The following is a 55,275-nucleotide window of genomic DNA, read 5'->3' as shown; positions in this document are numbered from 1 at the left end:
GTCCTCGCCGGACTGTGGCCGAAGGCCCTGCTCGGCCTGACCGACCCGGCCGTGCAGCAGCTCCTCGCAGGAGGCACCCGATGAGCGCCCAGCCGCTTGCCGAGTCGCTGGTCCAGTCCGTCGACTGGCTCGCGATCGCCCCGCCCACCCTCGCGGCCGTCGTCGCGCTCGCCGTCCTCGTCGCCGACCTGTTCGTGCCAGAGCCCCGCAAGGCCGTGCTCGGCTGGGTCTCGGTCGCCGGGCTCGCCGCGGCGACGGCGCTGCTGCTGCCCCTCCTGGACGGCGACCGCGCCACCTTCTGCACCGGCGGCCCCGCGCGCGCGTGCAGCTACACCGCCGACCACTTCACCCTCGTCGTCCAGTTCCTGGTGCTCGGCGGGGCCCTGCTCGCGGCCCTGCTGTCCGTCACCCACCTGGACGACGAGCGGCGGCGCGTCCCGGCGGGCGAGTTCTGGTTCCTGCTGCTGTCCTCCGCGGCCGGCGCCGCCCTGCTGCCCGCCTCCCGCGACCTGGCCACGCTGATCGTCGCCCTGGAGGTCGCCTCGCTGCCCGCGTTCGCCCTCGTCGGCATCCGGCACGGCGACAAGCGGTCCTCCGAGGCCGCGCTGAAGTTCTTCCTGTCCTCGGTCACCGCCACCGCGGTCAGCCTGATGGGCGTCAGCTTCGTCTACGCCTCCACCGGCACGCTCTACCTCACCCAGGCCGCCCAGCGCCTGACGCACGTCGACGGGCAGCTGCACACCCTCGCCCAGGCCGGTGTCGTACTGACCCTCGTCGGCTTCGCCTTCAAGACGGCCGCCGCGCCCTTCCACTTCTGGGTGCCCGACACCTACGTGGGCGCGCCCCTGCCCGTCGCCGCCTATCTGTCGGTCGTCGGCAAGGCGGTCGGCTTCTCCGGCCTGATCCTCGTCACCGTCGTCGCGTTCCCCTCGTACGCCGACGTCTGGGGGCCCGCGCTCGCCGTCCTGGCCGCCCTCACCATGACCGCCGGCAACGTCGCCGCCCTGCGCCAGCGGGCCTCGCGCGCGTACAGCGCCGTACGGCTGCTCGCCTGGTCCTCCGTCGGCCAGGCCGGCTATCTGCTGGTGCCGATCGCCGCCGCCGGATACACCAAGGACGCCGAGCGGGCGATCGGCTCCACCGTCGCCTACGCCCTGATGTACGCCGCCGTGAACCTCGGCGCCTTCGCCGTGGCCGCCCTGGTGGGCCGCGGCCGGCCGCTGAACCGCGTCGCCGACTACCGGGGCCTGTACGCCACCAACCCGCTCAGCGCGCTGCTGCTGGCCTTCTTCCTGCTGTGCCTGGCCGGACTGCCGCCGGGCGTCATCGGCCTGTTCGCCAAGGTCACCGTGTTCTCGGCGGCCGTCGACGCACACCTGGGCTGGCTCGCCGTGGTCATGGCCGTCAACGTCGTGATCGCCCTCTTCTACTACCTCCAGTGGACGGCCCTGCTGTTCCGCGCCCCCGAGGGCGAGCCCGTCCGGCACCGGGTCCCGGCCCCCCTCACGGCCGCGCTCGCCCTCACCGGAGTCCTCGGCGTCGCCCTGTCCGGAGCGCCCCAGCTGGTCCTCCGTTTCGCGTCCGGCGGACTCTTCTAGGAGTCGGCACGCGCGCGCGGGGCACCCGTTGGGCCCCGCGCGCGGACGGGCGAAAGTCCACGTCACCCGCCCGGCCGGGGCGGACGGCAGCAGGCGCGCGGGAACTCGCGGGCCCCGCCCGGCGTTGTCCGAAGCGGGAGGGTCCACTGGATCGGGGTGATCCCCAGCAGCACGACTTGGAGGGCGCACCGTGCACCGCCGGCACAACGGGCTCAGGACGGCCGTACTCCTCGGAGGGCTGTCCGCGCTCATCATCGTCATCGGAGGCTTCTTCGGCCGCACCGGGCTGGTCGTCGCCGTCCTGGTCGCCCTGGGCACGAACGCGTACGCGTACTGGAACAGCGACAAGCTCGCGCTGCGCGCCATGCGCGCCCGCCCGGTCAGCGAGTTCGAGGCCCCGGCGCTGTACCGGATGGTGCGGGAGCTGTCCACGCAGGCCCGCCAGCCCATGCCCCGGCTGTACATCTCGCCGACCGAGGCCCCGAACGCCTTCGCCACCGGCCGCAACCCGCGCAACGCGGCCGTGTGCTGCACCGAGGGCATCCTGCGCCTGCTGGACGAGCGCGAGCTGCGCGGCGTCATCGGCCATGAACTGAGCCACGTCTACAACCGGGACATCCTCATCTCCTCGGTCGCCGGCGCGCTCGCCTCCGTGATCATGTTCCTGGTGAACTTCGCCTGGCTGATCCCGGTCGGCCGCTCGGACGACGACGAGGGGCCCGGCCTGTTCGGCATGCTGCTGATCATGCTCCTCGGCCCGCTCGCCGCCTCCCTGATCCAGTTGGCCATCAGCCGCTCCCGGGAGTACGAGGCGGACGCCTCCGGCGCCCAGCTCACCGGCGACCCGCTCGCCCTCGCCAGTGCCCTGCGCAAGCTGGAGACGGGCACCAAGCAGCTTCCGCTGCCCCCCGAGCCCCGGATCGAGACGGCGAGCCACATGATGATCGCCAACCCCTTCCGGCCGGGCCAGGGCATGTCCAAGATGTTCTCCACCCACCCGCCGATGGCGGAGCGCATCGCCCGCCTGGAAAGGATGGCAGGACAACCGTGAAGACCGTCCTGAACGTCATCTGGCTCGTCCTGTCCGGCTTCTGGCTGTTCCTCGGGTACCTCTTCGCCGGTGTCCTGCTGTGCGTCACGGTCATCGGCATCCCCTTCGGGATCGCCGCCTTCCGCATCGGCGTCTACGCCCTGTGGCCCTTCGGGCACACCACGGTCGAGCGGCGTGACGCGGGCGCGCCCTCCTGCGTGGGCAACGCGCTGTGGCTGATCCTGGCCGGTTGGTGGCTGGCGCTCGCCCACATCGTGACCGGTGTCCTGCTGTGCGTCACGGTCATCGGCATCCCGTTCGGCATCGCCAACTTCAAGCTGATACCGGTCTCCCTGCTGCCGCTGGGCCGCGAGATCGTCCCCAGCGACCGGCCGTTCGCCGCCCGCTGACCGCCGTACGTCCCGCCGGGCGACCGGAAGGGCCTCAGGCCCCGCGCCGGCCCGCCCGCCACCGCCGCAGGCCGTAGACCGCCACGCCCAGCGCGAGCACACCCGCGCCGGCCGCCACCGACACCGGCGGCAGCGCGAACGCCAGCACGGCGCAGCCCAGCAGGCCCACCGCGGGCACCACGCGGGCGCGCGGGGCCGCGCTCAGCGTCCAGGCCGAGGCGTTGGCGACGGCGTAGTAGGCGAGCACGCCGAAGGACGAGAAACCGATCGCGCCGCGCACGTCCACCGTCGCCGCCAACACGGCCACCACCGCGCCCACCGCCGCCTCCGCCCGGTGCGGCACCCGGAACCGCGGGTGCACGGCCGCCAGCGCGCCCGGCAGATGCCCGTCACGGGCCATGGCGAGCGTCGTACGGGACACCCCGAGGATCAGCGCCAGCAGCGAGCCCAGAGCCGCCACCGCCGCCCCGGCCCGCACCACGGGCGCCAGCCCCGGCGCCCCGGCCGCCCGCACCGCGTCGGCCAGCGGCGCCGCCGCGTGCCCCAGCCGGTCCGCGCCGAGCACGCCGAGCACCGAGACGGCCACGGCCGCGTACACCACCAGGGCGATCCCCAGCGCCAGCGGAACGGCCCTCGGGATCGTGCGCGCCGGGTCGCGCACCTCCTCCCCGAGGGTGGCGATCCGCGCGTACCCGGCGAACGCGAAGAACAGCAGCCCGGCCGCCTGGAGCACCCCGCCCGGGCCCGCCGAGGGGCCGGTGCCCAGCCGTCCGGCGTCCGCGCGGCCCGAGGCCAGGCACACCACGACCACGGCCGCGAGCACGGCCAGGACGACGGCCACGATGCCCCGCGTCAGCCACGCCGACTTCTGGATCCCGCCGTAGTTCACGGCGGTCAGCGCCAGCACGGCGGCGACCGCCACCGCGTGCGCCTGCCCCGGCCACACATACGTGCCCACGGTGAGCGCCATGGCCGCGCAGGAGGCCGTCTTGCCGACCACGAAGGCCCAGCCGGCCAGATAGCCCCAGAAGGCGCCCAGCCGCTCCCTGCCGTACACATAGGTGCCGCCGGAGGCCGGATAGCGGGCGGCCAGCCGGGCGGAGGACAGCGCGTTGCAGTAGGCCACCACGGCGGCGAGGGCGAGCCCGGCGAGCAGCCCGGACCCGGCCGCCCGCGCGGCGGGGCCCGGCGCCGCGAACACCCCGGCGCCGACCATCGAACCCAGGCCCACGACCACGGCGTCCCGCAGGCCCAGACCGCGGCGCAGACCGGCATCCGTACGTGTCATGCGCCGCACCCTACTGAGCGTGGCAACCGGCGGGCGGACGCGGGCGTCTTCCTTCTTGACACGGCACGAACACGCGCGCGTGCCGCACACCGGGCCCACGGCCGAAGACCGGGGCACGGACAGCGCGGACACGGCGCGGGAGGGCAGGTTCACGGCATGGGCATCATCAGCTGGATCATCCTGGGGCTGCTGGCCGGGGCCATCGCCAAGCTCCTGCTGCCGGGCCGCGACCCCGGCGGCTTCATCGGGACGACCCTCATCGGCATCGCGGGCGCGTTCCTCGGCGGCTGGATCTCGGCGCGCTGGCTGGACCACCCGGTCAGCAAGCACTTCTACGACGGCGCGACCTGGGCGGCGGCCATCGGCGGTTCCCTGGTGCTGCTGATCGTCTACCGCCTCCTGTTCGGCAACTCGCGCGACTGAACGCGGCCGGGGGAGCTCCGGGCAGCACGGAAGGGCGGGTACCCCACGGCACCCGCCCTTCTCGCGTTCCGTACGTCTAGCGGTAGTTCACGAACTGCAGCGCGAAGTCGAAGTCCTTGCCCTTCAGGAGGGCGATCACGGTCTGGAGGTCGTCGCGGCTCTTGGAGCTGACGCGCAGCTCGTCACCCTGGACCTGCGCCTTCACGCCCTTCGGGCCCTCGTCGCGGATGATCTTCGCCACCTTCTTGGCGTTCTCCTGGGAGATGCCCTCCTGGATCGACGCGAAGAGCTTGTACTCCTTGCCGGAGAGCTGCGGCTCGCCCGCGTCCAGCGCCTTCAGCGAGATGCCGCGCTTGACGAGCTTGGACTGGAAGACGTCGAGAACGGCCTTCACCCGGTCCTCGGAGTTCGCCTCCATGAGGATCTTGTCCTCACCGGACCACTTGATCGAAGCCCCCACGCCCTTGAAGTCGTAGCGCTGCGAGATCTCCTTGGCGGTCTGGTTGAGGGCGTTGTCGACCTCCTGCCGCTCGACCTTCGAGACGATGTCGAAACTGGAGTCGGCCATGTCCTGTGGCTCCTTGCATCGGGTTGCGGATGGGGTGGGTGCCGGCGCGCGGCGGCGGCCGCCGGGCCCGGTGGTGCACCGGGCCGCATCCGCACCAGCCTAGCCACCCCGCGCCCCCGCATGCGGAGATCAACCGGGTGGCGAAGCACCCCCACGCATCGGGTATTGTTTACGTCGTTGCCGGGGAACACCGCCGAAAAGCGGGGTCCGTGACGGCAGCAGTACCAGGCGGTGTGCCCGAGCGGCCAAAGGGAGCAGACTGTAAATCTGCCGGCTCAGCCTTCCCAGGTTCGAATCCTGGCGCCGCCACACGGTAGCGAGAGCCCCGTGATCTGCGATACGCAGGTCACGGGGCTTTTGTCGTACGCGGGTCAAGCCGGTGGGCCGGGGCGCAGGGCGAGCAGGGCGATGTCGTCGGTGGTGTCGCGGCCGAACCTGAGGATCAGCTCGTCGCAGAAGACGTCCAGCGGGGTCCGCGCCTGGGCGGCGGTGGACCGGCGGAGCCTGCTCATGGCCTCGTCCAGCGACTCACCGCGGCGTTCGATGAGGCCGTCCGTGAAGAACAGCAGCGTGGAGTGGGGCGGCAGCAGCTCCCAGGCGGACCGGCGGGGCAGCTGCGGGTCCATCCCGATCAGCAGGCCCCGGCCCGCGTCCAGGTACCGCGTCCCGCCCTCCTGGGTGGTCAGCAGGGGCGGCAGGTGGCCGGCCGAGGAGTAGTGCAGGTACGTCGTGTGGGCGTCGCTCTTGACCAGGCCGTACACGCAGGTGGCGGTGGACTGCGGGTTCAGGGTCTGGCTCGCCAGGTCCAGGCGGCGCAGGACCTCCTCGGGCGGTTCCTGCCGGTCGACGGCGATACCGCGCAGCATGTTGCGCAGGGTGCTCATGGCGACCGCGGCCTGGAGATCGTGACCGGACACGTCCCCGATGACCAGCACGATGTCACCGCCCGGTAGCGTGAAGGCGTCGTACCAGTCGCCGCCGACCTCGGCCGTGGTGCTGGACGGCACATAGCGGGCGGCCAGCTCCAGGCGGTCGGCGCGGGGCAGCTCGGGCAGCAGCGCGCGCTGGAGGTGCTCGGCGTTGGAGCGGGCGTGCTGGTGCAGACGGGCGTTGTCCACCCCGAGCGCGACCGCGCGGACCAGCTCCGCGATCAAGGGCACGTCCTCCTTGGCGAACGGGTGCCCGGCATCGGTGCGGACCATGGTCAGGGCGCCGAACACCGCGCGCTCGGCCCGCAGCGGGGCGACGACCGCGCTGCTCCCGCCCAGCCGCCGCACGAGGTCGTGCTGCCGGGCGTCCAGGGGGCTCGGCGGGTCGTCGGGCGGGGTGATGTCGGTGACCAGCAGCGGACCGGCGCCGCGGAGCACTCTGAGCAGCGAGCTCTGGGTGATCCCGGACGCCGGCGGCAGCGTGCCGAGGTGCTCCTCGGACACCGACACCTGGGGGTCGCGGTGCACGACACAGACCCGCTCCAGCCGCCCCTGCCCGTCGACCAGGTCCACCACGCACCAGTCGGCCAGGCCCCGGGTCAGGACGTGGCACACCCGTCGCAGCCGCTCGTCCGGATCGAGGGTGCTGGTCAGCGCCATCCCGGTGTCGGCGAACAGGGACAGCCACTCCGGTGCCGCCGTCTCCGTGCTCAGCGTCTTGGTCTTCTTGGTGGTGGTCGGCAGGTGCACCGGGCCCGGCACCGGCCGGGTGGCGGGGCGGCCGTCCGCGGGGGCGTCCGGCGGGGCGGGGGGAGCCGTCGTCGTGGCGAGCTGGGCGACGAACACGGACCGTCCGTCGATCGCCTCCTGCGTCTGGATGGTGAGGCGGATCGGGACCACCCGGCCGTCCTGGTGCAGCGCGGGCACCGGTATCGGGCGGCCCAGGATGCGGGACTCCCCGGTGAGCAGCAGCGAGGTGAAGGCCGACACATGGCGTCGGCGGAGGTGTTCGGGCATGAGCACGGTCAGCGGCCGGCCGACGAGATCGTGCGCCGGCCAGCCCAGCAGGCCCGACGCGGCGTCGTTCACCGCGACGATCCGGTTGGTGTCGTCGGCCGCCACCGTCGGCACCAGGGCCGCCTCCACCTCGCTCGCGTCCCAGGGCGCCAGATCCGTCGGGTTGGCGCCCGGGGCGCCGGTGACCTGCGTCCACGAGGTGGGCTGTCCGCCGAGCAGCTGACCGGCGATCTGGTCGAGCAGCCAGTTCCGGAAGGCCCGGATGTGCGGCAGGGGCGGCAGGACCAGCAGGCTCTCCTGCTGTGCCGCCGTGTCGGCGGCGTCGAGGACCCGGCGCAGCGTCGCGATGCGGGGCCCCGCGTCCGCCGCGAACGCCACCCGCAGGGAGAGCGTCGAACTGTCGGGGGTCTCCTGCTCCACCGCCGCCGTCATGGACGCGCAGATCATGCCGCTGGTGTCCTGGGCGGCGGCGAGGTCCTCCGGGCGCACCCCGGCCCGCAAGGCGCCGGCGCGGGCGAGGAACAGCTCGCGCAGCAGCCCCTCCCACTGCTGCTGGGCCGCCCAGTAGAGGGCGTACGGTACGTCGTTCAGCGTCACGGTGACGGTCCGGCCGGGCGGCGCCACGGTCTCCCACGCGGACGCCGGCGGCGCCGGTGCCTCGGGCCACAGCTCGAACCAGACCGTCTTGCGGTCCTCCCCGCTGTGCACGCCGTGGCTGGTGGCCAGCTCCTCGACCAGGGCCAGACCCCTGCCGGTGCAGGCGTACAGGTGGCGGACGTGCGGTACCAGCCCGTGGTCCGGGCGGTGATCGCTGACCCGCACATGGGCCTGGCCCTCGACGGTCCACGCCTCCACCTCGATCCCGGTGCGCGCGTGGAGGACCGCGTTGGTCACCAGCTCGCCGGTCAGCAGCTCGGCGGTGTCCAGCACGTCCGGCGCCAGACCGTCCAGCACCGACCGTACGAACCTCCGGGCCACCACGACGTTCTCCGGCGCGGGAGACAGGTGCCGTGCCGACGCTCCCGGAGGGATCGGGCTGCCCATACCGGCTGGGTGCCCAGAACCCCGCACATGAAGTCCGCGCGCCCCGGAAAAGGGTCGCCGGCCGGGTGCGGCGCCGCGTACGTTCGTGCGCATGGCCGACGACTGCTTCGCGCATCCGCGTCTCGCCGCGGTCTACGACGCGCTCGACGACGGCCGGGCGGACCTCGACGCGTATCTGGGCATGGCGGAGGAGTTCGGGGCGCGCCGGGTGCTGGACATCGGCTGCGGGACCGGTGTGTTCGCCCTCCTGCTGGCCGGGCGCGGGACCGAGGTCGTCGGCGTCGACCCCGCCCGGGCCTCCCTGGACGTCGCCCGGGCCAAACCGGGTGGTGAGCGCGTCCGCTGGATCCACGGCGACGCCACCGCCCTCCCGCCGCTCCGGGTGGACCTGGCGACGATGACGGGCAACGTCGCCCAGGCCGTCGTCGATCCGCACGCGTGGCGGGAGACGCTGCGGGGAGCCCGGGAAGCGCTGCGGCCCGGCGGGCGGCTGGTCTTCGAGACCCGCGACCCGGCCCGGCGCGGCTGGACGGAGTGGACCCGTGAGCGGTCGTACGTCGTGACGGAGGTCCCCGGTGCTGGAACGGTCGAGTACTGGGTCGAGCTGACCGAGGTGAGCGGGCCGCTGGTGACCTTCCGGCAGAGCTACGCCTTCGCGGCGGACGGACAGGTGCTCACCTCGGACTCCACGCTGCGCTTCCGGGAGCGGGCGGAGGTCGAGCGGGACCTGCTCGCGCACGGCTACGTGCTGGAGGAGGTCCGGGACGCCCCCGACAGACCGGGAAGGGAGCTGGTCTTCGTGGCCCGCCGCCCGTGAACTCCGGGACGCTCCCGAAGCCCTGGTGCCATCACCTCGACGCTTCCAGGACGACCGGCCCGGGTGCGGGTCCGGGCGGTCCGGACGATGCTGGAGCCATGGCCGGGAAGCGTCCCATCATCGTGCACCTGCCGTCCCCGACCGGCGGCCGCCGGGTGCGGGTCGACGGCGAGATCCTCGGACTCGCGCACAACGTGCGGGACCTCGTGGAGTTCCTGCGCCGGGCGGGGCTGGAGATCGAACCGGAGGAGGTCGCCGACTCGCCGCTGATCGACTGGCGCGGAGTGGGCCCCGACCGGTGGGAGGCGGAGACCCGGACCTGACCACCCGGCAGCTCCGGCAGCTCCGGCAGCTCCGGCAGCCCCGTCAGCCTCCCGCCGCCGTTCGTACGCGACTTGACGGCCGGTCGAGGTCCCGGCGCGCCGGCGGGCACACTGGCGGCATGTCCTCCCGACGCAGAACCTGCCCCGTGTGCCACCGCGACATCGCCGTCGTAGCGGGCCGCTTCGCACGCCACGACCCGCCCGGGGCGCGGGCGAACGGCGACCTCGTCTCCTGCGCGGGATCCCGGCGGCACGCGCAACTGGGCGCCGCCCAGCCCTCCTTGGACGGCTACGCCGTACCCGACTTCCCCGGTCAGCTGCCCCTGTTCTGAGTCCGCTCAGTTCCCGGCCACCGACTTGACCGCGACCGACACCGGCGTGGAACCGCTGATCAGCTCCAGCGTCAGACCGGCCGTCGCGGGCGTGTCCACCAGCTCCGCGAGGACGGTCGCGACATCGTCCCGGGGGACGGAGCCGCGCCCGGTGTGCGCCTCCATGCGGACCAGCCCGGTGCCCGGCTCGTCCGTCAGCGCGCCGGGGCGCAGGATCGTCCAGTCCAGCGCCTCCTGCCGGGTGATGTACGCGTCGGCCTCGCCCTTGGCGCGCAGATACGCGTCGAAGACCTCGTCCCCCTGGTGCGCGGGGTCCGCGCCCATCGCGGACACCACCAGGAAGCGCCGCACGCGCGCGCGTACGGCGGCGTCCGCGAACAGCACCGCCGCGCCCCGGTCCACCGTGTCCTTGCGGGCCGCGCCGCTGCCCGGGCCCGCGCCCGCCGCGAAGACCGCGGCGTCAGCGCCCTGGAGATGCGCCGCGACCTCCTCCACGAGGGCCGACTCCAGGTCGAGCAGGACCGGTTCGGCGCCGGCCGCCCGCAGGTCGTCGCCCTGCTCCAGGGTGCGGATGATCCCCGCCACCTCGTCACCGCGCGCGGAGAGCAGGCGCTCCAGCCGCAACGCGATCTGACCATGACCACCAGCGATGACAATGCGCATGATTCCGACCGTACGCCCGAAGGGCCGCACCCGCCGCACGAGTCGACCGGCGTGACACCGGCCCCGGCACGCGCGCGTGGCCACGCGCGCGTGCGGCCCTGCCGGACCCCGCCCGGCACCTCCTCAGGACAGCTCTCCGCGGCCCTGCCGGGGCAGCCCCGGTTCCCCCGTCCCCGTCGACTGGCAGTACTCGCGTACCGCGCTCGTACGGGCCACCACGCGGCCCCGGTGCACCACGATCCTGCTGTAGGCCAGGGAGAGCGCCCCGGCCAGCCGGTCGCCGCGTACGGCCAGCAACTCGGCCGGGAAGCCCGCCTCCACCCGCACCTGGGGCAGGCCCAGCGCCGCACGGGCCGAGGCCGACACGGCGTCGTAGGCGTCCTCCGGGCGCAGACCGTGGACGGACGCGAGGAGGTACGCCGCCTCCAGGGGGTCGCCGCGGCCGACGGGGTTGGAGATGTCGCGCAGCGCCCCGCCGCCGGCCGTCACCCGGACCCCGGCCGCGCGCAGCAGCCGTACCGGTGCCGTGCCGCGCCGGCCGGCGCCGCCGCAGGTGCCCTGGGGCAGGCAGACCACCGTCACGCCGGCCGCCGCGAGCCGGTCGGCGGCGCGCGAGGCGACCTGGGCGGGCAGGCGCGCGAGACCGGCGCACGGCCCGATCGTCACGCCGGGGCGCAGGCCCCCGGCCATGGCCGCGAGCCGGGCCAGCCGGGCCGGGTCGGCGGCGTCGGTGTGCAGGTCCACCGGACAGCCGTGCTCGGAGGCCACCTCCAGGACCGCCTCCACGTAGCCGGTGGGGTCCGGGTCCAGGTCCGGGCAGCCGCCCACCACCGAGGCGCCCATCTTCACCGCGTCCCGCAGCATCGCCAGCCCGTCGGCCCCGGCCACCCCGGTCAGCAGCCGGGGCATCGCCACCGTCGTCAGCTCCGCCAGCCCCCGCAGCGACCGCCGGGCCCGCAGCACCGCGCCGAGCGCGCCGAGCCCCTGGACGTCGCCCACGCGCACGTGCGCGCGCACCGCCGTCGCGCCGAGCCCGAGGTGCAGCAGGGCCGCCTGGGTCGCCCGGCGCTGGACGTCCTCGGGGGCGTACGACACCGGACCGGGGTGCTCGGCGGACAGCGCGGTGTCCCCGTGGGCGTGCGGTTCGGCCGGGGCCGGCAGCAGCAGATAGCCGCTCAGGTCCACCCGGGTGAGGCCCGTACGGGCCGGGTCCGGCGCGAGGCTGCCGGCCGTGCCCACCGCCTCGATGCGCCCGCCGCCGAGCCGTACGTCCACGGTCCGGCCGTCGGCCAGCCGCGCCCCGCACAGCAGCAGGGCGGCCGGGCCGGACGGCCCCGGGGCCCCCGGTGGGCCTGGCGGGTTCGACGGCGGTTGCGGCTGCGGCTGGCTGTCGGGCATCGCGCTCCAGGTCGGCGGGAGGGGCTCGGTCGGGCCGGCGTGAGGCGGGGGCGCGTGCGTCGCCCCAAGATCACGCAGGGCGAGTCGAGCCTAGGCTCGCGAGCCGCGCCGATACGGCAGGAGCGCAATAGTCGTACCGGCGTGGTCCGCCCCCTCCGGCACCTCGCGGAGGGCCGCCGGACGGGCGGCGGGATACGGATTTGGGCGAACGGCTGCGGACCGTGTAATGTCTTCATCGCTCGCCCCAATAGCTCAGTCGGCAGAGCGTCTCCATGGTAAGGAGAAGGTCAACGGTTCGATTCCGTTTTGGGGCTCTGATGTGAGAGGTTCCCGTCGCGAGACGGGAGCTGATCTCATCAAAGCGGTGTAGCTCAGTCGGTAGAGCAAGCGGCTCATAATCGCTGTGTCACCGGTTCAAGTCCGGTCACCGCTACTGACAGTAGCCGATTGCGGGGTCGGTCCTTCGATCGGCTACTCTTTCTTGCGTTGAACCAGTCCATCCGTTCGTCTTAGGAGCACTCACGTGGCTGCCACCGACGTCCGCCCGAAGATCACGCTGGCCTGCGTGGAGTGCAAGGAGCGGAACTACATCACCAAGAAGAACCGGCGTAACAACCCGGACCGTCTTGAGATGAAGAAGCACTGCCCGCGTTGCAACGCGCACACCGCGCACCGCGAAACGCGATAAATCAGGCTCGTCCGTGAGGCCGTCCCCTTCCGAGGGGGCGGCCTCACGGCGTTTCCACGGCCCGTCCCGCATCGAGCCCCCCACCGGCCCCCTGCGTATTCCGCGGCCGGTTTCCGGCTAATTTGGGGCCATCACAGCAGAGATCAGGAGGTGCCGGGCCATGGCGCTCGACCAGTCCTTCGTGGGACGGACCTACCCGCCCACCGCTCCCTATGAGGTGGGCCGGGAGAAGATCCGCGAGTTCGCCGAAGCGGTGGGCGAGACCAACCCGGTGTACACCGATCCCGAGGCCGCCAAGGAATTCGGCCACCCCGATGTGATCGCCCCGCCGACCTTCGTGTTCTCCATCACCTTCCGGGCCGCCGGACAGGTCGTCCAGGACCCGCAGCTCGGCCTGGACTACAGCCGCGTGGTGCACGGCGACCAGAAGTTCGCCTACGCCCGCCCGGTGCGCGCCGGCGACCGGCTCACGGTCACCTCCACCATTGAGGCGATCAAGTCCCTCGCGGGCAACGACATCCTGGACATCCGCGGCGAGGTCCACGACGAGACCGGCGAGCTCGTCGTGACCGCCTGGACCAAGCTCGTGGCCCGCGCGGCCGAGGAGGCGTGAGGACCCGATGACGGCGAAGATCGCGTACGACGAGGTCGAGGTCGGCACCGAGCTGCCGGCGCGGAGCTTCCCCGTGACGCGCGCCACGCTGGTGCGCTACGCCGGGGCCTCCGGGGACTTCAACCCGATCCACTGGAACGAGAAGTTCGCCAAGGAGGTGGGCCTGCCGGACGTCATCGCGCACGGCATGTTCACCATGGCCGAGGCGATCCGCGTGGTCACGGACTGGACCGGGGACCCCGGCGCGGTCGTGGAGTACGGCGTCCGCTTCACCCGGCCCGTCGTCGTCCCGAACGACGACCAGGGCGCGCTGATCGAGGTCAGCGGCAAGGTCGCGGCCAAGCTGGACGACCACACCGTCCGGGTGGACCTGACGGCCACGAGCGCCGGCCAGAAGGTGCTGGGCATGTCCCGGGCGGTCGTACGCCTGGCCTGACGGAGCCCGAGCCGATGTAAGGGGCGTCCTCCTTTGAGGGACGCCCCTTACGCGTTCCCTGTTCTGCCGGTGCCCGGCGTTCCCGCGGGCGGGTGCTCCCCGCCTGCCCGGACCCCTCGGTGACGTCTCGTACGCTTGGCCCCGTGCAGGTACTCCACGACGCCCCCCTTGCCCCGCTGACCACCTTCCGGCTGGGCGGCCCCGCGACCCGGCTGATCACGGCCGGCACCGACGCCGAGGTGATCGCCGCGGTGCGCGAGGCCGACGACAGCGGCACACCGCTGCTGGTCATCGGCGGCGGCTCGAACCTGGTCATCGGCGACAAGGGGTTCGACGGCACCGCGCTGCGCATCGCCACGCGCGGGTTCGAACTGCGCGGCGGCACGCTGGAACTGGCGGCCGGCGAAGTGTGGAGCGACGCCGTCGCCCGCACCGTGGAGGCCGGGCTCGCCGGGATCGAGTGCCTGGCCGGCATCCCCGGCTCCGCGGGCGCCACGCCGATCCAGAACGTGGGCGCCTACGGCCAGGAGGTCTCCTCGACGATCACCGAGGTGATCGCGTACGACCGCCGGGCCGGCGAGACCGTCACCCTGACGAACGAGGAGTGCGCCTTCTCGTACCGCCACAGCCGCTTCAAGGCCGACCCGGACCGCTATGTCGTGCTCCGGGTCCGTTTCGCGCTGGAGGACGCGGACGGGCTGTCCGCGCCGCTGAAGTACGCCGAGACCGCCCGCGCGCTCGGCGTGGCGACCGGCGACCGGGTACCGCTCGCCGACGCCCGCGAGACCGTGCTGAAGCTGCGCGCCGGGAAGGGCATGGTGCTGGACCCCGAGGACCACGACACCTGGTCCGCCGGCTCCTTCTTCACCAACCCGATCCTCACCGACGAACAGTTCGCCGCCTTCCACGCGCGCGTGCGCGAGCGGCTGGGCGAGGGCGTCGAACCGCCCGCCTACCCGGCGGGGGAGGGCCGTACGAAGACCTCCGCGGCCTGGCTGATCGACAAGGCGGGCTTCACCAAGGGCTACGGCACCGGCCCCGCCCGCATCTCCACCAAGCACACCCTCGCCCTGACCAACCGGGGCGAGGCCACCACGGAGGACCTCCTCGCCCTGGCCCGCGAGGTGGTCGACGGAGTCCGCGCCGCCTTCGGCGTCACGCTCGTCAACGAGCCGGTGACCGTCGGCGTCAGCCTGTAGGGCCGGGACCGCCGGGACCGCCGGGACCGCCGGGAGCCGCCGTGCCGGCTCCCCGGGGCCCCGTCAGGCGGGCCCGGCGGCCGGGCGGGTCAGCCAGTCGTCCACGCCCGCCAGCAGCCGCGCCTTGACCTCCTCCGGCGCTGCCGAGCCCCGCACCGACTGCCGGGCCAGCTCCGCGAGCTCCGCGTCCGAGAAGCCGTGGGCGTGTCGGGCGATCTCGTACTGCGCGGCCAGCCGCGAGCCGAACAGCAGCGGGTCGTCCGCGCCCAGCGCCATCGGCACGCCCGCCTCGAAGAGGGTGCGCAGCGGGACGTCCTGCGGCTTCTCGTACACGCCGAGCGCCACGTTCGAGGCCGGGCACACCTCGCAGGTCACGCCCCGGTCGGCCAGCCGCTTCAGCAGCCGCGGGTCCTCCGCGGCCCGCACCCCGTGCCCGATCCGCGTGGCGTGCAGGTCGTCCAGGCAGTCCCGGACCGACGCCGGGCCGGACAGCTCGCCGCCGTGCGGGGCCGACAGCAGACCCCCCTCGCGCGCGATGTGGAAGGCCCGGTCGAAGTCCCGCGCCAGACCCCGCCGCTCGTCGTTGGAGAGCCCGAAGCCGACCACGCCCCGGTCCGCGTAGCGCACCGCCAGCCGGGCCAGCGTGCGCGCGTCCAGCGGGTGCTTCATGCGGTTCGCGGCGACCAGGACGCGCATGCCGATGCCGGTCTCCCGGGAGGTCGTCTCGACCGCGTCCAGGATGACCTCCAGCGCCGGGATCAGACCGCCCAGCCGGGGGGCGTACGACGTCGGGTCCACCTGGATCTCCAGCCAGCCCGAGCCGTCCTTCAGGTCCTCCTCCGCGGCCTCCCGGACCAGGCGCTGGATGTCCTCCGGGGCGCGCAGGCAGGAACGGGCCGCGTCGTACAGCCGCTGGAAACGGAACCAGCCCCGCTCGTCCGTGGCGCGCAGCCGGGGCGGATCCCCGCTGACGAGGGAGTCCCTCAGCGTGTCGGGCAGCCGTACGCCGTACTTGTCGGCCAGCTCCAGCACGGTCCCTGGTCGCATCGATCCGGTGAAGTGCAGGTGCAGATGGGCTTTCGGCAGCTCAGAGAGATCACGTACACGCTCCATTCCCAGATCCTGCCGTACGCCACCGCCTTCCCGGTAGCCGTTTCACCGTAGGTGGGCTTGCCCGTACACACGAACGGGCCGCCTCCCCGGGGGAGACGGCCCGCACGCGCGCGTGGCGGCCGGGAACTAGTCCCGCGCCTCCGCCAGCAGCTTCTGGACGCGGCTCACGCCCTCGACGAGGTCCTCGTCGCCGAGCGCGTACGACAGCCGCAGGTAGCCCGGGGTGCCGAAGGCCTCGCCCGGGACGACCGCGACCTCGGCCTCCTCCAGGATCAGCGCGGCCAGCTCGACGGTGTCCTGCGGGCGCTTGCCGCGGATCTCCTTGCCGAGCAGCGCCTTGACCGAGGGGTAGGCGTAGAACGCGCCCTCGGGCTCCGGGCAGACCACGCCGTCGATCTCGTTGAGCATCCGCACGATGGTCTTGCGCCGCCGGTCGAACGCCTCGCGCATCGTCGCCACGGCCTCCAGGCCGCCCGAGACGGCGGCCAGGGCGGCCGCCTGGGCCACGTTGGAGACGTTGGAGGTGGCGTGCGACTGGAGGTTCGTCGCGGCCTTGACGACGTCCTTCGGGCCGATGACCCAGCCCACGCGCCAGCCGGTCATGGCGTACGTCTTCGCCACGCCGTTGACCACGACGCACTTGTCGCGCAGCTCGGGCAGGAGCGCCGGCAGGGACACCGCGGCGGCGTCGCCGTAGACCAGGTGCTCGTAGATCTCGTCGGTGAGCACCCACAGGCCGTGCTCGAGGGCCCAGCGGCCGATCGCCTCGGTCTCGGCCTCGGAGTACACCGCGCCGGTCGGGTTGGACGGGGAGACGAAGAGGACGACCTTCGTCCGCTCCGTACGCGCCGCCTCTAGTTGCTCCACCGACACCCGGTAGCCGGTGGTCTCGTCCGCGACGACCTCCACCGGGACGCCGCCGGCCAGGCGGATGGACTCCGGGTACGTCGTCCAGTACGGCGCCGGGACGATGACCTCGTCGCCCGGGTCGAGGATCGCGGCGAAGGCCTCGTAGATGGCCTGCTTGCCGCCGTTGGTGACCAGGATCTGGGAGACGTCGGGCTCCCAGCCGGAGTCGCGCAGCGTCTTGGCGGCGATCGCGGCCTTCAGCTCGGGCAGGCCGCCGGCCGGGGTGTAGCGGTGGTACTTGGGGTTCTTGCAGGCCTCGACGGCCGCCTCGACGATGTAGTCCGGGGTCGGGAAGTCGGGCTCACCGGCGCCGAAGCCGATCACCGGACGCCCGGCGGCCTTCAGGGCCTTGGCCTTGGCGTCCACGGCGAGGGTGGCGGACTCGGAGATCGCGCCGACGCGGGCGGAGACCCGGCGCTCGGTGGGAGGGGTTGCAGCGCTCATGCGGACCATCGTTCCAGACCGGAAATGCCCCCGGCACACGGGTTTCACAGACTGGGCAGCCGGTGGTCGAGGGGTGAACAGGGGTCCGAATCCGGCCTCCGGCCAGGACGATCTTCCCTTCCGGGATCCCGACGGGCACTTTCTGTTCGACGCCGGGCCCCGGACCACGTACACTCTCACCTCGTTGGCCTCTCGACGGCCGCCGTCGAGCCGGTGCACATCGGGCACCCGGTTGGATGCGGTACGTTGGGGGACACACAAAGGGTCGTAGCTCAATTGGTAGAGCACCGGTCTCCAAAACCGGCGGTTGGGGGTTCAAGTCCCTCCGGCCCTGCTACACACACCGCCAGGATGTGTGCGCATGTACGTACAGCAATGCACCGCCGTGCGGCTCAGAAACCGGGCGCGGCACGGCCACGACCCGGGATCAGGTGAGGACTATGACGGACGCCGTAGGCTCCATCGACACGCCTGATGCCCAGGACGAGGTGCCCGAGTCCAAGAAGGCCCGCAAGGGCGGTAAGCGCGCCAAGAAGGGCCCGCTGAAGCGCCTCGCCACCTTCTACCGCCAGATCGTCGCGGAGCTCCGCAAGGTCGTCTGGCCGACGCGCAACCAGCTGACTTCGTACACCACCGTGGTGATCTTCTTCGTCGTCATCATGATCGCTCTGGTGACCGTGATTGACTATGGGCTCGACCACGCGGCCAAGTACGTCTTCGGCTGAGCCAAAAGCGAAGGGCGCCGTGGTACCGGCGCCCCTTTTCGCATGTTCCACCCCTATGTATCCAGGAAGAAGCAGCCATCGTGTCTGACCCGAACCTGAACGACGACGCCACTGAGCCCCGGGGGCTGGCTGCCGAGACGGTGGACGACGAGCTCGACATCGTCGAGGGCGCGGACGACCAGGACGAGTTCGAGGCTGCCGAGGCCGAGGCGGGGGAGCCGGCCGAGGAGGCCGCCGTGCACGCCGACGACGCCGAGGACGAGGACGTCTCCGAGGACGAGGGCGACGAGGCCGCCGAGGAGGCGGTCGAGGAGACCGCCGCCCCGGTCGACCCGGTCCAGGCCCTGCGCGAGGAACTGCGCACCCTGCCCGGCGAGTGGTACGTCATCCACACCTACGCCGGTTACGAGAACCGCGTGAAGACCAACCTGGAGCAGCGCGCCGTCTCGCTGAACGTCGAGGACTACATCTTCCAGGCCGAGGTGCCGCAGGAAGAGGTCGTCCAGATCAAGAACGGCGACCGCAAGACGATCAAGCAGAACAAGCTGCCGGGTTACGTCCTGGTCCGCATGGACCTGACGAACGAGTCCTGGGGCGTCGTCCGCAACACCCCGGGCGTCACCGGCTTCGTCGGCAACGCCTACGACCCCTACCCGCTGACCCTGGACGAGATCGTCAAGATGCTCGCCCCGGAGGCCGAGGAGAAGGCCGCCCGCGAGGCGGCCGAGGCCGAGGGCAAGCCCGCCCCGCAGCGTAAGGTCGAGGTCCAGGTGCTGGACTTCGAGGTCGGCGACTCGGTCACCGTCACCGACGGCCCGTTCGCCACGCTCCAGGCGACCATCAACGAGATCAACCCCGACTCCAAGAAGGTCAAGGGCCTGGTCGAGATCTTCGGCCGGGAGACCCCGGTCGAGCTGTCCTTCGACCAGATCCAGAAGAACTGAGCACACTCCCCGGAAGCGCCCCCCCGGTGACCACCGGACCGGGGCGCTTCCGCCGTGTCCGGCCCGCCCTCGCCGCCGTGGCCGTGCTGGCGCCGCTGGTCCTGCTGTACGCCGTCTGCGTGCCGGCGGCCTGGCAGCGCACCGGACTGCGCGGCGCCGAGCCGGTCGCGGCCACCTTCCACGACGGCGCCTGCCTCCTCGGCCGCTGCTCGGTGACGTACTCCGTCGCGGGGGAGCGGGTGACGGCCGGCCTGCCGGTCGGCACGCGCGCGTGGGGCCACACCGAGGGCGACCCGGTGACCGTGCGCGCCGCGCCCGGCGAGCCGGAGCGGGTGGCGCTCGCGGACGACACCGGACGCGGGGCCGTCGCCGCGCTGCTCGCCGTGCCCGTGGGCGCGAGCCTGCTCGCGTTGCTCGCCGCGGCCGTGCGCGTGCTGCGCGACGGGCGCCCCGAAGAATCCGTGCGGGGCGCCTGACCTGGGGGATTTCTTGTCTCGTGGGGACAGCGGCTATCGTTGTGCGGTATGCCATCTGCGGGATCGTGCAACGGCATGGATCCGCCATCGCAGATGGCCATCAACCTCTCAGTAAGGACCCGGAGAGAGCATGCCTCCCAAGAAGAAGAAGGTCACGGGGCTCATCAAGCTCCAGATCCAGGCCGGCGCCGCCAACCCGGCTCCGCCGGTCGGCCCGGCGCTGGGCCAGCACGGCGTCAACATCATGGAGTTCTGCAAGGCCTACAACGCCGCGACCGAGTCGCAGCGCGGTTGGGTCATCCCGGTGGAGATCACGGTCTACGAGGACCGTTCCTTCACCTTCGTGACCAAGACGCCGCCGGCCGCGAAGATGATCCTCAAGGCCGCGGGCATCGAGAAGGGCTCCGGCGAGCCGCACAAGACCAAGGTCGCCAAGATCACCCAGGCGCAGGTCCGCGAGATCGCCCAGACCAAGATGCCCGACCTGAACGCGAACGACCTGGACGCCGCCGCGAAGATCATCGCCGGTACCGCGCGTTCCATGGGCGTCACGGTCGAGGGCTGAACCCCACCTTCGTAGCAGTCATGCGGCTGCCTGCATTTCGCGGCCGCACGTGGCAGGGCCTGCTCGGCCCAGTGACCACGACTCCTTTCAGAACACACAGGAGCAAGTTGTGAGCAAGCGCAGCAAGGCTCTCCGCGCTGCGGACGCCAAGATCGACCGGGAGAAGCAGTACGCCCCGCTCGAGGCCGTCCGTCTCGCCAAGGAGACCTCCACGACCAAGTTCGACGCCACCGTCGAGGTCGCCTTCCGTCTGGGTGTCGACCCGCGCAAGGCCGACCAGATGGTCCGTGGCACCGTGAACCTTCCGCACGGCACCGGTAAGACCGCCCGGGTCCTGGTCTTCGCGACCGGCGACCGTGCCGAGGCCGCGCGTGCCGCGGGCGCCGACATCGTCGGTGCCGACGAGCTGATCGACGAGGTCGCGAAGGGCCGTCTGGACTTCGACGCCGTCGTCGCCACCCCGGACCTCATGGGCAAGGTCGGCCGCCTCGGCCGCGTCCTCGGCCCGCGTGGTCTGATGCCGAACCCGAAGACCGGCACCGTCACCCCCGACGTGACCAAGGCCGTCACGGACATCAAGGGCGGCAAGATCGAGTTCCGCGTCGACAAGCACTCGAACCTGCACTTCATCATCGGCAAGGCGTCCTTCGACGACGCCAAGCTGGTGGAGAACTACGGCGCCGCGCTGGAGGAGATCCTCCGTCTGAAGCCGTCCGCCGCCAAGGGTCGCTACATCAAGAAGGCCGCCATCACCACCACGATGGGCCCCGGCATCCCGGTCGACCCGAACCGCACCCGCAACCTCCTCGTCGAGGAGGACCCGGCCGCCGTCTGAGCCCCGGCTCAGCTCGGTAGCCGCGTCAGGGACGCGTAAGCGAAAAGGGCGGGCCCTGGAACCTCTCCGGTTCCGGGCCCGTCCTTTCTGTGTACGTCCGTTCGAAGGACTGTCAGTGGCCTGGGCTACGGTGCAGGCACAGGACACACAACAGGGGTGGGAACAGATGAAGAGCACGACCGTGCGCCGGGTGACCCTTTCCGTCGCGGTGGTGGCCGCGCTGACCGGAGTGGCCGCCTGCGGCTCCTCCGACTCCGGCAAGGGCGACGACAAGGCGGCCGGCAAGGAGGCCGGCAAGGGCGCGATACAGCTCAGCCCGATCGCCGCGCTGCGGTCCGTCGAGAAGTCCACCGACCAGGCCGACTCGGCCAAGGTGCGCTCCACGACGTCCCTCGGCGACATCATGGCGATGACCGCGGACGGCGCCCTCACCTGGAACGACGGCCTCAAGGGCAACCTGACCATCACCTACACCGGCGGCCAGATGGCCGAGCTGATGAAGAAGGCCGGCAACCAGTCGATGGAGGCCCGCTATCTGCAGGACGCCTACTACGCGCACATGAGCGAGACGTACGCCCAGCAGGCGGGCGGCGGCAAGCACTGGATCAAGTACTCCTACGACGACCTCGCGAAGTTCGGCGGCGCGTCCGGGTCGTACATGAAGGACCAGCTCCAGAACGCCACGCCGAACCAGTCGGTGAAGATGCTGCTGGCCTCCGGTGACGTGAAGAAGGTCGGCGAGGAGAAGGTCTCCGGCGTCAAGACCACGCACTACTCGGGCAAGGTGAACGTCGCCGACCTCGCCGACAAGACCAGCAACCTCGGCGCCGACCAGATGGCGGCCCTGAAGAAGCAGCTCAGCCAGGCCGGCATCACCACCGAGACCATCGACATCTGGGTCGACGACCAGAACCTCCTGATCAAGAAGACCGAGAAGGCCGACACCGCCAACGGGGTCCTGAACAACACGTCGTTCTACTCCGACTACGGCGTGAAGGTCAGCACGGAGGCCCCGCCGGCCGACGACACCAAGGACTTCGGCGAGATGATGAAGTCCGGCGGCATGGCCACGGGCGGCACGGGCACGGCTTCCTGAGCCTCAGGCCGTCCCTGAGCCTCCCGGCATCCTCAGTCCCCTTCGGAGCCCGCCCCACGGCCACGCAGCGCCCTGCGCGCGCCGCCGGGCCCTAGGTAGCCCGGCCCCCCGACCCCGGCGCTCACCTGCCCATGGGAGGCCCTTGCCGGGGCCGTCCAGGCCCCTGTGGCCCGCGAGGGGGCTCACGGCCGCACACAGGGTCCGCGTCGGCCCGCGCCCGTGCCCCGGGGCCGGAGGGGCGGCCCTGGCCCCGCTCACGCCCCGGGGCCGGCCCCGTCGGGAGGCTCTTGCCGGCGCCATTCAGGCTCCGGGGGGTCGCGTCGAGGCCCACGGCCGTGCCAAGGGACCCGCGTCGGCTCACCACCGCGCCCCGGGGCCAGTGGGGCCGCCCTGCCACTTGGCCCCGCTCACGCCCTGGTCCTGGCCTCAGCCTCGGCCCCGGCACCCCGGCCCCGCGTGCTCAAGCTGCCCGCGGGTGGCCCTTGCCGACGCCGTTCAGGCCCTCGGGGCCCGCGTCGAGGCCCCCGGCCGCGCCCGGGGGTATGCGTCGGCTCACCACCGCGCCCCGGGGCCAGTGGGGCCGCCCTGCCACTTGGCCCTGCTCAGGCCCCGGCCCCCGGCCCCCGGCCCCCGGCCCCCGGCCCCCGGCCCCCGGCCCCCGGCCCCCGGCCCCCGGCCCCCGGCCCCCGGCCCCCGGCCCCCGGCCGGGCCGGGCCGCCCTTTCCCCATCGCGGCCCACCCCCAAACGGCCCGATTTGCTCCGTGGCGATCCGGTCCCGTACTCTCTGGGGGAAGCCAAAGACCGCTGGTCGTTGCCGTGCGCTCGCATGAGGGTGCGGTGGCCGAAGGATCCGCTGAAAAGTGGACGACCCGCGCAGGTGACAGTGGAAGTACTCCCGGAGTGCCCGCCGAGCGCGTGCAGACCGGTCGAGTCCGCCCCGTGCGCCTGCGCCGGGGCGTTTCGTTTTCCCCAGTCCTCCTTCGGGTCCGCGCGGTCCGAATCACCCGGAAGGAGGCCGAGGCTCTATGGCGAGGCCCGACAAGGCTGCCGCGGTTGCGGAGCTGACGGACAAGTTCCGCAGCTCCAACGCCGCCGTGCTGACCGAGTACCGCGGTCTCACCGTGGCGCAGCTCAAGACGCTGCGCCGGTCGCTCGGTGAGAACGCCCAGTACGCCGTGGTGAAGAACACGCTGACCAAGATTGCGGCCAAGGAGGCCGGGATCACGCTGGAGGACCAGCTCTTCGCTGGCCCGACGGCCGTCGCCTTCGTCACCGGTGACCCGGTGGAGTCGGCGAAGGGTCTGCGTGACTTCGCCAAGGAGAACCCGAATCTCGTCATCAAGGGCGGTGTCCTTGACGGCAAGGCGCTGTCCGCCGACGAGATCAAGAAGCTTGCGGACCTCGAGTCCCGCGAGGTTCTGCTCAGCAAGCTGGCCGGTGCCTTCAAGGCGAAGCAGTCCCAGGCTGCCTCCGTCTTCCAGGCGCTGCCGTCGAAGCTCGTCCGCACCGTGGACGCGCTGCGCGCCAAGCAGGCCGAGCAGGGCGGTGCCGAGTAATTCGGCTCGCATCATGACCGCCGCCGCCAGGCAGCGGTCGTAGCGGGCCGAACGTACGCCCGCCATTCATGTACATCCGGCACCAGCCGATTTAGTGGAAGGAAAGCCATCATGGCTCTCACCCAGGACGAACTGCTCGCCGAGTTCGAGGGCATGACCCTGATCCAGCTCTCCGAGTTCGTGAAGGCGTTCGAGGAGAAGTTCGACGTCACCGCTGCCGCTGCCGCCCCGGTCGTCGTGGCCGGCGGTGCCGCCGGCGGTGCTGCCGCCGAGGCCGAGGAGGAGAAGGACGAGTTCGACGTCATCCTCACCGGCGCCGGCGACAAGAAGATCCAGGTCATCAAGGTCGTGCGTGAGCTGACCTCCCTGGGTCTGAAGGAGGCCAAGGACCTCGTCGACGGCACCCCGAAGCCGGTCCTCGAGAAGGTCAACAAGGAGGCCGCTGACAAGGCCGCCGAGGCCCTCAAGGGCGCCGGTGCCTCCGTCGAGGTCAAGTAAGACCTTCGCGAGCGCCACAGCGGCCCGCTAGGGCTGTAACGCGAACGCACCGAAGGGCGATCATCCATCTGGGTGGTCGCCCTTCGGCGTTCCCCGGAGCCTGGCGAGGGCTGCCTTGCACCTGTGTTCGTGCGGGGTAAGGTGATCTTCGTCGTGTCTCCGGACGCCCCGGTTCCGGCAAGGAACCCTTGACGAACCGCACGCAGCGCGCAATTCTCAGGACGCGTCGTCACAAGGATCCGAATCCGAGGCATGGATCGACGACGAAGAGGGCAGTATCAACGTGCGTTGAGGGCAGGATGCCGAGGGCGTTGAGAGAGGCGTTGAGCACAACGAGGGTCTTCGAAAACCCGCGCTGGACATCAGTGTGCCAAGTGGCTACACTGACCCTTTGCGCTGCCTGTTAGCTGTCCCCTGCCCGTCACCAGGGGTCTGCCCTCACTTGAGCACAGTCGACCGATGCCCCCCGACCTGGGGTTTCCGTCCCTGTGTACAGGAGAGGGACCGGTACGCGCGTAGTGAGTCCGAGCCCTCGGAAGGACCCCCTCTTGGCCGCCTCGCGCACTGCCTCGACCGCGAATACGAACAACGGCGCCAGCACCGCCCCGCTGCGCATCTCCTTTGCAAAGATCAAGGAGCCCCTCGAGGTTCCGAACCTGCTCGCGCTGCAGACCGAGAGCTTTGACTGGCTGCTCGGCAACACCGCCTGGCAGACTCGGGTCGAGGAGGCTCTGGAGAACGGTCAGGACGTCCCCACCAAGTCCGGTCTGGAGGAGATCTTCGAGGAGATCTCCCCGATCGAGGACTTCTCCGGGTCGATGTCGCTGACGTTCCGGGACCACCGCTTCGAGCCGCCGAAGAACTCGATCGACGAGTGCAAGGAGCGCGACTTCACGTACGCCGCCCCGCTCTTCGTCACCGCCGAGTTCACCAACAACGAGACCGGTGAGATCAAGTCCCAGACGGTCTTCATGGGCGACTTCCCGCTCATGACGAACAAGGGCACTTTCGTCATCAACGGCACCGAGCGTGTCGTGGTGTCGCAGCTGGTCCGTTCCCCCGGTGTCTACTTCGACTCCAGCATCGACAAGACGTCCGACAAGGACATCTTCTCCGCCAAGATCATCCCGTCCCGGGGTGCCTGGCTGGAGATGGAGATCGACAAGCGCGACATGGTCGGTGTCCGCATCGACCGCAAGCGCAAGCAGTCGGTCACCGTGCTGCTGAAGGCGCTCGGCTGGACCACCGAGCAGATCCTTGAGGAGTTCGGCGACTACGAGTCGATGCGCGCCACCCTGGAGAAGGACCACACCCAGGGCCAGGACGACGCGCTGCTCGACATCTACCGCAAGCTGCGCCCGGGCGAGCCCCCCACGCGCGAGGCCGCGCAGACGCTGCTGGAGAACCTCTACTTCAACCCCAAGCGCTACGACCTCGCCAAGGTCGGCCGCTACAAGGTCAACAAGAAGCTGGGTACGGACACCCCGCTGGACGCGGGCATCCTGACCGTCGAGGACATCATCGCGACGATCAAGTACCTGGTGAAGCTGCACGCCGGCGAGACCGAGACCTCCGGTGACAACGGCGAGACGGTCGTCGTCGAGACGGACGACATCGACCACTTCGGCAACCGCCGCCTGCGCAGCGTCGGCGAGCTGATCCAGAACCAGGTCCGCACGGGTCTGGCCCGTATGGAGCGCGTCGTGCGCGAGCGCATGACGACCCAGGACGTCGAGGCGATCACGCCGCAGACCCTGATCAACATCCGGCCGGTCGTCGCCTCCATCAAGGAGTTCTTCGGCACCAGCCAGCTGTCGCAGTTCATGGACCAGAACAACCCGCTGTCTGGTCTGACGCACAAGCGCCGTCTGTCGGCGCTCGGCCCCGGTGGTCTGTCCCGTGAGCGGGCCGGCTTCGAGGTCCGTGACGTGCACCCCTCGCACTACGGCCGCATGTGCCCGATCGAGACGCCCGAAGGCCCGAACATCGGTCTGATCGGCTCGCTCGCCTCCTACGGCCGGGTCAACGCGTTCGGTTTCGTCGAGACCCCGTACCGCAAGGTCATCGACGGCCAGGTCACCGACGAGGTCGACTACCTGACCGCCGACGAAGAGGACCGCTTCGTCATCGCGCAGGCCAACGCGCCGCTGACCAGCGACCTCCGCTTCGAGGAGAACCGCGTCCTGGTCCGCCGCCGCGGCGGCGAGGTCGACTACGTCGGCCCCGAGGACGTGGACTACATGGACGTCTCGCCGCGCCAGATGGTGTCGGTCGCGACCGCCATGATCCCGTTCCTCGAGCACGACGACGCCAACCGTGCCCTCATGGGCGCGAACATGATGCGCCAGGCCGTTCCGCTGATTAAGTCGGAGGCCCCGCTCGTCGGTACCGGCATGGAGTACCGCTCCGCCGTCGACGCCGGCGACGTCGTCAAGGCCGAGAAGGCCGGTGTGGTCCAGGAGGTCTCCGCGGACTACATCACCACCGCCAACGACGACGGCACGTACATCACGTACCGCCTGGCCAAGTTCGCCCGCTCCAACCAGGGCACCTCGGTCAACCAGAAGGTCATCGTCAACGAGGGCGACCGCGTCATCGAGGGCCAGGTCCTCGCCGACGGCCCGGCCACCCAGAACGGCGAGATGGCCCTCGGCAAGAACCTGCTCGTGGCGTTCATGCCGTGGGAGGGTCACAACTACGAGGACGCGATCATCCTGTCGCAGCGCCTCGTGCAGGACGACGTCCTCTCCTCGATCCACATCGAGGAGCACGAGGTCGACGCCCGTGACACCAAGCTCGGCCCCGAGGAGATCACCCGGGACATCCCGAACGTCTCCGAGGAGGTCCTCGCCGACCTCGACGAGCGCGGCATCATCCGCATCGGCGCCGAGGTCATCGCCGGTGACATCCTCGTCGGCAAGGTCACCCCGAAGGGTGAGACCGAGCTGACGCCCGAGGAGCGCCTGCTGCGCGCGATCTTCGGTGAGAAGGCCCGTGAGGTCCGCGACACCTCGCTGAAGGTGCCGCACGGCGAGACCGGCAAGGTCATCGGCGTGCGCGTCTTCGACCGCGAGGAGGGCGACGAGCTGCCGCCGGGCGTGAACCAGCTGGTCCGCGTCTACGTCGCGCAGAAGCGCAAGATCACCGACGGTGACAAGCTCGCCGGCCGCCACGGCAACAAGGGTGTCATCTCCAAGATCCTGCCGATCGAGGACATGCCGTTCCTGGAGGACGGCACCCCGGTCGACATCATCCTCAACCCGCTGGGTGTGCCGTCCCGAATGAACCCGGGACAGGTCCTGGAGATCCACCTCGGCTGGCTCGCCAGCCGCGGCTGGGACGTCTCCGGCCTCGCCGACGAGTGGGCGCAGCGCCTGCAGGCCATCGGTGCCGACAAGGTCGCCCCGCGCACCAACGTCGCCACCCCGGTCTTCGACGGTGCCCGCGAGGACGAGCTGGCGGGTCTGCTGCAGCACACCATCCCGAACCGCGACGGCGAGCGCATGGTGCTCCCGTCCGGCAAGGCGCGGCTGTTCGACGGCCGCAGCGGTGAGCCGTTCCCGGACCCGATCTCGGTCGGCTACATGTACATCCTGAAGCTGCACCACCTGGTCGACGACAAGCTGCACGCCCGTTCGACCGGCCCGTACTCGATGATCACCCAGCAGCCGCTGGGTGGTAAGGCCCAGTTCGGTGGCCAGCGGTTCGGTGAGATGGAGGTGTGGGCACTCGAGGCCTACGGCGCCGCTTACGCGCTGCAGGAGCTGCTGACCATCAAGTCCGACGACGTCACCGGCCGCGTGAAGGTCTACGAGGCCATCGTCAAGGGCGAGAACATCCCCGAGCCCGGCATCCCCGAGTCCTTCAAGGTGCTCATCAAGGAGATGCAGTCGCTCTGCCTGAATGTGGAGGTGCTGTCCAGCGACGGTATGTCCATCGAGATGCGCGACACCGACGAGGACGTCTTCCGCGCTGCGGAGGAGCTCGGTATCGACCTGTCCCGGCGCGAGCCGAGCAGCGTCGAAGAGGTCTGACGGGAGCCGGCGGGGCCCCTGACCGACCAGGGGCCCCGCCGACCCCCAGGCCCCCGTACAGACCACAGACTTACGACCCTGAGAGGGATTGACGCATAGTGCTCGACGTCAACTTCTTCGACGAGCTCCGGATCGGCCTGGCCACCGCTGACGACATCCGTCAGTGGAGCCACGGCGAGGTCAAGAAGCCCGAGACCATCAACTACCGCACCCTCAAGCCCGAGAAGGACGGACTCTTCTGCGAGAAGATCTTCGGTCCGACCCGGGACTGGGAGTGCTACTGCGGCAAGTACAAGCGCGTCCGCTTCAAGGGCATCATCTGCGAGCGCTGTGGCGTCGAGGTCACGCGCGCCAAGGTGCGCCGTGAGCGGATGGGCCACATCGAGCTGGCCGCCCCCGTCACCCACATCTGGTACTTCAAGGGTGTCCCCTCGCGCCTCGGCTACCTGCTGGACCTGGCGCCCAAGGACCTCGAGAAGGTCATCTACTTCGCGGCGTACATGATCACGTACGTCGACGAGGAGCGCCGTCAGCGCGACCTGCCCTCCCTGGAGGCGCACGTCTCGGTCGAGCGTCAGCAGATCGAGAACCGCCGCGACGCCGACCTGGAGGCCCGCGCCAAGAAGCTCGAGACCGACCTGGCCGAGCTGGAGGCCGAGGGCGCCAAGGCCGACGTGCGCCGCAAGGTGCGCGAGGGTGCCGAGCGCGAGATGAAGCAGCTGCGCGACCGCGCGCAGCGCGAGATCGACCGCCTCGACGAGGTGTGGAACCGGTTCAAGAACCTCAAGGTCCAGGACCTCGAGGGCGACGAACTGCTCTACCGCGAGCTGCGCGACCGCTTCGGCACCTACTTCGACGGCTCGATGGGCGCCGCCGCGCTGCAGAAGCGCCTGGAGTCCTTCGACCTCGACGAGGAGGCCGAGAAGCTCCGCGAGATCATCCGCACCGGCAAGGGCCAGAAGAAGACCCGCGCCCTGAAGCGGCTGAAGGTCGTCTCCGCGTTCCTGCAGACCTCCAACAGCCCCAAGGGCATGGTCCTGGACTGCGTCCCGGTCATCCCGCCGGACCTGCGTCCGATGGTGCAGCTGGACGGTGGCCGCTTCGCGACCTCCGACCTGAACGACCTGTACCGCCGTGTGATCAACCGCAACAACCGCCTGAAGCGGCTTCTCGACCTCGGCGCGCCCGAGATCATCGTGAACAACGAGAAGCGCATGCTCCAGGAGGCCGTCGACGCGCTCTTCGACAACGGCCGTCGCGGTCGCCCGGTCACGGGCCCCGGCAACCGTCCGCTGAAGTCCCTCAGCGACATGCTGAAGGGCAAGCAGGGCCGATTCCGTCAGAACCTGCTCGGCAAGCGTGTCGACTACTCGGCGCGTTCCGTCATCGTCGTCGGCCCGCAGCTGAAGCTGCACCAGTGCGGTCTGCCCAAGGCGATGGCGCTGGAGCTGTTCAAGCCGTTCGTGATGAAGCGCCTGGTGGACCTGAACCACGCGCAGAACATCAAGAGCGCCAAGCGCATGGTGGAGCGCGGCCGCACGGTCGTGTACGACGTCCTCGAAGAGGTCATCGCCGAGCACCCGGTGCTGCTGAACCGTGCTCCCACCCTGCACCGCCTCGGCATCCAGGCCTTCGAGCCGCAGCTGGTCGAGGGCAAGGCCATCCAGATCCACCCGCTCGTGTGCACCGCGTTCAACGCGGACTTCGACGGTGACCAGATGGCCGTGCACCTGCCGCTGTCCGCGGAGGCGCAGGCCGAGGCCCGCATCCTGATGCTGTCCTCGAACAACATCCTCAAGCCCGCCGACGGCCGTCCGGTGACGATGCCGACCCAGGACATGGTCCTCGGTCTGTTCTTCCTCACCACCGACGGCGAGCTGCGCGACACCAAGGGCGAGGGCCGCGCGTTCGGCTCCACGGCCGAGGCGATCATGGCGTTCGACGCCGGCGAGCTGGCGCTGCAGTCGCAGATCGACATCCGCTTCCCGGTGGGCACCATCCCGCCGCGGGGCTGGACGCCGCCGGCCCGCGAGGAGGGCGAGCCCGAGTGGCAGCAGGGTGACTCGTTCCGCCTGCGTACCACCCTGGGCCGCGCGCTCTTCAACGAGTTGCTGCCCGAGGACTACCCGTTCGTCGACTACTCGGTGGGCAAGAAGCAGCTCTCCGAGATCGTCAACGACCTGGCCGAGCGCTACCCCAAGGTCATCGTGGCGGCGACGCTCGACAACCTGAAGGCGGCCGGCTTCTACTGGGCGACCCGTTCCGGTGTCACCGTGGCCATCTCCGACGTCGTCGTCCCCGAGGCGAAGAAGGAGATCGTCCGCGGCTACGAGGCGCAGGACGAGAAGGTCCAGAAGCAGTACGAGCGCGGTCTGATCACCAAGGAAGAGCGCACTCAGGAGCTCATCGCGATCTGGACCAAGGCGACCAACGAGGTCGCCGAGGCGATGAACGAGAACTTCCCCAAGACGAACCCCATCTTCATGATGGTTGACTCGGGTGCCCGAGGAAACATGATGCAGATGCGGCAGATCGCCGGTATGCGTGGTCTGGTGTCGAACGCCAAGAACGAGACGATCCCGCGTCCCATCAAGGCGTCCTTCCGTGAGGGCCTGTCCGTGCTGGAGTACTTCATCTCCACCCACGGTGCCCGTAAGGGTCTGGCGGACACCGCCCTGCGTACCGCCGACTCGGGTTACCTCACCCGTCGTCTGGTGGACGTCTCGCAGGACGTCATCATCCGCGAGGAGGACTGCGGCACCGAGCGCGGTCTGCGCCTGATGATCGCCGAGCGTGGCGCCGACGGCGTGCTGCGCAAGGCGGAGAACGTCGAGACGTCCGTGTACGCGCGCTGCCTCGCCGAGGACATCGTGGTCGACGGCCAGGTGCTGGCCCCGGCCGGCACCGACCTGGGCGACGTCCTCATCGAGGAACTGGTCTCCCGCGGCGTCGAGGAGGTCAAGACCCGCTCGGTCCTGACCTGCGAGTCCGCCGTCGGCACCTGCGCGATGTGCTACGGCCGTTCGCTCGCCACCGGCAAGCTGGTCGACATCGGTGAGGCGGTCGGCATCATCGCCGCCCAGTCCATCGGTGAGCCCGGTACCCAGCTGACGATGCGTACCTTCCACACCGGTGGTGTGGCCGGTGACGACATCACCCAGGGTCTGCCGCGTGTCGTCGAGCTCTTCGAGGCCCGTACCCCGAAGGGTGTCGCCCCGATCTCCGAGGCGTCCGGTCGCGTCCGCATCGAGGAGACCGAGAAGACCAAGAAGATCGTCGTCACCCCGGACGACGGCAGCGACGAGACGGCGTACCCGATCTCGAAGCGTGCCAAGGTCCTGGTCCGCGAGGGCGACCACGTCGAGGTGGGCCAGCAGCTCACCGTGGGTGCCACCAACCCGCACGACGTGCTGCGCATCCTGGGTCAGCGCGCCGTCCAGGTCCACCTGGTCGGCGAGGTCCAGAAGGTGTACAACTCGCAGGGTGTGTCGATCCACGACAAGCACATCGAGATCATCATCCGGCAGATGCTGCGCCGCGTGACGATCATCGAGTCCGGCGACGCCGAGCTGCTGCCCGGCGAGCTGGTCGAGCGCTCCCGCTTCGAGCAGGAGAACCGTCGTGTGGTCCAGGAGGGCGGTCACCCGGCCTCCGGTCGTCCGCAGCTGATGGGTATCACCAAGGCCTCGCTGGCGACGGAATCCTGGCTGTCGGCCGCCTCCTTCCAGGAGACGACCCGAGTCCTGACGGACGCGGCGATCAACGCCAAGTCCGACAGCCTCATCGGCCTCAAGGAGAACGTCATCATCGGTAAGCTCATCCCGGCCGGTACGGGTCTGTCCCGCTACCGCAACATCCGGGTCGAGCCGACCGAGGAGGCCAAGGCCGCGATGTACTCGGCCGTCGGCTACGACGACATCGACTACTCGCCGTTCGGCACCGGCTCCGGCCAGGCCGTCCCGCTGGAGGACTACGACTACGGTCCGTACAACCAGTAAGCGAGCAGCCTGAGGGGCGGCCACTCCGTTGGGGTGGCCGCCCTTCGGCGTGTCCGCACACTCCGATCCGTCGACGAACTTCTCTGTACGGCAAGGAAGCTGGGGCGTCGGTGGAAGTCGCGCGCGTCTTCTCCGGCCTGGTGGCGGCGCTGGTCATGCCGCCGGGCCAGGGATGGCACCGCTCACGTCCCGGATCGACGGTCCTTCTGGTGGTCCTGTACGGCGGCTACGCCGTTTCCCCGTGCGGGGACCACGTGCGGCCCTGGGAGGCGCTGTGTGCCGCCGTTCCGGTCGCTCTGGGGGCGATCTAACCGGCAGTCCCCGGGAGAGTCCCGACGTCGGCTCGTAGGGGTCTCGGACGCCCGGCACGCCGACTCGGTGGGGGACAGCCGCCACCGGCACTGCGTTGCTTCTGGTGACCTGGATCGCCGGCGGAGTCCAGCCGGAGGCCGCCGCGCTGGTGCTGGCGGCCAAGTCGCTCATCAGGGTCCCGAACGCGGAACACGGCAAGCACGCCTCCGAATGCCTCCTGATCGGTACTCTGGCCAGTGTCATAGCGGCACTGGCCATGGGCATGGCGGCGCGGTCGGCGGCCGGGCTGTCTGTCCTCCAAGGGCGGGAGGATGCCTTGGCACTGTCCGGGCACCCCCTGATTCGTGAGCTGTCCTCGCTGGCGCTGCCGGCGGAGGACTACGTGGTGACGGGCAGCGGCCCGCTGCTCGCTCACGGTCTGCGCGACGTGAAACGCGATCTCGACGTCGTCGCGAGGGGCGATGCGTGGAAGGCGGTTCTGCGCCTCGGGGAACCGTCGCTCCCGCTGTCCGGGTACGGCTGTCTGGTGTCGCTCTCCGGCGGGGACATCGAGGTGTTCGACCGCTGGCTCCCGGGCTCTCCGGGGCCGGACGCGATGATCGAGGCCGCGGAATGGGTGGAGGGGATCCCCTTCTCTCCGCTGAGTGACGTCCTGGCCTGGAAGGAAAGGCTCGACCGGCCGAAGGACCGAGAGGACATCCGATTGATCCGGCGTCACTTGGAGATGTCGGGGAAGTGACCGTGCGCACAGCCCGGGCCTGACCGGTTGGGGTGGGCCCCATTTGTTTTGACCGCAGCGAATGAGGTAGGTACGCTCAGACCTTGTGCCTGGGGTGTGCCCTGGCTCCTGTGCGTGCCTCCAAACCGTGCGGCGAGTCACGAGCGGCCACCGTAATTCGCGCCTTTTCCGTCTTGCGGCGGGAGTCCGGCGGATTCGACACACCCGACCGCGTGGGTCGGCGACGTTCCAGGTTAGCTGTACCCATCGGCACACAGAAACCGGAGAAGTAGTGCCTACGATCCAGCAGCTGGTCCGCAAGGGCCGGCAGGACAAGGTCGAAAAGAACAAGACGCCCGCACTCGAGGGTTCGCCCCAGCGTCGCGGCGTCTGCACGCGTGTGTTCACGACCACCCCGAAGAAGCCGAACTCGGCCCTCCGCAAGGTCGCGCGTGTGCGTCTGACCAGCGGCATCGAGGTCACCGCTTACATTCCGGGTGAGGGACACAACCTGCAGGAGCACTCCATCGTGCTCGTGCGCGGCGGCCGTGTGAAGGACCTGCCGGGTGTTCGCTACAAGATCATCCGCGGTTCGCTCGACACCCAGGGTGTCAAGAACCGCAAGCAGGCTCGCAGCCGTTACGGCGCCAAGAAGGAGAAGTAAGAATGCCTCGTAAGGGCCCCGCCCCGAAGCGCCCGGTCATCATCGACCCGGTCTACGGCTCTCCTCTGGTGACCTCCCTGATCAACAAGGTGCTGCTGAACGGCAAGCGCTCCACCGCCGAGCGCATCGTCTACGGCGCCATGGAGGGCCTGCGCGAGAAGACCGGCAACGACCCGGTCATCACGCTCAAGCGCGCTCTCGAGAACATCAAGCCGACCCTCGAGGTCAAGTCCCGCCGTGTCGGTGGCGCCACCTACCAGGTGCCGGTCGAGGTCAAGCCCGGCCGCGCCAACACCCTGGCGCTGCGCTGGCTGGTCGGTTACTCCCGCGCCCGTCGCGAGAAGACCATGACCGAGCGTCTCCTCAACGAGCTTCTCGACGCCTCCAACGGCCTCGGTGCGGCCGTGAAGAAGCGCGAGGACACCCACAAGATGGCCGAGTCCAACAAGGCCTTCGCGCACTACCGCTGGTAGTCGCTACCCACATCGAGACCGAGAGAAGACTGAAGCCTTATGGCTACCACTTCACTTGACCTGGCCAAGGTGCGCAACATCGGCATCATGGCTCACATCGACGCGGGCAAGACGACCACCACCGAGCGGATCCTGTTCTACACCGGTGTGTCGTACAAGATCGGTGAGGTCCACGACGGCGCCGCCACCATGGACTGGATGGAGCAGGAGCAGGAGCGTGGCATCACGATCACCTCTGCTGCCACCACCTGCCACTGGCCGCTGGAGAACGTCGACCACACCATCAACATCATCGACACCCCGGGTCACGTCGACTTCACCGTCGAGGTGGAGCGCTCCCTGCGCGTGCTCGACGGTGCCGTGACGGTGTTCGACGGTGTGGCCGGCGTCGAGCCGCAGTCCGAGACCGTGTGGCGTCAGGCGGACCGCTACGGCGTGCCGCGTATCTGCTTCGTCAACAAGCTCGACCGCACCGGTGCCGAGTTCCACCGCTGTGTCGACATGATCTCCGACCGTCTGGGCGCGCAGCCGCTGGTCATGCAGCTGCCGATCGGTGCCGAGGCGGACTTCAAGGGCGTCGTCGACCTGGTGACGATGAAGGCGTTCGTCTGGTCCGCCGAGGCCACCAAGGGCGAGATGTACGACATCGTCGACATCCCGGACACCCACACCGAGGCTGCCGAGGAATGGCGCGGCAAGCTGCTCGAGGCCGTGGCCGAGAACGACGAAGAGATCATGGAGCTGTACCTGGAGGGCGAGGAGCCTTCCGTGGAGCAGCTGTACGCCGCGATCCGTCGTATCACCATCGCCTCCGGCAAGGGTGACGGCACCACGGTGACCCCGGTGTTCTGCGGTACCGCGTTCAAGAACAAGGGTGTCCAGCCCCTGCTCGACGCGGTCGTGCGCTACCTGCCGTCCCCGGTCGACATCGAGGCCATCGAGGGCCACGCGGTCAACAACCCGGACGAGGTCGTCAAGCGCAAGCCGTCGGACGACGAGCCGCTGGCCGCCCTCGCGTTCAAGATCATGAGCGACCCGCACCTCGGCAAGCTCACCTTCGTCCGCGTGTACTCCGGCCGCCTGGAGTCCGGCACCGCCGTGCTGAACTCCGTCAAGGGCCGCAAGGAGCGCATCGGCAAGATCTACCGCATGCACGCCAACAAGCGTGAGGAGATCGAGTCGGTGGGCGCGGGCGACATCGTCGCCGTCATGGGCCTGAAGCAGACCACCACCGGTGAGACGCTCTGCGACGAGAAGAACCCGGTGATCCTGGAGTCCATGGACTTCCCGGCGCCGGTCATCGAGGTCGCGATCGAGCCCAAGTCCAAGGGTGACCAGGAGAAGCTGGGTGTCGCCATCCAGCGTCTCGCGGAGGAGGACCCCTCCTTCCAGGTGCACACCAACGAGGAGACCGGCCAGACCGTCATCGGCGGTATGGGCGAGCTTCACCTCGAGGTCCTCGTCGACCGCATGAAGCGCGAGTTCAAGGTCGAGGCCAACGTCGGCAAGCCGCAGGTGGCCTACCGCGAGACGATCCGCAAGGCCGTCGAGCGCGTCGACTACACCCACAAGAAGCAGACCGGTGGTACCGGTCAGTTCGCGAAGGTGCAGATCGGCATCGAGCCGCTCGAGGCCGGCGACACCTCGTACGAGTTCGTGAACAAGGTGACCGGTGGCCGTATCCCGAAGGAGTACATCCCTTCGGTGGACGCCGGTGCGCAGGAGGCCATGCAGTTCGGCATCCTCGCCGGCTACGAGATGACCGGTGTCCGTGTCATCCTCCACGACGGCGCCTACCACGAGGTCGACTCCTCCGAGCTCGCCTTCAAGATCGCCGGTTCGCAGGCCTTCAAGGAGGCCGCGCGCAAGGCCAGCCCCGTGCTGCTCGAGCCGATGATGGCCGTCGAGGTCACCACGCCCGAGGACTACATGGGCGAGGTCATCGGCGACATCAACTCCCGTCGTGGCCAGATCCAGGCCATGGAGGAGCGGGCCGGTGCCCGTGTCGTGAAGGGCCTCGTGCCCCTGTCGGAGATGTTCGGCTACGTCGGCGACCTCCGCAGCAAGACGTCGGGTCGCGCAAGCTACTCGATGCAGTTCGACTCCTACGCCGAGGTTCCGCGGAACGTCGCCGAGGAGATCATCGCGAAGGCCAAGGGCGAGTAACGCACCGCGTAAACACGCCGTAGGCTTGACTCCGGAGCCTCCAGGGGCAAACGTCCGCAATCGCGAGCGTTTGCCCCGGGTTCCGGGCCTTTACAGCAAAGATCACCTGGCGCCGATGAAGTAAGGCGTACAGAACCACTCCACAGGAGGACCCCAGTGGCGAAGGCGAAGTTCGAGCGGACTAAGCCGCACGTCAACATCGGCACCATCGGTCACATCGACCACGGTAAGACGACCCTCACGGCCGCCATTACCAAGGTGCTGCACGACGCGTACCCGGACCTGAACGAGGCCACCCCGTTCGACAACATCGACAAGGCGCCCGAGGAGCGCCAGCGCGGTATCACCATCTCCATCGCGCACGTCGAGTACCAGACCGAGGCGCGTCACTACGCCCACGTCGACTGCCCGGGTCACGCGGACTACATCAAGAACATGATCACCGGTGCCGCGCAGATGGACGGCGCGATCCTGGTGGTCGCCGCCACCGACGGCCCGATGCCGCAGACCAAGGAGCACGTGCTCCTGGCCCGCCAGGTCGGCGTTCCGTACATCGTCGTCGCCCTGAACAAGGCCGACATGGTGGACGACGAGGAGATCCTGGAGCTCGTCGAGCTCGAGGTCCGTGAGCTCCTCTCCGAGTACGAGTTCCCCGGCGACGACGTTCCGGTCGTCAAGGTCTCCGCGCTCAAGGCCCTCGAGGGCGAGCAGGTGTGGGTGGACTCCGTCCTCGAGCTGATGAAGGCCGTCGACGAGTCGATCCCGCAGCCGGAGCGCGACGTCGACAAGCCGTTCCTCATGCCGATCGAGGACGTCTTCACCATCACCGGTCGCGGTACGGTCGTCACCGGCCGTATCGAGCGTGGTGTCCTCAAGGTCAACGAGAACGTCGACATCATCGGCATCAAGACCGAGAAGACCTCCACCACGGTCACCGGCATCGAGATGTTCCGCAAGCTGCTCGACGAGGGCCAGGCCGGTGAGAACGTCGGTCTGCTCCTCCGTGGCATCAAGCGCGAGGACGTCGAGCGCGGCCAGGTCATCATCAAGCCGGGCTCGGTCACCCCGCACACCGAGTTCGAGGCGCAGGCCTACATCCTCTCCAAGGACGAGGGTGGCCGCCACACGCCGTTCTTCAACAACTACCGTCCGCAGTTCTACTTCCGCACGACGGACGTGACCGGCGTGGTGACCCTCCCCGAGGGCACCGAGATGGTCATGCCGGGTGACAACACCGAGATGAAGGTGGAGCTCATCCAGCCCGTCGCCATGGAAGAGGGCCTGAAGTTCGCCATCCGTGAGGGTGGCCGCACCGTGGGCGCCGGCCAGGTCACCAAGATCGTCAAGTAAGTTCCGCTTGCTTGAGGGTCAGCACCTGACCTAAGGGGAGGCCCGTACGACTCCGGTCGTACGGGCCTCTTCTGCTTTTCCGCCCGCCGGCCCGCCGGATTCTCCGCGCGCTCGAAACTATTCGGTGCGTCCGACCCGTTCCCCGGCGCCGCAGCCTCGCCCACTATTTGTCATGCCGCTGAGCAAATAGGGAGCGAGTGGGGAAGTGGAGGAGTGCCGTATGTCGTCTGCGCACGTCAGCCGTAGGACGGTCCTGGGCGGGACGGTTCTGGGCGCCGGGCTGGCCGCGGTGTCGGGGCCGGTGGCGGGGGCCGCGTCCGGGTCGGAGTCCGGGTCCGAGGCCGGGTCCGGTTCCGGGGGAGGGCTGCGGGTGACGGACCCGGGGTCGTACATCTCGTTCACGGGCGGGGTGTTCTCCCTGGTGGGCGCGCCGGTGGTGGTCAGCCAGGAGGATCACCCCGGAGTCGTACGGGTCGCGGGGGACCTCCGTGAGGACCTCGCGCGGGTGACCGGCGTGCGTCCGGGCACGACCATCGGCCGCTTCCCGGTGCTGGTCGGCACGATCGGCCGCAGCCCGCTGATCGACGGCCTGATCCGCTCCGGCAAGCTCGACGTGACCGGCGTGCGCGGCAAGTGGGAGACCTCGCTCCAGACCGTCGTGGACCACCCGATGCCCGGCGTGGAGCGGGCGTTCGTCATCGCCGGCAGCGATCCGCGGGGCACGATCTTCGGGGCGTACGACGTCTCGTACGGTATCGGGGTCTCGCCCTGGCACTGGTGGGACGACGTGCCGCCGACGCGGCGGAACCAGGTGTGGGTGAAGCCCGGCCGGTTCACCCAGGGCACCCCGGTGGTGAAGTACCGGGGCGTCTTCATCAACGACGAGAACCCGGCGCTCGGCACCTGGGCCCCGGCCTACTTCGGCCCCGGGAAGGTACCGGGATATCCCGGAGGCTTCACCGCCGACTTCTACGCGAAGGTCTTCGAGGTCCTGCTGCGGCTGAAGGGCAACTACCTGTGGCCGGCGGTCTGGGGCCGGGCGTTCGCCGAGGACGACCCGGAGAACCACCGCAGGGCCGCCCAGTACGGGATCGTCATGGGCACCTCCCACGAGGCGCCGATGATGCGCGGCATCGAGGAGTGGAACCGGCACGCGGGCTCGGGGTCCGACCCCTACGGGGGCACGGGCGAATGGTCGTACCGCCGCAACGCGGAGGCGATCCGCGCGTACTGGCGGGCCGGCATCCAGCGCATGGTCGACGAGGGCTTCGAAGGGGTCGTCACCCTCGGCATGCGCGGCAACGGCGACACCAGCCTGCCCGACGGCGACGGCATCGAACTGATGCAGGAAATCATCGCCGACCAGCGCCGCATCATCGAGGAGGTGACCGGGAAGCCGGCCGCCGAGACGCCCCAGGTGTGGACCCTCTACAAGGAGGTCCAGCGCTACTGGGACCGGGGCCTGCGCGCCCCCGACGACGTCACCGTGGTCCTCACGGACGACAACTGGGGCAACATCCGCAAGCACCCGGACGGCCCGCGCGCCGGCGGCTTCGGCCTGTACTACCACTTCGACTACGTCGGCGCCGGCCGCAACTACAAGTGGGTCGACACCGCGAACCTGCGCAACGTCTGGGACCAGCTCCACCAGGCGCACGCCTACGGCAACCACGGCCTGTGGGTGGTCAACGTCGGCGACCTGAAGGGCAACGAACTCCCGACGGAGTTCTTCCTCTCCTACGCCTGGGACCCGGACCGTCTGCCCCTGGAACGCCTCGGCGCGTGGGAGGAACGTTACGCCCGGCAGAACTTCGGCGAGGCGCAGGCGAAGGAGATCGCGGCGCTGCTGGCGGAGTACGGCCGGCTCCAGGCCCGCCGCAAACCGGAGCTGCTGAACCGCCGGATCACCCTCTCTGGCGACGAGGTCGTCTACGACGACCAGCAGACCCCGTACTACTTCGCGCACCGGGAGCTGGAGCGGGTCACCGAGGAGTGGCGTGAGCTGGGCCGCCGCGCCGAGCGGGTGGAGCGCCGGCTGCCGGAGCGGCTGCGGGACGCGTGGTTCGAACTGGCCGGCTACGAGGTGACGGCGACCGCGAACCTGTACGAGCTGCGGCAGGCGGAGTTCACCAACCTGCTCTACGCGGCGCAGGGCCGGGCCGCGACGAACGACCGCGCGGCCCAGGCGGAGGCGGGCCTCGACCGGGACTTCGCCCTCGCCGACCGCTTCAACTCCCGGGTGGCGAACGGCAAATGGCAGGGCTTCCAGACCCAGCCGCACATCGACTACGGCGATGTGGAGCGCTACGGCCCCAACGCGGGCTGGCAGCAGCCGGAGAAGGACAACGTGGCCATACCCGACGTGCTCTTCCCGGCGGTGCGCCGCATCGAGGTGCCGGAGGCGGCGGAGCTGGGCGTGTCGGTGGACGGGGCGGAGGACGAGGGCGAGTGGTGGCCGGGAGGTTCCTCCGGGGCGGCGGCCCTCCCGCCCTTCAGTCCGTACCAGACCCGCCCCCGCCAGTACGTGGAGATCTTCAACCGGGGCCGTACCCCCTTCCCCTACGAGGTCTCGGTCTCGGCGCCGTGGCTGCGGGTGGACCGGCCGCGCGGCCGGGTGGAGAAGCAGGTCCGCCTGGAGGTGGAGGTCGACTGGTCCCGGGCCCCCAAGGGGCGCGCGGAGGCGACCCTGACGGTGCGCGGCGCGGGCGCGTCGGTGCCGGTCCGCTGCGTGGCGGAGCGCCCGTCGGCCGTGCGGGCGCGGGGCTTCGTGGAGGCCGGCGGCTACGTGGCGATCGACGCCGAGCACTATGACCGTGCGGTCGGCCAGTGGCGCCGTATCGAGGACATCGGCCGGACGGGCGCGGGGGTGACGCCGTGGCCGGTGACCTCGCCCAGCCGCACCCCGGGCGGCACCTCTCCGCGGCTGGAGTACGAGGTGACACTGCTGTCCGCCCCCGGTGAGGTGACGGTGTGGGCGTACCTGTCCCCCCGCAACCCGGCCGTCCCCGGCGTCTCGGGTCTGCGCTACGGCATCTCCCTGGACGACGGTCCGATCCGCACGGTGGACATCACGGAGGGCGCGGACGACGGCGCCCTGAACACGGTCTGGGCCCGCAACACCTCGGACAACATCAACCGCACGGCCACCCGCCACACGGTGACCTCACCCGGCGTCCACCGCCTGAAGTTCTGGATGGTCGACCCGACGGTGGTGGTCCAGCGCCTGCTGATCGACACGGGGGGACTGCCGGAGCTGTACTTGGGGCCGCTGGAGAGCCGGCGGGTCTGAGAACTTCGGTTGCGGGCCGCCGGGTGGTTCAGAACCCGAGGTAGGTGATCTGGACGACGTACAGCCGCTCGCTGCGCACGATGATCTGGTACCTGAACATGCCGCCCGGCACGATGACCTCGCCGCCCTTCGGGTCGGGTTGCCGGTGTGCCGGGCCGTGGAGGTAGAGCGTTTCGGCGGCTCGGAGTAGCTCCTCCGCCTTTCGCGCCACATCGGCGAGGAAGGCGGCGGGAGCGGTGCGGGCGGCCTCCTCCGCGCCGAACGCGTACTCCCACTTCCAGCTCACGTCCTGACTGCCTTCATGGCTTCGTCGAGAACGCCGCTCAGCTCTCTCAAGGCATCCTGCGCGACGACGGGGTCCTCGTGTTCCAGGTTGCTCTGGGCGTGGGCGTAGCGAGAGGACAGGTCGGGGCGGCGGGCGATCTCGATGTCCCTGGCCCACATGAGGACCCAGCTCTGCACCGGGCTCAGGGACTGCCATTCGACCGCCTTGGCGAAGGCGTCGTCCTTCGTGGCCTGCATCTCCTGAAGGCGGCCGGGAGCCACGACGGCGAGGGCCGCGCGCAGGGCGTCAGGAGTCAGGGCGGGGCGGGGAATCAGCTCGTCCCCGTGGTCGGCCTGCGTGCTCATGGCGCCCGCTCCTCGTCTGTGCCCGGGGTCAAGGATCGTCGCTTTCATGCTAGGCGGCCTCCATGAGGTCGGTGCGGCAGTCGCGGCAGTGGCCGGGCTCGGGGGCCCGGAAGGCTCGGTCACAGGTGTCGCACGTCTGGAGGGGGTGGCGGACCGGCGGGGGTGGTTCGGGGGTGCGGTACGGCGGGAGGGGCGGCAGGACCGTCGTCAGGCGGTGGGCCAGGAGGGCGGCCGGGCGGGTCAGGGGTTCCGGTGGCAGGCCGCTGGTCAGGGCCTCCGACGCGGGCGCCGGACGGCAGCGACTGGATGTGGCACGCCAGGCCGATCGCGAGGAGGGACAACTCCGCGTGCTGGACGAGGTGGTTGCCGATCACCGTGAAGCGGGTGGTGTGACGGGTGTGGTCGTGGACGAGTCCGCCGGTGTGCCCCCGGTTCGGGTGCATGTTGGCGGTAACGCGGGACTGGGCGGGCGCGGGCGCGCTAGGGTTCTCAACATCCATCGGGAAGTTGGAGCCTTCCTCGGTGGTCAGGCCCTCGCCCGGGATTGCTACTCCCGGCGAGGGCCGACGTATGTCTGCGGTGGTGTCGCGCTGAGCGTAGGGCAGACAACCAACCCCAAACCCAGCCAAGTTGGTGATGTTCACCCTCCTGAGTGAGTTTGCGCCGAGGGCGGGAGGGGTGGGGCTTGGTGGGGTTCTTTCACCCTGGTGTTCCTTGGGTAGCGGAGATCCGGCCGGACCTCGGTCAGTCGATGCCTTCGACTATGCGGAAGTCGCGTTCGACGCCGTCGGCGAGGGCGGCCAGCGCCTCCTGGTAGGCCGCGCTCTCGCGCGTCGCGACGGCTTGCTCGAAGCTGTCGAACTCGACCAGGACAGTGCGTTCGGCGATTCCGGCGTCATACGCCGCGACCCGACCGCCGAGGACGAAGGTCCGGCCGCCCCCGGCCTCGACGGCCAGGCGGGCGAGCTTGTTGTAGGCAGCCAGCTTCTCAGGGTCCGAAATGGTGCGGTAGACGCTGACCCAGTAGCCCTTGGGCATGGAACCTCCAGTGTGGGACGAGTGCATGTGACTTACGGGTTGGTCTCGGACGCGCGTCGGCGGGCGAGGGCGAGGCTTGTCAGCGTCGTGATCGCCATGGCGCCGGGGCCGACCAGCGCCGCGGTGGTGTAGGCGCCGTCGTCGGGGAAGAGGCGGCCGGGCCGGTGCCTGCGGCGAGGACCAGGCCGCCGATGGCGCTGCCCAGGGAGTACCCGACGCTGCGGACGACGTACGGCCCGTACCCCGCCGAACTCGGCGAGCAGTGCGGCCAGCGGGTAGCCGACCCCGGCCCCGATGATCGGCACCACCGAGATCAGGGCGATCACGGCCGCGCCGCGCTCCTCGGGGAGGTGGTTCCGGGCCACGCCCATCATCAGCGCCGTCAGCCCGAGCCCGATGCCCTGGGCCGCCCTGCCTGCCAGCAGCCACGCGAACGGCAGCGGCAGCGGCAGCACGGTGAGCGCGCTGCCGGCGACGACGACCGCCAGCGTGAACGAGGTCGCCACGCTGGTGATGAGCGGCGTCCCGAGGCTGCCGACCGCCGTCACGACCAGAGCGATGAACATCAGGGCGGGGACCAGCGGCCGCGCCTCGGAACACGCCACCGGTAACGCCTTCACAGCGTCCACGCCGACCGGCTGTCCGGTCACCGCTTCCGCTCTTCGCGGTCCTGGCTTTCGAGTTCTGCCAGATGCCTCAGCGCCGGAAGGGCCGCCGCCAACGTCTCGATCTCGTCGCCGGTGAGCTTGCCGATCAACCGCTCGAACGCGTGGACGCCCGCCTGGCGGCGCGCCCGGACATAGGAAGCGCCGGCCTCGGTCAGGTACACCAGCTTGACCCGCTTGTCGGACGGGTCGTCCCGCCGTTCGACCAGGCCGGACTCCTCCAACACCCGGACCAGGGAGGTCATCGCGGGCTGGGTGACGCCCTCGACCGCGGCCAGGTCGGTGATGCGCTGCGGGCCGGTCCGGTCCAGGGTGGCCAGGGTGGCGGCGGACGTCAGGCTCATGTCCCGGGGCAGGCGTCTCGCGGCCCTGGTGGCCAGGCCGTACAGGGCCGCCCCGATGGCGGCGGACGCGTCAGGAGTGGCGTCTTGACGACTCATGGAAGAGAAGCATAGCCATTTTATATTCATGTTTTATGGAAATAGTCGACTGTTGTCGGCTCTACGGGCTGCCCTCTGAGACCGAGGGCGAGCGCCCGTAAGGGAAGTCTCAAAGCCGTATGTCAACACAACAGTTCGACAAGCCGCTTGTTAGTGTGACGAGAGCACGCCAGAGCGGCAGACGGGGGTGGTCAGCATGGCAGGTAGTGACACGGGAGCCGGTGGGGGCCGGCCGGACCTCGCCTCGTCCCCCGCCGAGAAGACGACCGCCGCGAACAAGCTTCACAGCGAGATCGGGCCGCACACCGAGGCGGCGGGCCAGTGGGCGGACGAGGAGACGAACGCCGCGGTGAAGGCGTTCGACGCGAAGGACGGGTACGGCTGGCTCACGTCCGGTGCCCTGAAGAAGGCGCACACCACCTGGGGCGAGCAGGTCAAGAACCTGCTGAACCGGCTGGCGGAGGACGAGTCGGCCCTTCGTAACAACGCCAGGGTGCTGAGCGGGACGGACCTGCTGGTGGGTCGTACCGCGCGCGAGGTGTCGGTGTTCGACATGTACTCGCCGCCGGCGCGCTGACGCGCGGCTGAGCCTTCTCACACCGGCACCAGAAGCAACGGGGAACCATGCCGACCTATCACGAGATCCTGACGACCGACCTGTCCACGCTCACCACGGCCGCCGAACGCTGGGACGGCATGGCGAAAGAGCTGCACAAGCAGGAGACGGCCTACCGGGACGACGTGCACGGCATCACCCTGCGGCCGACGTTCGCGGGGGAGAGCCGGGAGTTCGCCAACGCGCGCTTCGGCGTCAGGATCAAGGAGTACCAGAGCGCCCAGACGGAGGCCAAGGCGGTCGCCTCGCTCCTCCGTGACGCGCACGCTCAGTTCACGGACCTGCGCAAGCGGCTGGAGTCGGCGCGGGACGACGCGATCGCCGCCGGCATGAAGGTGTCGGACCAGGGCGTCGTCTCGCTCGACGAGGGCAAACTCAGCGCGCGCGACCGCCAGTTGCTCGGGACGGACACGGACTACGCGGGCCGGGTCCGCAAGTCCGTCGACTCCTGGCAGGCCCACATCGACCGGTGCGTGAAGGACGTGGACGACGCCGACAAGGGCGTCGAGGTCGCCCTGACCGCCGTCGTCAAAGGCCCTGGCATGGGTGACGGCACGGTCCCCGGGTTCAACGGCAAGGCACAGGGCGACATCGAGAAGTACGAGGCGGACGAGGCCAAGGACATCTCGGAGCGCGTCAACGCGGGCAAGGCGTCGGAGGCCGACTACCGCGAGCTGCGGCGGCTCTTCCACGACAACTCCGGCGACACCGCCTTCAGCCGGACCGTCCTGGACGAGCTCGGCGCGGAGGGGACGCTCCAGCTGTCCAACAGCCTCGGCAGTCTCGCCCACTACGACGACAAGCAGCACAGCGGCCAGTACCTGGACATACAGAAGGGCCTCGCCACGACGCTGGCGACCGCCACCCAGGATCCGGACTCCGCCTTCTACAAGAGCTTCCGCGAGGACATGCGCAAGGCCGGGGCCGAGCGGTTCAAGGTCGACGGGCTCAGTTCCATCCCTGACGAGAAGGTGCGCGGCTACCAGAGCCTCGTCACGCTGATGCAGCAGGGAAAGGGCTACAACGGGCAGTTCCTGAAGGACACCGCCGACGACATCCGGCATGCCGAGGAGTCGTACCGGCCCAAGGGGAACAACCCGACCGAGTCCTTCTGGGGGCTGCGGGACCAGTTCTCGGGCAAGGACCGGGGCTGGTTCGCCAACGACCCGCTCGACGGTGTTCTAGGCATCATGTCCCACGACCCGAAGGTCAGCACCGAGTACCTGGACCCCTCCCGCAACGACAACCTGGAGTACCTGCTCCATGGGAGGAACTGGGACACCGTCGTGGACCACTACGCGACCCCGCCCGGCGGCACCACGGTCGGCATTCCCGTCCTGACGGAGGACGGCGACGTGCGCAAGGGCTTCGGTGCGGCGCTGGAGGCGGCGGCGACCGGGCAGACGCCGGGTGAATACCACCCGATCGGTCGGCACACCGAGCCACAGGCCCGCATCCTGCAGCACACGATCAACACCCTGTACACCGACAAGCACGCCCAGGAACTGCCGAAGGGCCTCCTCGCACCACTGGCCCACGTCATGACGTCGTACACGCCCGATACCCACGAGACCTACGCGGAGTCGTCGTCGAAGTACGACATCGACTGGGACAGCGAGGGTTCCGTCTGGAGCGACAAGGACGGCGCGCACCTCGCCGTGGGACACCAGCGCCTCGCCGCCGTCATGCGCGGGATAGCCGACGACCCGGAGGCGTTCGGGCACCTCTACGGGGCCGAGCAGCAGTACGCGCACCACGTCCTGGAGACCATCCCCGCCGACGCCGGCGACAAGACCATCCACGACCGCATCGTGGAGTCGTCCCGCGCCATGGGCTCCTACGACGGCATCCGGTCGGACATCATCTACGACGAGCGGTTCGACAAGACCCAGTGGGCGGCCGACTTCAACCACGGCATCGGCACGGGCCTCGGCACGGCACTGATCTTCAACCCGGTCAAGGACATCAGTCCGGTCGGGGATCTCAGCCAGAAGGCCATCGACGTCTGGGCGTACGAGTCGAACAAGGAGCACGTGGCCGAGGCGAACCTCGCCGCCACCGAGAAGAACGCCAAGACCTTCGACGCCGGCCAGCACGACGTCGAGAAACTGGTGCGGGCGTGGGCGAGCAGCCGCGGCCACGCCGTCGACAGCGACTGGACCAAGTACTACGTCCACGCGGGACAGAACGATTACGAGCACGGCCGTGACCGCACGCTGGGCACGCTCCGCGCTGACCGCTGACCCGGCACGGAGAACGGCCCCGACAGAATGAGCACGATGCAGACGAAATCCGGACTCCGGCCCAGGCACGCCGGGTGGTACGCGGGAGCCCTCCTGCTGGTCCTGGCACTTCTGGGGCTCGTTCTCTACGGCACCGGGGTCATCGGCTCGGGAGGCGACGACGACTCCGTGGACCGGGCGTGCGGCGGCACGCTGGCGCAGGGCGGGCTCAGCGCCGCGCTGCCCTCGTCGCGGCTGAGCGCGGAGGATGTGGACGATGGCGACTACCTGGCCGCGTGCCGCGTCCGCACCGAGGGGTCCGGGGCGCAGCGCGGCTCTCTGGAGGTGAAGCTGCGCTGGAGCACCTCGAAAGCCCCCGACTCGACCCTCGTCTGGTACAACGCGAACTACAACGGCGTCCGGGACCAGGCGGCACCCCTGGGACACGGCTGGTCCGGTGTCGTACGACACGAGAGCGGCACCTACCAGGTCATGGTCGCGCTCGACTGCGTGAACCAGCGGAACAAGGCCCTGGTCGCCTACGGTGACCTGCTCGGGGCGGCGAACAGCACGACCCTGACCGGCCTCGGGCAGGTGACCACCGAGACCGCCCGCGAGGCCGCGGAGAAGCACGGCTGCCAGGTGGAAACAGGCCGACGCGTCACCGGCCTGTCCCCCGACACCATCGGCCGGCCCGACGCGGCCGAGCCGCTGCGGCAGGCCGACGGCTCGTGCGCGGCGCTGCGCGACACGGAGGCCGAGCGGAACGGCACGCCGGACACCCTGGAGTACCCGGCGGACACCGACACCCCGCAGGTCAACTGCTACCTGGTCACGAAGGCCGGAAAGCCGGGCTACGGCCTCTACGCCTACTACGGCGCGTCCGCCAAGGACTTCCTGGCCAGCGAGGAAGCGGCGCTCAAGACGGCGACCGGGCCCTACAGCGAGCGCGACTACGCCTGGGCCACCGCGACGTGCCCCCGGTCGGCACAACCCGCCGTGTTCGCGCTGTACCACCTCTACGACGAGGACACCGACAGCTACCCCGTCCCGCACTACTCCGCCTCCTTCGCCCGCTCGGCCCTGACGGCCTTCGCCGCCCACGAGGCGAAGCAGCGCGGCTGTGGCAGCGTGCGGATGGTCACCCAGCCCTGACCCCGCGGACGGACGACCACATGAGCCTTCGCGACCGCTTCACCGGCACCAGATACCCCGACCCCGCCGTCCCGCCCCGCCCCGCCTCGGAGGTCCGCGCCGCCCTGCTCGCCGTCGGCGGGCCGGACGTGCCGTACGTCGTGCGGGAGGGGGTCGGCGGCGGTGCCGACCTGGTGGCGGAGTGGCGCATCCGGGAACCCGACTGGCACGGCTTCTTCGCGCGGGCCAACGTGAACCGGTCCCTGGAGACGCGGATGCGGCTGGTCCCGGAGAAGCGCGAGGTGCGCGCTCTCGACCAGGAGTGGGAGGTCACCTGGGTCGGCGGGAGGCCCAGGCTGATCGTGTCGGCCGAGTGGTCCCGGGGGCAGGTCAGGTCCGTGTCCCGGAGCTGGACGGTCGGCCGGGGACCGGACGGGAAGATCAGGCTCACGGAGGACTACCGCTTCGACACCGCCGAGATGAAGAAGCCCCTGCAGGAGGCGGTCCTCGGCGCCGGGTGGACCTGGCGCGGGGCGCTGTTCAGGCTCTGACCCGCTCGCCGACCCGGCTCCGCAGGACCGCCGGGGCGGAGTCGGCGGGGCAGGCGCGCCGGCGTCCCGGTTTGACCTACGTCACCTTCGGGGTAATCTCTTCGGCCCGATTGGCACAGGGGCTGCCCTGTATGGCAGACTGTCGGAGTTGCTCGGTCGAGTGTTGATGCTGCGCGCCTCCCGCCGGGAGGACCGGAAGCGAGTCCCACAGTACTCGTCGTCCTAACTGCCCTCGGGCAGCACTGGGGCGGACGTACGGGAATCTTCCGGGAAGCGTGGGCGCGACACCGGCCAGGCGCCCGGTGGGCCCGAGGTCCCCGGTCCGCGGTTCCGGAAGGGCCGTGTCAATCCCGCAGGGATGTTCGGACAAGGGACATTCATGTCAGCGGGAGCGCGACACGCCCGACCGCGTGGGTCGGAGAGGGAAGGGTCACGCACGAGGAACACCGGGTTCCAGAGCGTTAGAGAGACAGGACTACTGAGTAGCCATGGCGGGACAGAAGATCCGCATCCGGCTCAAGGCCTACGACCACGAGGTCATCGACTCCTCGGCGAAGAAGATCGTCGAGACGGTGACTCGCACTGGTGCGTCGGTCGCGGGCCCGGTGCCGCTGCCCACTGAGAAGAACGTGTACTGCGTCATCAAGTCGCCGCACAAGTACAAGGACTCGCGCGAGCACTTCGAGATGCGCACGCACAAGCGCCTGATCGACATCCTCGACCCGACCCCCAAGACCGTTGACTCTCTGATGCGACTCGACCTGCCGGCCGGTGTCGACATCGAGATCAAGCTCTGAGGCTGGTGGGCTGAGAATGGCTAAGCAGATCAAGGGCATCCTGGGCGAGAAGCTCGGCATGACGCAGGTGTGGGACGAGAACAACCGTGTTGTTCCGGTCACCGTCGTCAAGGCCGGCCCCAACGTCGTGACCCAGGTTCGTACCAACGACGTCGACGGCTACGAGTCGGTCCAGATCGCCTTCGGCGAGATCGACCCGCGCAAGGTGAACAAGCCCCTCAAGGGTCACTTCGCCAAGGCCGACGTCACCCCCCGTCGCCACCTCGTCGAGATCCGCACCGCGGACGCCTCCGAGTACACGCTGGGCCAGGAGATCACCGCTGAGGTGTTCGAGGCCGGCGTGAAGGTCGACGTCACCGGCAAGAGCAAGGGCAAGGGCTTCGCCGGTGTCATGAAGCGTCACAACTTCGGTGGCCTCGGCGCCGGTCACGGCACCCAGCGCAAGCACCGCTCGCCCGGTTCCATCGGTGGCTGCGCCACCCCGGGCCGTGTGTTCAAGGGCCTCCGCATGGCGGGTCGCATGGGCAACGAGCGGGTCACCACCCAGAACCTGACCGTCCACGCCGTTGACGCGGAGAAGGGTCTGCTGCTCATCAAGGGCGCGGTTCCCGGTCCGAACGGCGGCCTCGTCCTGGTCCGCACCGCGGCCAAGGGGGCCTGAGGTAACCGATGAGCACTGTTGACATCCTTTCGCCGGCGGGCGAGAAGGCCGGTTCCGTCGAGCTCCCCGCGGAGATCTTCGACGCCAAGGTCAGCGTCCCGCTGATCCACCAGGTCGTCGTCGCGCAGCTGGCCGCTGCCCGCCAGGGCACGCACAAGACCAAGACCCGCGGTGAAGTCCGTGGTGGTGGCAAGAAGCCGTACCGCCAGAAGGGCACCGGTCGCGCCCGCCAGGGTTCGACCCGCGCGCCGCAGTTCGCCGGTGGTGGCGTCGTGCACGGTCCCGTGCCGCGTGACTACTCGCAGCGGACCCCGAAGAAGATGAAGGCCGCCGCCCTGCGCGGTGCCCTCACCGACCGGGCGCGTCACAACCGCATCCACGTCGTCTCCGGCGTGGTCGAGGGTGACATCTCCACGAAGGCCGCGAAGAGCCTGTTCGGCAAGATCTCGGAGCGCAAGAACCTGCTCCTGGTCGTCGAGCGCTCCGACGAGGCCGCGTGGCTGTCCGCCCGTAACCTGCCCCAGGTCCACATCCTGGAGCCGGGCCAGCTGAACACGTACGACGTTCTCGTCTCGGACGACGTGGTCTTCACCCAGGCCGCTTTCGAGTCCTTCGTCGCCGGCCCGAAGGCCAACGACACCGAAGGGAGCGAGGTCTGATGGCCATCCGTCACCCCGCTATCGCCTCGAAGGCCGCCAAGGCCGCCAAGGCCGCGCGCGTCGCCAAGGCGCGTCGCCACGCCACCGAGGGCAAGAACACCGTCGAGACCCCGCTGAGCAAGTCGTACACGGACCCCCGTGACGTCCTGCTGAAGCCGGTCGTCTCCGAGAAGAGCTACGCGCTCCTCGACGAGAACAAGTACACGTTCATCGTCGACCCGAACGCCAACAAGACCCAGATCAAGCAGGCCGTCCAGGCGGTCTTCGACGTCAAGGTCACCGGGGTCAACACGATCAACCGCCAGGGCAAGCGCAAGCGCACGAAGACCGGCTTCGGTCAGCGTGCCGGCAGCAAGCGCGCGATCGTGACCCTCGCCGAGGGCGACCGTATCGACATCTTCGGCGGTCCGACCGCCTGAGGGCGGTCCGGATCGTCCGATATCGGACGAGGACTGAGAAATGGGAATCCGCAAGTACAAGCCGACTACGCCGGGCCGTCGTGGCGCCAGCGTCGCCGACTTCGTCGAGGTCACGCGGTCCACGCCGGAGAAGTCGCTGGTTCGCCCGCTGCACAGCAAGGGCGGCCGTAACAACGCCGGTCGTGTGACCGTTCGCCACCAGGGTGGCGGACACAAGCGCGCCTACCGAGTGATCGACTTCCGTCGTCACGACAAGGACGGCGTGCCGGCGAAGGTCGCGCACATCGAGTACGACCCCAACCGCACCGCGCGCATCGCGCTGCTGCACTACGCCGACGGCGAGAAGCGCTACATCCTCGCCCCGCGCAACCTGCAGCAGGGCGACACCGTGGAGAACGGTCCCGGGGCCGACATCAAGCCGGGCAACAACCTCGCCCTGCGCAACATCCCGGTCGGTACCACGATCCACGCGATCGAGCTCCGTCCCGGTGGCGGTGCCAAGTTCGCCCGCTCCGCGGGTGCCTCCGTGCAGCTGCTCGCCAAGGAGGGCGCCTACGCCCACCTGCGCATGCCGTCCGGTGAGATCCGCCTGGTCGACGTGCGCTGCCGCGCCACCGTCGGCGAGGTCGGCAACGCCGAGCAGTCGAACATCAACTGGGGCAAGGCCGGCCGTAAGCGGTGGCTGGGCGTTCGCCCGACCGTCCGTGGTGTGGTCATGAACCCGGTCGACCACCCGCACGGTGGTGGTGAAGGCCGTACCTCCGGTGGTCGCCACCCTGTGTCCCCGTGGGGCAAGAAGGAAGGCCGTACTCGTTCGCCCAAGAAGGCGTCGAACAAGTACATCGTCCGCCGCCGCAAGACGAACAAGAAGCGCTAAGGACGGGTTGAGATGCCTCGTAGCTTGAAGAAGGGGCCCTTCGTCGACGACCACCTGATCAAGAAGGTGGACGCCCAGAACGATGCCGGCACCAAGAACGTCATCAAGACCTGGTCCCGTCGCTCGATGATCGTCCCGGCCATGCTCGGCCACACGATCGCGGTGCACAACGGCAAGACCCACATCCCGGTGTTCGTCACCGAGTCGATGGTCGGCCACAAGCTCGGCGAGTTCTCGCCGACGCGCACCTTCCGGGGCCACGTCAAGGAAGACCGGAAGTCGAAGCGCCGCTAGTAGCGGATCGCATTCAGACACGTAAGTAACTGAAGGGACAACCATGGAAGCCAGGGCCCAGGCGCGGTACATCCGCGTCACGCCCATGAAGGCCCGCCGCGTGGTGGACCTCATCCGTGGCATGGACGCCACGGAGGCCCAGGCCGTCCTGCGATTCGCTCCGCAGGCCGCCTCGGTGCCGGTGGGCAAGGTGCTGGACAGCGCCATCGCCAACGCCGCGCACAACTACGACCACACCGATGTCGACAGCCTCTTCATTTCCGAGGCCTACGTCGACGAGGGCCCGACCCTGAAGCGGTTCCGGCCGCGCGCCCAGGGCCGTGCCTACCGGATCCGCAAGCGGACCAGCCACATCACCGTGGTCGTCAGCAGCAAGGAAGGAACCCGGTAATGGGCCAGAAGGTAAACCCGCACGGGTTCCGGCTCGGTGTCACGACCGACTTCAAGTCGCGTTGGTACGCCGACAAGCTGTACAAGGACTACGTCAAGGAAGACGTCGCCATCCGTCGGATGATGACGTCCGGCATGGAGCGCGCCGGCATCTCCAAGGTCGAGATCGAGCGCACCCGTGACCGTGTCCGCGTGGACATCCACACCGCTCGCCCGGGCATCGTCATCGGCCGCCGCGGCGCCGAGGCCGACCGCATCCGCGGTGACCTGGAGAAGCTGACCGGCAAGCAGGTCCAGCTGAACATCCTCGAGGTCAAGAACCCGGAGACGGACGCTCAGCTGGTGGCCCAGGCCGTCGCCGAGCAGCTGTCCTCCCGCGTCTCCTTCCGTCGGGCCATGCGCAAGAGCATGCAGTCCGCCATGAAGGCCGGCGCCAAGGGCATCAAGATCCAGTGCGGTGGCCGCCTCGGCGGCGCCGAGATGTCCCGCTCGGAGTTCTACCGCGAGGGCCGTGTGCCCCTGCACACGCTCCGCGCGAACGTGGACTACGGCTTCTTCGAGGCCAAGACGACCTTCGGCCGCATCGGTGTGAAGGTCTGGATCTACAAGGGCGACGTCAAGAACATCGCCGAGGTCCGCGCCGAGAACGCTGCCGCCCGTGCGGGTAACCGCCCGGCCCGCGGTGGCGCCGACCGCCCGGCCCGTGGTGGCCGCGGTGGCGAGCGGCGCGGTCGCAAGCCGCAGCAGGCTGCCGGTGCCGAGGCCCCCAAGGCCGAGGCCCCCGCGGCTGCCGCTCCGGCTGAGAGCACCGGAACGGAGGCCTGACCGAAATGCTGATCCCCCGTAGGGTCAAGCACCGCAAGCAGCACCACCCGAAGCGCAACGGTATGTCCAAGGGTGGGACGCAGGTTGCGTTCGGCGAGTACGGCATCCAGGCGCTGACCCCGGCCTACGTCACGAACCGCCAGATCGAGGCGGCCCGTATCGCGATGACCCGCCACATCAAGCGTGGCGGCAAGGTCTGGATCAACATCTACCCGGACCGTCCGCTCACCAAGAAGCCGGCCGAGACCCGCATGGGTTCCGGTAAGGGTTCGCCGGAGTGGTGGATCGCGAACGTCAAGCCCGGACGTGTGATGTTCGAGCTGTCGTACCCCAACGAGAAGATCGCCCGTGAGGCGCTGACCCGTGCGGCCCACAAGCTGCCGATGAAGTGCCGGATCGTCAAGCGCGAGGCAGGTGAAGCGTGATGTCGGCCGGTACCAAGGCGTCCGAGCTGCGCGAGCTGGGCAACGAGGAGCTTCTGGCGAAGCTCCGCGAGGCCAAGGAAGAGCTGTTCAACCTCCGCTTCCAGGCGGCGACGGGTCAGCTCGAAAACCACGGCCGGCTGAAGGCCGTCCGTAAGGACATCGCGCGGATCTACACCCTGATGCGCGAGCGCGAGCTGGGCATCGAAACGGTGGAGAACGCATGAGCGAGAACAACGTGACTGAGCACAACACCGAGGCGCGCGGCTTCCGCAAGACCCGTGAGGGCCTCGTCGTCAGCGACAAGATGGACAAGACCGTCGTCGTCGCCGTCGAGGACCGCGTCAAGCACGCGCTGTACGGCAAGGTCATCCGCCGTACGAACAAGCTCAAGGCGCACGACGAGCAGAACGCCGCGGGTGTCGGCGACCGCGTCCTCCTCATGGAGACCCGGCCGCTGTCCGCGACGAAGCGCTGGCGCGTCGTCGAGATCCTCGAGAAGGCCAAGTAATTCCTGCGGGCAAACCCGCAGGTCAGTTCCGCCAGGCTCGGCAGGGGTCCTCGTGATTGAGGCCCCTGCCGGGAACCGGCAGACGATCAGGAGATAGACGTGATCCAGCAGGAGTCGCGACTGCGTGTCGCCGACAACACTGGTGCGAAGGAGATCCTTTGCATCCGTGTGCTCGGTGGCTCCGGTCGCCGCTACGCGGGCATCGGTGACGTCATCGTCGCCACCGTCAAGGACGCGATCCCCGGTGGCAACGTGAAGAAGGGTGACGTCGTCAAGGCGGTCATCGTTCGCACCGTCAAGGAGCGCCGCCGTCCGGACGGCTCGTACATCCGCTTCGACGAGAACGCCGCCGTCATTCTGAAGAACGACGGCGACCCTCGCGGCACCCGCATCTTCGGCCCGGTCGGCCGTGAGCTGCGCGAGAAGAAGTTCATGAAGATCATCTCGCTCGCGCCGGAGGTGCTGTAAGCATGAAGATCAAGAAGGGCGACCTGGTCCAGGTCATCACCGGCAAGGACAAGGGCAAGCAGGGCAAGGTCATTGCCGCTTACCCGCGCGAGGACCGCGTCCTGGTCGAGGGTGTCAACCGGGTCAAGAAGCACACCAAGGCCGGTCCGACCGCCAGCGGTTCCCAGGCCGGCGGCATCGTGACCACCGAGGCGCCGATCCACGTCTCCAACGTCCAGCTGGTCGTGGAGAAGGACGGCAAGAAGGTCGTCACGCGTGTCGGCTACCGCTTCGACGAAGAGGGCAACAAGATCCGCGTTGCCAAGCGGACGGGTGAGGACATCTGATGGCTACCACCACCACTCCGCGTCTGAAGCAGAAGTACCGCGAGGAGATCGCGGGCAAGCTGCGTGACGAGTTCAAGTACGAGAACGTCATGCAGGTTCCCGGCCTCGTCAAGATCGTGGTCAACATGGGTGTCGGCGACGCCGCCCGTGACTCGAAGCTGATCGAGGGCGCGATCCGCGACCTGACCACCATCACCGGTCAGAAGCCGGCCGTCACCAAGGCCCGCAAGTCCATCGCGCAGTTCAAGCTGCGTGAGGGCCAGCCGATCGGTGCCCACGTCACGCTCCGTGGCGACCGCATGTGGGAGTTCCTGGACCGCACCCTGTCGCTCGCGCTGCCGCGCATCCGCGACTTCCGCGGCCTGTCCCCCAAGCAGTTCGACGGCCG

General features: G+C 69.8%; 59 protein-coding genes, 4 tRNA genes and 1 pseudogene (2 of these 64 running past the window's edge). 51 read left to right on the top strand and 13 right to left on the bottom strand.

Translation table 11 applies throughout. The features are described from left to right. The 4 genes from ACSURM_RS15530 to ACSURM_RS15515 all read left to right on the top strand — a co-directional run. On the top strand, positions 1 to 84 hold the end of the coding sequence (locus ACSURM_RS15530) for a complex I subunit 4 family protein (RefSeq protein ID WP_436955592.1). The gene continues 1,491 nt to the left of window position 1, outside the view; only the last 84 of its 1,575 coding nucleotides appear in the window; its start codon lies off the left edge, out of view; its stop codon occupies positions 82 to 84. Next, positions 81 to 1,598, top strand: a complete 1,518-nt coding sequence (locus ACSURM_RS15525) for an NADH-quinone oxidoreductase subunit N (protein ID WP_436955590.1) — start codon at positions 81 to 83, stop codon at positions 1,596 to 1,598. The genes ACSURM_RS15530 and ACSURM_RS15525 overlap by 4 nt, the downstream gene beginning before the upstream one ends. A gap of 190 nt (positions 1,599 to 1,788) precedes the next feature. Further along, the gene (gene htpX, locus ACSURM_RS15520; RefSeq protein WP_436955588.1) at positions 1,789 to 2,649 is read left to right on the top strand and encodes a zinc metalloprotease HtpX; all 861 of its coding nucleotides are present in this window, start codon (positions 1,789 to 1,791) and stop codon (positions 2,647 to 2,649) included. After that, entirely contained in the window at positions 2,646 to 3,038 is a 393-nt protein-coding gene (locus ACSURM_RS15515; RefSeq protein WP_436955586.1) for a YccF domain-containing protein, read from the top strand. The genes htpX and ACSURM_RS15515 overlap by 4 nt, the downstream gene beginning before the upstream one ends. Positions 3,039 to 3,072: 34 nt before the next feature. Here ACSURM_RS15515 and ACSURM_RS15510 read toward each other — a convergent pair whose 3' ends face one another. Next, positions 3,073 to 4,326 (bottom strand): APC family permease, encoded by a 1,254-nt coding sequence (locus tag ACSURM_RS15510; protein ID WP_436955584.1) that lies wholly within the window; start codon positions 4,324 to 4,326, stop codon positions 3,073 to 3,075. A 156-nt stretch (positions 4,327 to 4,482) separates the two neighbouring features. Here ACSURM_RS15510 and ACSURM_RS15505 point away from each other — a divergent pair, with 156 nt between their 5' ends. Beyond that, positions 4,483 to 4,749: a GlsB/YeaQ/YmgE family stress response membrane protein gene (locus ACSURM_RS15505; protein ID WP_436955582.1), complete on the top strand. Its 267-nt coding sequence runs from the start codon at positions 4,483 to 4,485 to the stop codon at positions 4,747 to 4,749. Between the two features lie 76 nt (positions 4,750 to 4,825). Here ACSURM_RS15505 and ACSURM_RS15500 read toward each other — a convergent pair whose 3' ends face one another. After that, entirely contained in the window at positions 4,826 to 5,317 is a 492-nt protein-coding gene (locus ACSURM_RS15500; RefSeq protein ID WP_436955580.1) for a YajQ family cyclic di-GMP-binding protein, read from the bottom strand. A 227-nt stretch (positions 5,318 to 5,544) separates the two neighbouring features. On the opposite strand from ACSURM_RS15500, the gene ACSURM_RS15495 reads away from it, so the two are divergent. Next, a tRNA-Tyr gene (locus ACSURM_RS15495) sits at positions 5,545 to 5,626 on the top strand. Positions 5,627 to 5,688: 62 nt separating this feature from the next. Here the strand turns inward: ACSURM_RS15495 and ACSURM_RS15490 are convergent. Then, the gene (locus ACSURM_RS15490; RefSeq protein WP_436955578.1) at positions 5,689 to 8,307 is read right to left on the bottom strand and encodes a SpoIIE family protein phosphatase; all 2,619 of its coding nucleotides are present in this window, start codon (positions 8,305 to 8,307) and stop codon (positions 5,689 to 5,691) included. Between the two features lie 91 nt (positions 8,308 to 8,398). On the opposite strand from ACSURM_RS15490, the gene ACSURM_RS15485 reads away from it, so the two are divergent. From ACSURM_RS15485 to ACSURM_RS15475, 3 genes are all read left to right on the top strand, one after another. After that, positions 8,399 to 9,124 (top strand): class I SAM-dependent methyltransferase, encoded by a 726-nt coding sequence (locus ACSURM_RS15485; protein ID WP_436955576.1) that lies wholly within the window; start codon positions 8,399 to 8,401, stop codon positions 9,122 to 9,124. 98 nt (positions 9,125 to 9,222) lie between these two features. Further along, positions 9,223 to 9,447, top strand: a complete 225-nt coding sequence (locus ACSURM_RS15480; RefSeq protein WP_030641125.1) for a hypothetical protein — start codon at positions 9,223 to 9,225, stop codon at positions 9,445 to 9,447. 119 nt (positions 9,448 to 9,566) lie between these two features. Continuing rightward, positions 9,567 to 9,779: a hypothetical protein gene (locus tag ACSURM_RS15475; RefSeq protein WP_436955574.1), complete on the top strand. Its 213-nt coding sequence runs from the start codon at positions 9,567 to 9,569 to the stop codon at positions 9,777 to 9,779. 6 nt (positions 9,780 to 9,785) lie between these two features. On the opposite strand, the gene ACSURM_RS15470 is transcribed toward ACSURM_RS15475, so the two are convergent. After that, positions 9,786 to 10,442, bottom strand: coding sequence for an SDR family oxidoreductase (locus tag ACSURM_RS15470; RefSeq protein WP_436955573.1), 657 nt, complete (start codon positions 10,440 to 10,442; stop codon positions 9,786 to 9,788). A 123-nt stretch (positions 10,443 to 10,565) separates the two neighbouring features. After that, positions 10,566 to 11,840: a hydrolase gene (locus ACSURM_RS15465; RefSeq protein WP_436955571.1), complete on the bottom strand. Its 1,275-nt coding sequence runs from the start codon at positions 11,838 to 11,840 to the stop codon at positions 10,566 to 10,568. A 241-nt stretch (positions 11,841 to 12,081) separates the two neighbouring features. Here ACSURM_RS15465 and ACSURM_RS15460 point away from each other — a divergent pair. From ACSURM_RS15460 to ACSURM_RS15435, 6 genes are all read left to right on the top strand, one after another. Beyond that, positions 12,082 to 12,154 (top strand) — tRNA-Thr (locus tag ACSURM_RS15460). A gap of 46 nt (positions 12,155 to 12,200) precedes the next feature. Further along, positions 12,201 to 12,273: transfer RNA gene (locus ACSURM_RS15455), tRNA-Met, on the top strand. Positions 12,274 to 12,363: 90 nt separating this feature from the next. Continuing rightward, the gene (gene rpmG, locus ACSURM_RS15450) at positions 12,364 to 12,528 is read left to right on the top strand and encodes a 50S ribosomal protein L33 (RefSeq protein WP_003948671.1); all 165 of its coding nucleotides are present in this window, start codon (positions 12,364 to 12,366) and stop codon (positions 12,526 to 12,528) included. Between the two features lie 160 nt (positions 12,529 to 12,688). Then, entirely contained in the window at positions 12,689 to 13,141 is a 453-nt protein-coding gene (locus ACSURM_RS15445) for a MaoC family dehydratase N-terminal domain-containing protein (protein ID WP_359051337.1), read from the top strand. Between the two features lie 7 nt (positions 13,142 to 13,148). Further along, entirely contained in the window at positions 13,149 to 13,577 is a 429-nt protein-coding gene (locus ACSURM_RS15440; protein WP_030778424.1) for a MaoC family dehydratase, read from the top strand. 143 nt (positions 13,578 to 13,720) lie between these two features. Then, positions 13,721 to 14,776, top strand: coding sequence for a UDP-N-acetylmuramate dehydrogenase (locus ACSURM_RS15435; RefSeq protein WP_436955569.1), 1,056 nt, complete (start codon positions 13,721 to 13,723; stop codon positions 14,774 to 14,776). A gap of 63 nt (positions 14,777 to 14,839) precedes the next feature. Here ACSURM_RS15435 and ACSURM_RS15430 read toward each other — a convergent pair whose 3' ends face one another. Then, a complete protein-coding gene (locus ACSURM_RS15430; RefSeq protein ID WP_436955567.1) occupies positions 14,840 to 15,889 on the bottom strand; it encodes an adenosine deaminase in 1,050 nt (349 codons plus the stop codon). A gap of 126 nt (positions 15,890 to 16,015) precedes the next feature. Beyond that, positions 16,016 to 17,242: a pyridoxal phosphate-dependent aminotransferase gene (locus ACSURM_RS15425; protein WP_436955566.1), complete on the bottom strand. Its 1,227-nt coding sequence runs from the start codon at positions 17,240 to 17,242 to the stop codon at positions 16,016 to 16,018. A gap of 261 nt (positions 17,243 to 17,503) precedes the next feature. Between ACSURM_RS15425 and ACSURM_RS15420 the strand changes: the two genes are divergently transcribed. From ACSURM_RS15420 to ACSURM_RS15335, 18 genes are all read left to right on the top strand, one after another. Further along, positions 17,504 to 17,576: transfer RNA gene (locus ACSURM_RS15420), tRNA-Trp, on the top strand. 106 nt (positions 17,577 to 17,682) lie between these two features. Next, entirely contained in the window at positions 17,683 to 17,967 is a 285-nt protein-coding gene (gene secE / locus ACSURM_RS15415; protein WP_359051349.1) for a preprotein translocase subunit SecE, read from the top strand. A gap of 80 nt (positions 17,968 to 18,047) precedes the next feature. Then, positions 18,048 to 18,911 carry a transcription termination/antitermination protein NusG gene (gene nusG / locus ACSURM_RS15410; protein ID WP_436955564.1) on the top strand — a complete coding sequence of 288 codons (864 nt, stop codon included), beginning with the start codon at positions 18,048 to 18,050 and terminating at the stop codon, positions 18,909 to 18,911. 26 nt (positions 18,912 to 18,937) lie between these two features. Beyond that, entirely contained in the window at positions 18,938 to 19,387 is a 450-nt protein-coding gene (locus ACSURM_RS15405) for a hypothetical protein (protein WP_436955562.1), read from the top strand. 130 nt (positions 19,388 to 19,517) lie between these two features. Further along, positions 19,518 to 19,952, top strand: coding sequence for a 50S ribosomal protein L11 (rplK, locus tag ACSURM_RS15400; RefSeq protein WP_030601313.1), 435 nt, complete (start codon positions 19,518 to 19,520; stop codon positions 19,950 to 19,952). 109 nt (positions 19,953 to 20,061) lie between these two features. Next, positions 20,062 to 20,787: a 50S ribosomal protein L1 gene (gene rplA, locus ACSURM_RS15395; protein ID WP_436955560.1), complete on the top strand. Its 726-nt coding sequence runs from the start codon at positions 20,062 to 20,064 to the stop codon at positions 20,785 to 20,787. A 166-nt stretch (positions 20,788 to 20,953) separates the two neighbouring features. Then, entirely contained in the window at positions 20,954 to 21,883 is a 930-nt protein-coding gene (locus tag ACSURM_RS15390; RefSeq protein WP_436955558.1) for a hypothetical protein, read from the top strand. Positions 21,884 to 22,909: 1,026 nt separating this feature from the next. After that, positions 22,910 to 23,440, top strand: coding sequence for a 50S ribosomal protein L10 (gene rplJ, locus ACSURM_RS15385; RefSeq protein WP_030601305.1), 531 nt, complete (start codon positions 22,910 to 22,912; stop codon positions 23,438 to 23,440). A gap of 111 nt (positions 23,441 to 23,551) precedes the next feature. Beyond that, positions 23,552 to 23,938: a 50S ribosomal protein L7/L12 gene (gene rplL / locus ACSURM_RS15380; protein ID WP_030601294.1), complete on the top strand. Its 387-nt coding sequence runs from the start codon at positions 23,552 to 23,554 to the stop codon at positions 23,936 to 23,938. A gap of 548 nt (positions 23,939 to 24,486) precedes the next feature. Further along, positions 24,487 to 27,972 (top strand): DNA-directed RNA polymerase subunit beta, encoded by a 3,486-nt coding sequence (gene rpoB / locus ACSURM_RS15375; protein WP_436955555.1) that lies wholly within the window; start codon positions 24,487 to 24,489, stop codon positions 27,970 to 27,972. Positions 27,973 to 28,070: 98 nt separating this feature from the next. Then, entirely contained in the window at positions 28,071 to 31,970 is a 3,900-nt protein-coding gene (locus ACSURM_RS15370) for a DNA-directed RNA polymerase subunit beta' (RefSeq protein WP_359051362.1), read from the top strand. 110 nt (positions 31,971 to 32,080) lie between these two features. Further along, positions 32,081 to 32,281 carry a hypothetical protein gene (locus tag ACSURM_RS15365; RefSeq protein ID WP_436955553.1) on the top strand — a complete coding sequence of 67 codons (201 nt, stop codon included), beginning with the start codon at positions 32,081 to 32,083 and terminating at the stop codon, positions 32,279 to 32,281. 104 nt (positions 32,282 to 32,385) lie between these two features. Continuing rightward, positions 32,386 to 33,021 (top strand): hypothetical protein, encoded by a 636-nt coding sequence (locus ACSURM_RS15360; RefSeq protein ID WP_436955551.1) that lies wholly within the window; start codon positions 32,386 to 32,388, stop codon positions 33,019 to 33,021. A 271-nt stretch (positions 33,022 to 33,292) separates the two neighbouring features. After that, positions 33,293 to 33,664, top strand: a complete 372-nt coding sequence (rpsL, locus tag ACSURM_RS15355) for a 30S ribosomal protein S12 (protein WP_003948652.1) — start codon at positions 33,293 to 33,295, stop codon at positions 33,662 to 33,664. A 2-nt stretch (positions 33,665 to 33,666) separates the two neighbouring features. After that, positions 33,667 to 34,137 (top strand): 30S ribosomal protein S7, encoded by a 471-nt coding sequence (gene rpsG / locus ACSURM_RS15350; RefSeq protein ID WP_003998848.1) that lies wholly within the window; start codon positions 33,667 to 33,669, stop codon positions 34,135 to 34,137. Between the two features lie 39 nt (positions 34,138 to 34,176). Further along, positions 34,177 to 36,303: an elongation factor G gene (gene fusA / locus ACSURM_RS15345; protein ID WP_436955549.1), complete on the top strand. Its 2,127-nt coding sequence runs from the start codon at positions 34,177 to 34,179 to the stop codon at positions 36,301 to 36,303. Positions 36,304 to 36,459: 156 nt separating this feature from the next. Next, on the top strand, positions 36,460 to 37,653 hold the full coding sequence (gene tuf, locus ACSURM_RS15340; RefSeq protein WP_436955547.1) for an elongation factor Tu: 1,194 nt from the start codon (positions 36,460 to 36,462) through the stop codon (positions 37,651 to 37,653). A 220-nt stretch (positions 37,654 to 37,873) separates the two neighbouring features. Next, a complete protein-coding gene (locus tag ACSURM_RS15335; RefSeq protein ID WP_436955545.1) occupies positions 37,874 to 40,942 on the top strand; it encodes a glycosyl hydrolase 115 family protein in 3,069 nt (1,022 codons plus the stop codon). A 28-nt stretch (positions 40,943 to 40,970) separates the two neighbouring features. Here ACSURM_RS15335 and ACSURM_RS15330 read toward each other — a convergent pair whose 3' ends face one another. The 6 genes and pseudogenes from ACSURM_RS15330 to ACSURM_RS15305 form a co-directional block, all read right to left on the bottom strand. After that, positions 40,971 to 41,228: a hypothetical protein gene (locus tag ACSURM_RS15330; protein WP_436955543.1), complete on the bottom strand. Its 258-nt coding sequence runs from the start codon at positions 41,226 to 41,228 to the stop codon at positions 40,971 to 40,973. Beyond that, entirely contained in the window at positions 41,225 to 41,572 is a 348-nt protein-coding gene (locus ACSURM_RS15325) for a hypothetical protein (RefSeq protein ID WP_436955541.1), read from the bottom strand. The genes ACSURM_RS15330 and ACSURM_RS15325 overlap by 4 nt, the downstream gene beginning before the upstream one ends. Before the next feature lie 49 nt (positions 41,573 to 41,621). Further along, positions 41,622 to 42,072 (bottom strand): annotated as a pseudogene (locus ACSURM_RS15320) (hypothetical protein). Positions 42,073 to 42,316: 244 nt separating this feature from the next. Beyond that, on the bottom strand, positions 42,317 to 42,610 hold the full coding sequence (locus tag ACSURM_RS15315; RefSeq protein WP_030778491.1) for a DUF1330 domain-containing protein: 294 nt from the start codon (positions 42,608 to 42,610) through the stop codon (positions 42,317 to 42,319). A gap of 32 nt (positions 42,611 to 42,642) precedes the next feature. Beyond that, positions 42,643 to 43,260 carry a hypothetical protein gene (locus tag ACSURM_RS15310; protein WP_436955539.1) on the bottom strand — a complete coding sequence of 206 codons (618 nt, stop codon included), beginning with the start codon at positions 43,258 to 43,260 and terminating at the stop codon, positions 42,643 to 42,645. Beyond that, positions 43,257 to 43,715, bottom strand: a complete 459-nt coding sequence (locus tag ACSURM_RS15305; protein ID WP_436955537.1) for a MarR family winged helix-turn-helix transcriptional regulator — start codon at positions 43,713 to 43,715, stop codon at positions 43,257 to 43,259. The genes ACSURM_RS15310 and ACSURM_RS15305 overlap by 4 nt, the downstream gene beginning before the upstream one ends. A 196-nt stretch (positions 43,716 to 43,911) precedes the next feature. Here ACSURM_RS15305 and ACSURM_RS15300 point away from each other — a divergent pair, with 196 nt between their 5' ends. From ACSURM_RS15300 to rplE, 18 genes are all read left to right on the top strand, one after another. Then, entirely contained in the window at positions 43,912 to 44,292 is a 381-nt protein-coding gene (locus ACSURM_RS15300; protein ID WP_436955535.1) for a hypothetical protein, read from the top strand. 47 nt (positions 44,293 to 44,339) lie between these two features. Further along, a complete protein-coding gene (locus ACSURM_RS15295; RefSeq protein ID WP_436955533.1) occupies positions 44,340 to 46,574 on the top strand; it encodes a hypothetical protein in 2,235 nt (744 codons plus the stop codon). A gap of 36 nt (positions 46,575 to 46,610) precedes the next feature. Further along, entirely contained in the window at positions 46,611 to 47,708 is a 1,098-nt protein-coding gene (locus tag ACSURM_RS15290) for a hypothetical protein (RefSeq protein ID WP_436955531.1), read from the top strand. 20 nt (positions 47,709 to 47,728) lie between these two features. Beyond that, positions 47,729 to 48,238 (top strand): hypothetical protein, encoded by a 510-nt coding sequence (locus tag ACSURM_RS15285; RefSeq protein WP_436955529.1) that lies wholly within the window; start codon positions 47,729 to 47,731, stop codon positions 48,236 to 48,238. 488 nt (positions 48,239 to 48,726) lie between these two features. Beyond that, complete coding sequence (gene rpsJ, locus ACSURM_RS15280) at positions 48,727 to 49,035, top strand: 30S ribosomal protein S10 (RefSeq protein ID WP_003948644.1); 309 nt, start codon at positions 48,727 to 48,729, stop codon at positions 49,033 to 49,035. Between the two features lie 16 nt (positions 49,036 to 49,051). Next, positions 49,052 to 49,696 (top strand): 50S ribosomal protein L3, encoded by a 645-nt coding sequence (gene rplC / locus ACSURM_RS15275; RefSeq protein ID WP_103781446.1) that lies wholly within the window; start codon positions 49,052 to 49,054, stop codon positions 49,694 to 49,696. A gap of 8 nt (positions 49,697 to 49,704) precedes the next feature. Next, complete coding sequence (gene rplD / locus ACSURM_RS15270) at positions 49,705 to 50,355, top strand: 50S ribosomal protein L4 (protein ID WP_361467546.1); 651 nt, start codon at positions 49,705 to 49,707, stop codon at positions 50,353 to 50,355. Then, the gene (gene rplW / locus ACSURM_RS15265; protein ID WP_030601206.1) at positions 50,355 to 50,774 is read left to right on the top strand and encodes a 50S ribosomal protein L23; all 420 of its coding nucleotides are present in this window, start codon (positions 50,355 to 50,357) and stop codon (positions 50,772 to 50,774) included. The genes rplD and rplW overlap by 1 nt, the downstream gene beginning before the upstream one ends. 40 nt (positions 50,775 to 50,814) lie before the next feature. Then, positions 50,815 to 51,651, top strand: a complete 837-nt coding sequence (gene rplB, locus ACSURM_RS15260; protein ID WP_030601203.1) for a 50S ribosomal protein L2 — start codon at positions 50,815 to 50,817, stop codon at positions 51,649 to 51,651. 12 nt (positions 51,652 to 51,663) lie between these two features. Then, positions 51,664 to 51,945: a 30S ribosomal protein S19 gene (gene rpsS, locus ACSURM_RS15255; RefSeq protein ID WP_030601199.1), complete on the top strand. Its 282-nt coding sequence runs from the start codon at positions 51,664 to 51,666 to the stop codon at positions 51,943 to 51,945. 43 nt (positions 51,946 to 51,988) lie between these two features. Then, a complete protein-coding gene (gene rplV, locus ACSURM_RS15250; protein ID WP_006130776.1) occupies positions 51,989 to 52,336 on the top strand; it encodes a 50S ribosomal protein L22 in 348 nt (115 codons plus the stop codon). Then, entirely contained in the window at positions 52,336 to 53,160 is an 825-nt protein-coding gene (rpsC, locus tag ACSURM_RS15245) for a 30S ribosomal protein S3 (protein ID WP_010036723.1), read from the top strand. Before rplV ends, rpsC begins: the two co-directional genes overlap by 1 nt. 5 nt (positions 53,161 to 53,165) lie before the next feature. Beyond that, on the top strand, positions 53,166 to 53,585 hold the full coding sequence (gene rplP, locus ACSURM_RS15240; RefSeq protein WP_009190136.1) for a 50S ribosomal protein L16: 420 nt from the start codon (positions 53,166 to 53,168) through the stop codon (positions 53,583 to 53,585). Further along, a complete protein-coding gene (rpmC, locus tag ACSURM_RS15235) occupies positions 53,585 to 53,809 on the top strand; it encodes a 50S ribosomal protein L29 (protein ID WP_007494763.1) in 225 nt (74 codons plus the stop codon). Before rplP ends, rpmC begins: the two co-directional genes overlap by 1 nt. Then, entirely contained in the window at positions 53,806 to 54,093 is a 288-nt protein-coding gene (rpsQ, locus tag ACSURM_RS15230; protein ID WP_436955525.1) for a 30S ribosomal protein S17, read from the top strand. Before rpmC ends, rpsQ begins: the two co-directional genes overlap by 4 nt. 99 nt (positions 54,094 to 54,192) lie before the next feature. Continuing rightward, a complete protein-coding gene (gene rplN, locus ACSURM_RS15225) occupies positions 54,193 to 54,561 on the top strand; it encodes a 50S ribosomal protein L14 (protein WP_003998823.1) in 369 nt (122 codons plus the stop codon). Positions 54,562 to 54,563: 2 nt separating this feature from the next. Then, positions 54,564 to 54,887 carry a 50S ribosomal protein L24 gene (gene rplX, locus ACSURM_RS15220; RefSeq protein ID WP_181793587.1) on the top strand — a complete coding sequence of 108 codons (324 nt, stop codon included), beginning with the start codon at positions 54,564 to 54,566 and terminating at the stop codon, positions 54,885 to 54,887. Further along, a protein-coding gene (rplE, locus tag ACSURM_RS15215) for a 50S ribosomal protein L5 (protein ID WP_030345436.1) crosses the window boundary here: on the top strand, positions 54,887 to 55,275 show its 5' portion. 169 nt of this gene lie beyond the right edge of the window; 389 of the gene's 558 nt are visible here — the first part of the coding sequence; the start codon lies at positions 54,887 to 54,889; the stop codon falls past the right edge of the window. The genes rplX and rplE overlap by 1 nt, the downstream gene beginning before the upstream one ends.

Source organism: Streptomyces sp. SudanB182_2057, assembly GCF_964272715.1.
In the GTDB taxonomy this organism is placed as follows: domain Bacteria; phylum Actinomycetota; class Actinomycetes; order Streptomycetales; family Streptomycetaceae; genus Streptomyces; species Streptomyces rubradiris.
Note: the sequence above shows the minus strand (reverse complement) of the source record. Positions and strands in the feature narration are given on the sequence as shown.

Bases quoted from the DNA above. Each gene is read 5' to 3' on its own strand.
- secE (WP_359051349.1), top strand. From the start codon at position 17,683: ATGACGGACGCCGTAGGCTCCATCGACACGCCTGATGCCCAGGACGAG.
- rplJ (WP_030601305.1), top strand. From the start codon at position 22,910: ATGGCGAGGCCCGACAAGGCTGCCGCGGTTGCGGAGCTGACGGACAAG.
- rpsQ (WP_436955525.1), top strand. From the start codon at position 53,806: ATGAGCGAGAACAACGTGACTGAGCACAACACCGAGGCGCGCGGCTTC.
- ACSURM_RS15510 (WP_436955584.1), bottom strand. From the start codon at position 4,326: ATGACACGTACGGATGCCGGTCTGCGCCGCGGTCTGGGCCTGCGGGAC.
- rplD (WP_361467546.1), top strand. From the start codon at position 49,705: ATGAGCACTGTTGACATCCTTTCGCCGGCGGGCGAGAAGGCCGGTTCC.
- ACSURM_RS15440 (WP_030778424.1), top strand. From the start codon at position 13,149: ATGACGGCGAAGATCGCGTACGACGAGGTCGAGGTCGGCACCGAGCTG.
- ACSURM_RS15430 (WP_436955567.1), bottom strand. From the start codon at position 15,889: ATGGAGCGTGTACGTGATCTCTCTGAGCTGCCGAAAGCCCATCTGCAC.
- ACSURM_RS15475 (WP_436955574.1), top strand. From the start codon at position 9,567: ATGTCCTCCCGACGCAGAACCTGCCCCGTGTGCCACCGCGACATCGCC.
- rplC (WP_103781446.1), top strand. From the start codon at position 49,052: ATGGCTAAGCAGATCAAGGGCATCCTGGGCGAGAAGCTCGGCATGACG.
- ACSURM_RS15335 (WP_436955545.1), top strand. From the start codon at position 37,874: ATGTCGTCTGCGCACGTCAGCCGTAGGACGGTCCTGGGCGGGACGGTT.
- ACSURM_RS15525 (WP_436955590.1), top strand. From the start codon at position 81: ATGAGCGCCCAGCCGCTTGCCGAGTCGCTGGTCCAGTCCGTCGACTGG.
- rpsJ (WP_003948644.1), top strand. From the start codon at position 48,727: ATGGCGGGACAGAAGATCCGCATCCGGCTCAAGGCCTACGACCACGAG.
- ACSURM_RS15485 (WP_436955576.1), top strand. From the start codon at position 8,399: ATGGCCGACGACTGCTTCGCGCATCCGCGTCTCGCCGCGGTCTACGAC.
- ACSURM_RS15500 (WP_436955580.1), bottom strand. From the start codon at position 5,317: ATGGCCGACTCCAGTTTCGACATCGTCTCGAAGGTCGAGCGGCAGGAG.
- ACSURM_RS15295 (WP_436955533.1), top strand. From the start codon at position 44,340: ATGCCGACCTATCACGAGATCCTGACGACCGACCTGTCCACGCTCACC.
- ACSURM_RS15285 (WP_436955529.1), top strand. From the start codon at position 47,729: ATGAGCCTTCGCGACCGCTTCACCGGCACCAGATACCCCGACCCCGCC.
- ACSURM_RS15305 (WP_436955537.1), bottom strand. From the start codon at position 43,715: ATGAGTCGTCAAGACGCCACTCCTGACGCGTCCGCCGCCATCGGGGCG.
- rplV (WP_006130776.1), top strand. From the start codon at position 51,989: ATGGAAGCCAGGGCCCAGGCGCGGTACATCCGCGTCACGCCCATGAAG.
- rplK (WP_030601313.1), top strand. From the start codon at position 19,518: ATGCCTCCCAAGAAGAAGAAGGTCACGGGGCTCATCAAGCTCCAGATC.
- fusA (WP_436955549.1), top strand. From the start codon at position 34,177: ATGGCTACCACTTCACTTGACCTGGCCAAGGTGCGCAACATCGGCATC.
- rpsG (WP_003998848.1), top strand. From the start codon at position 33,667: ATGCCTCGTAAGGGCCCCGCCCCGAAGCGCCCGGTCATCATCGACCCG.
- rplP (WP_009190136.1), top strand. From the start codon at position 53,166: ATGCTGATCCCCCGTAGGGTCAAGCACCGCAAGCAGCACCACCCGAAG.
- ACSURM_RS15470 (WP_436955573.1), bottom strand. From the start codon at position 10,442: ATGCGCATTGTCATCGCTGGTGGTCATGGTCAGATCGCGTTGCGGCTG.
- ACSURM_RS15480 (WP_030641125.1), top strand. From the start codon at position 9,223: ATGGCCGGGAAGCGTCCCATCATCGTGCACCTGCCGTCCCCGACCGGC.
- ACSURM_RS15490 (WP_436955578.1), bottom strand. From the start codon at position 8,307: ATGGGCAGCCCGATCCCTCCGGGAGCGTCGGCACGGCACCTGTCTCCC.
- ACSURM_RS15445 (WP_359051337.1), top strand. From the start codon at position 12,689: ATGGCGCTCGACCAGTCCTTCGTGGGACGGACCTACCCGCCCACCGCT.
- rpsC (WP_010036723.1), top strand. From the start codon at position 52,336: ATGGGCCAGAAGGTAAACCCGCACGGGTTCCGGCTCGGTGTCACGACC.
- rplL (WP_030601294.1), top strand. From the start codon at position 23,552: ATGGCTCTCACCCAGGACGAACTGCTCGCCGAGTTCGAGGGCATGACC.
- ACSURM_RS15290 (WP_436955531.1), top strand. From the start codon at position 46,611: ATGCAGACGAAATCCGGACTCCGGCCCAGGCACGCCGGGTGGTACGCG.
- ACSURM_RS15465 (WP_436955571.1), bottom strand. From the start codon at position 11,840: ATGCCCGACAGCCAGCCGCAGCCGCAACCGCCGTCGAACCCGCCAGGC.
- rplX (WP_181793587.1), top strand. From the start codon at position 54,564: ATGAAGATCAAGAAGGGCGACCTGGTCCAGGTCATCACCGGCAAGGAC.
- rpsS (WP_030601199.1), top strand. From the start codon at position 51,664: ATGCCTCGTAGCTTGAAGAAGGGGCCCTTCGTCGACGACCACCTGATC.
- ACSURM_RS15325 (WP_436955541.1), bottom strand. From the start codon at position 41,572: ATGAGCACGCAGGCCGACCACGGGGACGAGCTGATTCCCCGCCCCGCC.
- ACSURM_RS15425 (WP_436955566.1), bottom strand. From the start codon at position 17,242: ATGAGCGCTGCAACCCCTCCCACCGAGCGCCGGGTCTCCGCCCGCGTC.
- ACSURM_RS15390 (WP_436955558.1), top strand. From the start codon at position 20,954: ATGAAGAGCACGACCGTGCGCCGGGTGACCCTTTCCGTCGCGGTGGTG.
- rplW (WP_030601206.1), top strand. From the start codon at position 50,355: ATGGCCATCCGTCACCCCGCTATCGCCTCGAAGGCCGCCAAGGCCGCC.
- rpmC (WP_007494763.1), top strand. From the start codon at position 53,585: ATGTCGGCCGGTACCAAGGCGTCCGAGCTGCGCGAGCTGGGCAACGAG.
- ACSURM_RS15300 (WP_436955535.1), top strand. From the start codon at position 43,912: ATGGCAGGTAGTGACACGGGAGCCGGTGGGGGCCGGCCGGACCTCGCC.
- rplB (WP_030601203.1), top strand. From the start codon at position 50,815: ATGGGAATCCGCAAGTACAAGCCGACTACGCCGGGCCGTCGTGGCGCC.
- ACSURM_RS15505 (WP_436955582.1), top strand. From the start codon at position 4,483: ATGGGCATCATCAGCTGGATCATCCTGGGGCTGCTGGCCGGGGCCATC.
- ACSURM_RS15315 (WP_030778491.1), bottom strand. From the start codon at position 42,610: ATGCCCAAGGGCTACTGGGTCAGCGTCTACCGCACCATTTCGGACCCT.